Consider the following 57,671-nt stretch of genomic DNA (forward strand, 5'->3'; position numbering starts at 1 on the left):
GCTTCTTGAATGCAAAGAGGAGACTGGCCCGGAATCCGTGATAAAAAATGCGGAGTATAGTAGAACGACCGATTTAGAAGTGACCGTGAATGGTCTCCTCGAGGGGGACTGTGCCCTGTTGTCAGAAGGTGTAAATTCCGCCCTTCTGATGCCCGTTGCCGCCGGTGATGATAGGGCCATTCAGGAACCGGAAAATGAACACATCATCAAAGGATCCCATGATGGCTTTACGGAGAATATCAGTAAAAACATCTTCTTAATCAGGCGAAGAGTGAAAAACCCTTCAATACGAATTAAAAATTATACGTTGGGCTCTACTACAAATACAAAAGCATCGATTGTATACATTGAGGAACTGGTGGATCATGGTCCATTAGACGTATTAATAAAAAGGATAGAAGCGGTGGATGTTAAGGAGCTTCAATCTGCGGGGGAATTGGAAGAATTAATTGAAGACAACAGCTATTCTGTATTCCCACAAATATTATCAACTGAAAGACCCGACCGGGCAGCATCCTATTTATTAGAAGGGAAATCACTTGTAATCGTGGATGGAACTCCACACGTACTGGTTTCTCCTATTACCTTTTTCAGCTTTTATCAGTCACCTGATGACTATAATAGTAGATGGATCATCGGGTCATTTTTCCGGCTCATACGTATATTCAGCTTTTTGGTTGCCATCTGCTTACCCGCCATTTATATTGCAGTCGTTTCCTTTCATTCAGAAGTTCTGCCTATCGGGATTCAATATGCGATCAGAGTTCAAATTGAATATGTCCCGCTGCCACCATTCTTTGAAGCCATTGCTATGCAGCTTGTGCTGGAACTGTTAAAGGAGGCGGCGATCCGTCTCCCTTCACCAATCGCACAAACAATCGGGATTGTCGGCGGTTTGGTCATCGGGACTGCAATAGTAGAAGCAGGTTTTGTTTCCAACACGATGATCGTCGTCATTGCACTTACTGCCATTGCCTCATTCGTAGCACCTGTCAACCAAATGGGGACGGGTGCCAGAATCATGGCTTTCCCCGTAATGGTCGCTGCCACTTTTTTTGGCTTTTTAGGCATTGTCCTTGCTCTTTCAGTATTACTGATACACCTCTGCAGGTTGGAGTCTTTCGGAAAACCTTACTTGGAACCCTTAGCCCCATTACACTTCAAGGGAATTAAAGATTCATTTATCAAAACCAAAAAGAGGAATAACACTTTAAAACAAACGTAGGTAATCCAGAAACGAAAGTGTGGAATCGTCAATGTCACAGACAGGATCCCTAACGAACTGGCAGATATTCTTTCTTATGACCCAAACTCAAGTTGGATTCGCCATTCTAACACTGCCGAATACCTTGCAAAGTACAAGTAAAGGAGACGGCTGGATGTCGGTTCTTTTGGCAGGAGTGGCTCTCCAGTTGTTTCTAGTTATTATCTGGTTATTATTGAGACGTTTCCCCAATTTAAACTATGCCGAAATCACAATATTTTTACTGGGGAAATATGTAGGAAGCTTTGTAAATATGATCATCTATCTTTACTTTATCGTAACTGCATCGTTTGTATTGCTTCGGTTTTCGTCCATTATAAAAGAACATCTGTTGACGATCACTCCTTATTGGGTAATCGGATTGCTGATGATGCTTACCTGTACGTATTTAGCCATCAGTGACATTCGTATTATCGCCAGATTCTTTGGGCTCATATCCATTCTTTTTCTTTTCTTGTTTGGAATCTCTTTTTTTTCCTTTCTTTTGCCTGTGGACTTACATCATATTCTCCCTTTAGGAAACACCGGCATAAAGGAAATTACCATCGGCAGCAAAGATTGCCTGTTAGCCATTTTAGGATTTGAGGTGATCCTGTTTTTATATCCCCTCGCCTCCAAGAAGGGAACTTCATTCTTAAAAGTGATCACATGGGCCAATGTCTTTGTAACAGGTTTAACTACTTATTTTGTCATTCTTTGTATCATGATTTTCAGTGAATCAGCCCTGAAACAAATTAAATATCCCGTTATCTACTTTTTGCGGCCCCTTCATTTTCAAATGGTAGACCGTATCGATTTACTTTTTATATCGATATGGATTGTCCCGCTGGCAGCATCGATTGTCATCTATATATATTTGAGCAGTAAAAGTCTTTCTTTTTTCAAGGGCAAACCTGTTAATCTGGTTTTGATGAATAGCACATTGATTTTCGTCCTATTTACGATCGCAAAGAAAGATCCAGACTCCCAAGAACTCTATTCCAACTATGTTGAATATTTGAGCTATGCAGTCGTATTCGCCGTTCCATGCATTCTGCTTTTGTTTTCTTACCTAGTAAAGAAACGGGAAAAGGAGGTTTCCTATTGAGAAAAATTCCGGTTATTTTCATTGCTATGTTCTTTCTGGCAGGGTGCTGGGACCAAAACCAGCTAAACGATAACAGACTAGTGAACGGGATCAGTTTTGACAAGGCTGAAGAGTCCGATCATATTCTGGGGACAGTCAGGGCGATTAATATACGCAGCGCTGGTGGAGGTAAGTTTGAAGTGAAGGATGAATTTTATGAAACTGAGAACGAAACGGTTACCCAGCTTGCGGTGGATCTTCAAAATAAAGTATCCGGGAATATGGATGTTGGAAAAGCATTTGTCATTGTTGTCGGGGAAGAATTGGCCAAAACCAAGGGAATCACCTCACTAGTTGAGCCGATTCTTCGATCCACCAGGGGATATATCTCCTCGCGTATTGTGATAAGTGAAGGAAAAGGACATGAAATCTTGTCCTTGAAGCTTGAAGATAGCCCCATTGTTTTCGAGGTGGATAATCTGCTGACCGGTGGGACAAAAGGAACATCTATTCCTAAAGAAACCACGTTTACTGCTTGGAATGAAATATCAGACAAGACAAATGATATCTTTCTCCCCTATATTAAAAAAGATAACCAAGACAAGGTGATGCTGGCAGGGTCAGCCTTATTTAACGGTGATAAATTCACTGGTGATACACTGACAACAAGCCAGACCTCACTTCTGCTTATATTAAGGAATGAATTGGAAAACAGGGCGATATTAAGTATAAGATCAGACGAGTTAAGTCAGCCTTTTACCATTGTCATTGATAAGGCCAAGACAAAAATGGATGTCAGGAAAAAAAACGGGAAAGTCACCTGCACAATAACCGCTGATCTACAAGCAAGAATACAAAGCTATTATGAAGACAAACCTTCTGAAGATCTCAAGAACTTAAATACATTAGCTTCAAAGAAACTCACGAAAAAAGCAAAAGAACTTACCGATCTTTTAATCAAAGCCAATAGTGACGCTTTAGGAATCGCCAAAGATCTCTCCACAAAATATCCTGATTCTTGGAATGCCGAAGCGTGGAAACAGGATTATCAACAAGTGACGATAAATCCAAAGGTAAACGTTATGATCCTCGGTTCTAACAATCTTAAGTAAATCTTTGCATTCGTTGATTAAGTTTAAAGCACAATAACTTAGTGTTTTTATTACATCAAACAGGATAGCTCACTTTTTTTTAAAAAAACCGGCCAATTCCACATTGGCCGGTTTTCCAAATAAAGAATTCTGCACTAGATGATATTTCAATTACTCACGCAATGCGCATTGTACCGTTGGATCAGTGTGAAAAACAGCCTGATCATACGTATTGATTTAGAAAATTATCTTGGTTTAACTGGTAGTAAATCTATGAATAAGAACCTATCCTTTTTAGTGAGATAATCAGGTACCACCCGCTCTTCCCCTAATACATACTCAAGCGAGAACCTAAAATTTGGCCCATCAAACACAAACGAATGAAACTCCCCATTCTCACCGCAAATATCACGAGTCTCCTCGGGATAATCCCGTATAAACGCTTCATCATATACCCTGCCTGCAAAGGACCGATCCAATTGATCCATATCCACACAAGTGAGCACGGTTTGAAACCCGAGGTCAATAAATTCACGGCTCAATTCCCCCACAGACCGACCCCAAAGAGGAAAAACCGGAGTGATCCCCGTTCCCGAAAGCATCTTCTCTCGATACTCTCGAACATCCTTTAGATGAATATCCCCGAAGACCATGTGGGTGACCCCGTCCTCCAGCATATCTGAGACCGCTCTCTCCATTCGCTCCTGATACAACTCATTAGAACACTCCTCAGGGATCCAGACCTCACGAAGCGGAATCCCGAGCGACTCCGCCTGCCTCTTCAACAGCTCATACCGGACGCCATGAATCGAAACCCGGTCGAACCCTTCCGTCAGAGTCACGAGCAATGAATCAATCTCGTATTCCTGAATTTGTTGAATTCCATATAATGCCAGGGTGGAATCCTTTCCACCGCTGAATGCTATGACTGTTTTCATTTTGGCCTCCATGTTTACGATTTTGTTTATTCTATCAACCAGCTTTCATCCTGGTCACTTACTTAAAACCAATTATTTCAAACCTAAGGAATGAACTCAATCATAACTTCACTGGTAGGAGTAAATGAGCAGTGAAGTTAACATTTTCCTATATTATAATTGAAATTTCTCCTTAATTAACATTGCCACTTCTTCCGCACTCAAGTTTGTATTGTTTATCTTTATATAGTTTGAATATTTCATTTCACCTTCTAAAGAATTCAATCTGTAGTCCTCCATCGACTTCTTCAAATCACCTTCAGACCAATCGATATCCCTTTTTGATGGCTTATGTTCAAGTCTATTTGAACTTTTATTTCGCTCAAGTCTTTCTTCTAAATCTGCCTCAAGCTCGACAAAGTAAACAGTACCTCCTTTGGACTCGAACAACTGAGAAACTTGATTAATATAATCCCAGTCCTCTTGCATATCAAATGCCCAGACGTAAGTGAAAATCATTCCATACAAATCACTCTTTGATACTTCTTCAAATATCTCACGACGAAACAGACTGACTAATCTCTTTCCTTCTTTCGTGCCGTAGTCAAAGAAATGACTGACCAAGTCAATCGTCATATGATTATGAAATAGTTTCAAATCCGTAAGCTTAGCTAATTCTTGTCCAACTGTCATTTTACCAACCGCTTGAGGTCCAATTACAAGAACAAATTTCATGAGCTCTCTCCTTCATTAACAAAATAAAGTTCGTCTGAAAAATTTTCGTCATGCTTTATAACATTATGTATCCCCGTTCCGGTATCCCCGCGCTTCTACTGATTCTGTATTTGCCACCACGTTTTGTACTCCTTTTGAAAAGCTTGCGTTATTTTGATCATTTTCTACCGATTACTCAGTAAAAATGGCCGGTTACTTGAAAAATCGATCCTAGATAGGCCAATATTAAGGAATCACCCCGTCATTCTGCTGCATCATAAGTCTCCAAATCCATAAATCGGCGAAAAACGAATTTTATCGGCGATATTTTCATTTTATCGGCGAAATCTTAAATATATCAGCGAATCGCCTAATCTGGGACGGACCTCAATAGATGAATTCTTCCAATCTACTAAAAATGCATCGAGAAATGATCTAAACTCATTATCGTTCATCGCAACCTCTAAAACTATACCACTACCAATTATTTCAAAAAAGGACCGTGAACTCAATCCCATATAAAAAAGAAGCTCAACCTATTTAGTCGAGCCCCTGCCGATCATCATAATACTTCCCGATTTCCCGCCCCTGTGCAAGGTATCGTTCTTACCCTTCTAAGGAGAACTCCCCACTGCAGGCAGAATTCAATTAAGTATGCCATAAGATGCTGCTAATCTAATAGGCATTCTCATTCATTCTTCAAACGCTTCAGGAATATCCAACCTCAAAAATCAGAATAAAGCCGTGAAAAAGTGGTTTCAGATGGATAATAAATAGGGAACATCCAATCAGGATGTCCCCCAAAGAAGCAACCAGATTTCATGAGCCAGTTGCTACTTTTCCCTCTCTATATCTTTGTCACTTCTATATAGCGGAGCTGGATTCCGTCTTTTTCAATCACTTTGAAGCGGTGCCCTTCTTCCTCAATGAAACTGCCGACTTTGGCATCGAGGTTTTGCGTCATGTACCAGCCTCCGATGGTGTCGATGTCCAGTTCCCCGATGTCGATGTTTATGTTCAAAAGAGAGTTGACATCATTGATGAGGACCTTTGAATCAAGAAGGTAATGTCCATCCTTAAGCTTTCGGATTTCAGCTACTTCATCCTCGTCAAATTCATCCCGGATTTCACCGACAATTTCTTCAAGGATATCCTCAACCGTCACGATGCCGGAAGTACCCCCGTATTCATCAATTAGAACCGCAATATGAACCCGCTCTTTCTGCATTTTCACAAGCAGGTCATGAATCGGAATCGTCTCGATGACTGTAATGATCGGATTGATAAAAGGTCGGAGAGTAAAGTTTTCATCCAGTTCGTTGACCATCGCCTCTGTCAGAAGCTCCTTCATATTGACGAATCCTTTGACGTTATCTTTATCGCCGTTCACGACAGGATAACGCGTGAAATTCTCATTTCGAATGGTATCTATCACGTCCTCGAGGGTATCGTCTATGGAAAGGGAGACGATTTCTTTTCGTGGAACCATGATTTCCTTCGCAATCCGCTCATCGAATTCAAAGATGTTGTTCACATACTTTAGTTCGTTCTTATTAATTTCACCGCTTTTATAACTTTCCGAAAGCAGGATCCGAAGCTCTTCCTCTGTATGAACTTCTTCATGCTCAGAAGCCGACTTCAACCCGAAGATTCCCACAAGCACACGTGCAGATCCATTTAAGAACCAGATAAAAGGATACATGATCCGGTAGAACCAAATGATAGGTCCCGAGAATAACAACGTAACTGCTTCTGCTTTCTGGATCGCCACCGTTTTTGGCGCAAGTTCCCCTACTACAACGTGAAGGAATGTTACAAGGGCAAAGGCAATACCAAAGGACAGGATATGCGTGATTGCTTCATTTAACTCGAAATAAGCAAAAAGTGGATGCAAAATCTTCTCCACAGTCGGCTCACCAAGCCAACCCAATCCAAGAGCCGTAATCGTAATTCCAAGCTGGCAAGCAGATAAATACTCATCCAGATGAGTCACGACCTTCTTAGCGGCAATCGATCCTTTACGATTCTCCGCTATGAGCTGATCAATCCTGGAACTTCGAATCTTTACAATCGCAAATTCCGTCGCTACGAAAAAAGCAGTTAAAGCAATTAATAAAACGATTAAAATTAAGTTTATAGACGTTGTCAATTAGTAGCCTTATCCTCGGATAAGGCTTACACCTCCATCATGATAAATTTCACCCACTAAGTGAATGGTTGAATTGATGAAAGCATGAAGTTGAAAACTACTTATCTCTAAAAGGGATTGCATAGAACCCATATTGAGAAGTAGAACGTTCAGCTTCCAGCAACCCGGATCGAACCATTGAACCAAATGTTACGCAGCTTCGCTTAGCTGACTCGTGTCTTAGCTTCTCTGTCCCATTATTATCCCTCCAGCCTTTTTTATATAATAATATATTAAGATTTTACTTAATTATAAGAATTTAATCAAACATATTACGATAAACAGCCTTAATATGGAATTTCAAATCTCAAATATGTCTCCCTAATACAAACTCAACCAATACTTCCCTATTTCCCGACCCTGTGCGGAATATCGTCCATTCCCTTTTGAGGAGAAATCCCTGCTGCAGGCCGAATTCGTCACCTGGAATGTATCATATACAATCTCTTTTCTATCGGATCCTGTCACACTGCCACCACCGCTATGGTGAATACACTCACCTTCAAGGAGGGTCCGCTTTCCTTCTTCATCCACATAGAAATACTGATTCTGATTTATGCTATAACCCCTGTCCTCCGTAGACGTTTGATAGATTCCATACCGTTCAATATCCGTCCTCATTAACGTGGGCAGGCTTTCGATTTCTACAGGAATGACGGAAAACTCTCCATCTTTTTCAAGGGAAGGTCGGTCAGGCATGCCATAGAAAATGACAATCGTACCCTCGTATCCTTCAGGGACCAGGTAACGGTTTTTTATTATTTCTCCTTTATCGTTAATGGATATCCAATTCTTAGCCAGCATCACAATCGCCACAACGGAGAGCACGCTTACTAATGTGAGATAGAATCGTTTCCTCTCCCGCTCAGGACTAGGTGTTTTTTTCCTTTTCAACCATTCATCGATCAAGAAAAAGATAACCGCACAGATCACGGCAAACCATGCAAACCCGTCTATCACAAAATAAGTAATAGCTCCAAAGAAAGCATGGATGAAACCTGCTGCAAACAACTTTCCTTTGACAAGCTTTCTCGTTAACCAATCCGAAAGTAAGGAAACCGGAGCCCCATACGCGAGGTTACCTGCTAAGGAATATGTAAAGACAATTGGAAAGAGCCAGATGCCCCCATCCATTATGCTAAAGATCATCAAAAAAGTAGAAAGAATCAAACTCGTATACAATGCCGGTTTTATTTTATTCATCCTGTCTCCCCTTAAAAGCAAGATTGTGAAGTTATTCACAAGAAAAGCATAACATAAAACAAGTTCGTTTGGGATATTTATACAAACACAAGGAGACGGACTTTTACACACGAATCCCCTATGCTTTTCTTTTATGGAAATAGCATAGGGGATTCTCTCTAAATACTAGTTATTTTTATTGTTGGAATTATTGGAGTTACCTGAATTACCGGACTGGCTTCCGCCTTTTGCTCCTATTTCCTGATAGAACTTCTTGTCGTGATTTTCTGAGGTTGCTTCTCCACCCTTTTCTCCGATCTCTTGGTAGAATTCTTTGTCATGGTTCTTAGCTGTTTGTTCGCCGCCTTTACGTCCAGCCTCTTCGTAACTCATTTTACTGTTGTTGTTGCTGTTGTTATTGTTGTTGTTACTATTTGCCATAATTAAATCCTCCTTAAGTGTAGTGGGTGTTGTACGTTTGTACATTGGTTATTTACCTCATGAGATGAAAATCAAACAAATCGTGGGGGTTTTTAACATTTTTGTAATTTAATTTACACTTAAGTGGAGGCAGAATGTTTCTTGTATCTACTAGCTAACCTGTTAATCATCTTCCCTATCTTTTCCTCTAAAAACCAACTCCACCACCCACCTGATCAAGTACGAAAGAACGATATAGATGACAAAGGACAACCCAGTCTTCCAATGATAGATCTTATAAATTTGTAACCATTGAAAGATAGGCTCAGCGATAAACGATGCTCCTGCCGACAGAACGATATTCGCATACAGAAACGCTTTTCCTTTAGGAAAGTATTTATACAAGAGCATATACGTGACAGGGATCAATGCATAGTCAAAGACGTATGCTTTTGAAAGTATGGGGATGAGCTGTCCTGGATAGCCCCATAAGCCAAGATCATATCCAAACCCGTCGAGGTTCGCGGCTACCAGGATCCAAGTCAGTCCAAGAAAAAAAAGCTTCGGCCGCTCCTCTCTTTTCGTTAATCGAAAAAAGATGACCCAGGATAGGATAAGGAGGACTACTATAAACCACCAGAGTGGGGATAGAAAGCAATGGTCCAGCCAATACTGGATGTATTCTTGGTTAAGGGCTACATGTTTTTCTCTAATTTGATCATATCTCTCCAGCATACGCGCCTCCAGTGCACAAGAATTTTTTAAAAAAAGACCCTCTTCAAGTTAAGAGGGTCATGTAAACTTATGAAGGCTATTTATTAATATTCTCTACCAATTACAGGACCTTCATTCATACTCCCAAATGAGAATCATGACTTTTCTCCCTTACAAGCATCATGCGATTATGTTAAAATTAGCCAAAATCAGACAATTTTCTTCCCTTTTTAAGAAAGGAGTTAAAGATAATGTCAAGAAATTGTGAGCTGCTTACCATTTTGCAGACGCTCCAAACTTTTTCCGATTGTGATATTACCCAGTCATTTTCTGAGGGTGATTCTGACATATTGCTGGTTTCTTTCTCGAAGGAATATGACTCATTCATCATCACTCAACATGACTCTCAGATAAGTTATCATGATATCGACTCCGCTCTAGCCTTATTGGAACATGTGCTTCTTATGAATGAACCATCATAGATTCAACTTAAAAAGACCCGTCGTCGATCGACAGGTCTTCTTGAGTTAGGGGAATCATCCGGTGGCTATTTATTGCTGTTGGAATTGTTTGAACTGTTGGAGCTACTCGAGTTGCTCGAGTTACCGGACTGACTTCCGCCTTTCGCTCCAATTTCCTGATAAAATTTCTTGTCGTGATTTTCTGAAGTTGCTTCTCCACCCTTTTCTCCGATCTCTTGGTAGAATTCTTTGTCATGGTTCTTAGCCGTTTGTTCGCCGCCTTTACGACCAGCTTCTTCGTAACTCATTTTACCGTTGTTGCTGTTGTTATTGTTGTTACTGTTTGCCATAAATAAAATCCTCCTTAAGTGTAATGGGTGTTGTACGTTTGTACATTGGTTATTTACCTCGTGAGATGAGCCTCAAACAGATTGTGGGGGTTTTTAACATTTTTGTAATTTAATTTACACTCAAGTGGAGGCAGGATGATTCATGAATCCTTACGATTAGAATTGCTTCCTAAAAGAGATATAGGATGATGGTATTAATGTGATTAGTATAAAAGGAGTCTTGCTGCATGGATTACATCAAACGAGGGACACCGGCCTTTAAAAATGCAAACCTTGCCCTGTTTGCAGGCGGATTCAGCACCTTCGCCATCCTGTGGGGAACACAACCCCTGCTCCCGGATATCGCCAAGGAGTTTGCGATATCACCGGCCGCCTCAAGTCTCAGCCAGTCTTCCACCACGATTGCCCTTGCCATCAGTCTATTAATTGCAGGTTCCTTATCTGACGTCTATGGAAGAAAATCCGTTATGACCTTCTCTTTACTGACATCTTCCATTCTTGCCGTTTGCACAGGATTTGCATCAAGCTTCCATATGCTAGTTGTCGGCCGAATTTTGCAGGGGATAACTCTCGCCGGGCTTCCTGCCGTCGCCATGGCATATTTGGGTGAGGAAATCGAAGCGAAGAGTCTCGGGATGGCCATGGGGTTATACATCAGCGGAAATTCCATCGGGGGAATGTCCGGTCGGATCATCAGTGGCGTCCTTACCGACCATTTCAACTGGCATGTCGCATTGATGGGAGTCGGGATCATCAGCTTGCTTTCAACCGTCATCTTCCTGGTGCTTATACCGCCGTCTGCCCATTTCAGACCGCAGACATTTCAGCTGAAATCATTGGCCGAATCCCTGTTCAGCCAATTCAAAGTACCGGGACTCACGTATCTCTTCATCATCGGATTTCTTTTGATGGGAGGTTTCGTATCCCTCTACAATTACATCGGATTCGAGCTGATCGCACCACCGTATTCACTCAACCAGACCGTCGTCGGATTCATCTTCATCGTCTATATCGTCGGCACCTTCAGCTCGACCTGGATGGGAATGCTCGCCGATCAGTATGGAGAAAAAAGAATTCTGCCACTATCCCTGGTCATCATGTTATCCGGGGTGTTGACGACCCTGCATCCGAATCTGTGGGTAAAAATCATCGGAATCGCCATCTTTACGTACGGATTCTTCGCCGGCCACTCCATCGCTAGCAGTTGGGTCGGACGATTGGCCGTCCATGATAAAGCACAGGCTTCGGCCCTCTACTTATCCGCTTATTACGCCGGATCAAGCGTCGGCGGTACCGTCAGCGGAAGCTTTTACCACCAATTTAACTGGCCCGGTGTCGTGTGGATGATCGCTGATCTTTCTGTGATTTCGATTGGGATTTCATTTTGGTTGGGGAGAAGGGACGCAGCACGATCAATATAAAAGAGGACTTGCCACCAAGTCCTCTTTCTTAGGAGTTACCCCTTCACTCCCGCTTGCGGATCCCAAGAGCCCTGTAATTTTCTAATATAAAGAATTTGCCCTGCATGGTAGGTGGTATGGATCGTGAGGTGGGCAATGATTTCAGACCAGTTATTCAAATTCACCTCATCTGCCCCTTCAACCGCCTTCTTCCAGTCAGCCATCAACTGATCAATCCGTACGGACGTTTCACTCCAACTGAGGCCTTCCCTATTCTTGAAAGTGCTCTCATTGGTACTCTCTTCATTCTCAATCCCCTTCAATCGATTTAAATGGCGTTGATTATAGTAGATGAGATGATGGATGATTTCAGAGATGGAATTGGTGGCTTCATTTGGCTTCCACGTTGCTTGTTCCTCGGTGAGATCCTTGATGGAATTGGTCAATGAGACAAACCAGGTATTTTGATCGTGGCAGGCGTCCAGTTGCAAGAGTAATACTTGTTTGGCATTCATTTTTATTCCCTCCTGTAATTACATATCACTTATACTTTCAAGATTGAGAGGGTCGTTTCCTCTTCACATAAGGATTTTCCATTAAAAAAAATCCTCTTTTGTTAAAAAGGGATCTCAACCGTTCATGAAACGTCATCCCAATGTACTGATACTCGATCAGCAACCGACTGACTGATTCGTCATGAAACACATGCACGGCATAAATGGTATCGTCTTTAGTCGCAGTGGATTGCAGTCCGGAGATGTTCCTGGATGTTTTACCGACTAATCATTAATTACAAACATTTTTCCTCACCAATACAAAACAAAACCGGAAGACTGCCCTCTTCCGGTTCCACTCTCCATTATTTTATAATCGTCGACCCCTGCAACAGTTCCGGCTTCGCGCCAAGGATCAATAAAAATAATTTCGAATCACTGATTTGTCGGTGCTTTTTCATGATTTCTTTCAGCTGAACGATATTCGGGTGTTCTTTCAGCTTCTGCACTTCCTCCTGATAGAGGGACAGGATCGAGCCTCTTACAAACTGCGGCTCGTAGTCCGGCAGCTCCTTGTCGCGGAGTAGTGACCCCATGTATCCGTACTTCAACTGTAATTGTCTCGTCAGGCTTGCGACGTGGATGAGCTGCTCATTCAGTTCAGGGTAATCCTGCTTGAGTGCTTCCACATCTTTTTTCGCTTCATGCAGTTCGTTCATTCCAGCAAGCATTGTGGTCATGATGCTTCCCCTCCCAAGTTCCAAGGTTTTTCGAGTCCAATGATGTCATTCAGTATTTTACTCTGCTTTCGGCGGACCCGTCTTCTTTCTGCCCGTTCTTTTCCTGATTCGAACAAAAATTTCTCTTCTTCTGTTTCCGGAACGATTTCCGGTACTTTGACGGGCTTTTTATTTTCATCGAGTGCTACGAAGGTCAGGAAAGCTGTCGCCGCCATTCGTCTTTCACCTGTGATCATATCTTCGGCAATCACTTTGCAGAAGATTTCCATGGATTTATTCCCGACATACGAGACGAAGGATTCGACGCAAACGGAATCACTTTGATGGATCGGATAGAGGAAGTCGATGGAATCCGTTGAAGCGGTCACACATTCCTTCACCCGTGCATGACGTCTCGCGGATAATGTCGCATTGTTATCGAGCTTCTTCATCAACACGCCTCCGAACAGGGTGTTGTAGTTGTTTAAATCATTGATCATCACCTGGTCCGTGCTGACGACCAGACTCTCTTTCGGATGCTTCGTTTTTGCCATGAAGAACAAGTCCCTTCTGTTGTAAAATGGTTTCTCAAACGTTTGATACCCAAAGTGTACGCCCTGAAGCAGGATAAGTGAAATGAATGTTCCTTATCATCATCATAGATGCTGTCTATGCAATGGCTTACATCTGAATGGTATCAATATCCACTTTTCCAAAATAGGCGACAAAAAAAGAGCATTCCTTAGTCAGAAATGCTCCCCATCAATCGTTCCTGGGTAAAGGTCAGCCACTCTTTTGTGGCATACGATAAGTATTGATTTTTTCTCCAAATAATGGCGAGGTCCCATTCGATGACGGGCTTTACGACGCGGATAGCGACGAGATCTTCCTTCAGCTGCTTATACACGCTGTTCGGCAGGATTGAAATCCCGAGTTCCGCTTCGATCATCTTCCCGATGAAGTCCCATTGAGAACTTTCAGACACCACTTTCGGAAGAAAACCTGCTTCTTTGCAAGCCCCGCGGATCCGGTCATTCAACGCAAAGTCCTTATTAAAGAGAATGAGCTGTTCGTCCTCAAGCTCTAACAATTTAACCTGCTTCCTGCCGGCCAATCGATGTGTCCTCGGCACCACGATCCGTAGTTCTTCTTTCATAAAAGAAAAATGGTGAAAATCCTCCTCTGCAGCAGGCAGGACACCTACCCCCACATCGAGCTGATCTGCGAGGATATCTTCTTCAATCCGCTTTGTCCCATTCTCGACCAGCTGGAAAGTGATACCGGGGTAGAGAGCATGGAATTCCCCCAGCACCTTGATGAACTGACCCGCGTCCATGATCGGCGGTAGTCCGATGCGGAGATGCCCCCGTTGCAGACCGATCAGGTCATCGAGTTCATGCTGGACATTCTCGAATGCCTTATCGATTGTCTGTGCCTGCTTCAAAATCGCCCGTCCCGCATCCGTCAGCACGAGCTGCTTCCGGGAACGATCGAATAGCTCCACCCCAAGCTCACCCTCTAAATTTCTGATCATCTTACTGATCGTCGGCTGGGTCACAAACAAATGATCCGCCGCACGGGTGAAACTCTTGAATCGCGTTACTTCTATAAAATATTTCAAATGCCTGATGTCCACTTGCTCACCTTCTTCTTTTGGATAACATGGCACCATATTACCATAGCTATTTCTGCTAAAATAATCACATGCTGGAATATCTTTTCCTCTATAATAATAACAAAGAATAGATGGTAAGGATGGAGAATCAATTGAATACAAAAGCAAACTATCAAACCTGGATTCGAATGTACAAACTACTTATTTTCGGGGGTATTTCACTTCTGCTTCTCTTTGTCACAATATTCACCATTCCTGTATACCTGCGCCTCCTGTCAGGAATGCTCGCGTTGCCCTTTCTTTATATAACCTTAATCCTCTCCAATTCTGTTTACCAATTCGCAGCGTTCGGTGGAAATTATCAGTCGAAGATCCATGATTTGATCGTGTCCAGAGTCCGTGGAGATGAAAACATACTAGATATCGGAACAGGCAGTGGCTCCCTGATTATAAAATTGGCAAAGACTTTCCCCACATCCCGATTAACCGGAATCGATTATTGGGGAGGAAACTGGGAATATTCAAAAGCCCAGTGCGAGCAGAATGCACAGATCGAAGGGGTCTCGGATCGTATCCATTTTCTGAAAGCAAGTGCCTCGAATCTCCCTTTCCAAGACGATGAATTTGATGTCGTTGTCAGCTGCCTTACCTTTCATGAGGTAAAAGATGCCAGTAACAAAACGGACGTAATCAAAGAGGCACTAAGAGTATTAAAACCTGGAGGGGAATTTGTCTTCATGGACCTGTTCATGGATGAGAACACATTCGGAGATGAAAAAGAGCTATTATCTGCCCTGAAACAACATGGCGTGTCTGAACTGAATAGCGACAAACTGGCTGATGTCTTGCACATGCCGAAGATCTTATTAAACAAAAAAGTATTAGGGAATGCGATGATGTTGAGTGGTAAGAATTCGAAAAGAAAAAGCTAAGAGCAGGAGCTAATGCTCTTAGCTTTTTTATGTGGCTCATATTCAAGACCTTCTACCACTATTTATTTCTTCATTTACATTCTCCCTATTCTCTAAACGACAGCCCACTCTCCCCCAACACCTTCCGAAGCTTCGGTATAGAAGACGGTCCCATCCCATGAAAGGCGAGAATCTCTTTCTCACTGTATGTCGATAACGTCTGTAGAGACGTCAACCCATTGTTTTCTAACGCTCTTCTGGCTGGAGCGGAGAGTACGGAAAGAAATCCTGTTTCTGGTTTTCGTTCCTTCTCACAAATGGGACAGGTCGGGCAATCGCTTTTTTTCACATATGTATGCCCTTTGACGCATATCTTCATGTTTTCATTTGGAGTCATGTTTTCACCTCTTTCTTATTAATCCATTGCCTATACACTATCAGAGTAACCGAATTTAATAAAATCGCCACTATGGGAAACACCTTGGCTCCAATTATGTTCATAAGCGCTGACCAGTCAACGATCGTGACCAGATAAAAAAATATAAGAAGAGCCATAATAGCGAATAAAAAAGGGGTGCTTATAAAATCATGGTTCCCACTTACTATGATCACTACGATAATCCAATATTTCACGATCGCAATGATTCTATTGATTTTTCAGATCTAAAAACTCGTTCTCAACATCTAGATAGTCGAAAACCGTCACCAAAAAATTATGACCTCTTCGCCTTTTTAAGCGAGAGCACCAATGCTACACCAAATAGAATCGCAGCCATCAACAAAGTCGTTCCTGCAGCGATGGGTATCACAAACCCAACAATCAATAGAGTAGTAGCCATTAATAACAATCCATACATCATGCATATCCCCCCTTACCAATGAAACCGAACCATTTCTTCTCCAGCATAATATACCAGGCAGGATCTAAATTCACACTCCCGGTTCCCTTCATCCTTTAGCATTTTCAAGATCCCCTCGATAGCCTCTTAGGAATCGAACATCTGAAGGAATAGGGGGACCATCTTTCATCAATCTGCACCTGCACCACCACCGCCGTCTCCGCCTCCTCCTCCGGAATAACCACCGTCAGAGTAACCGGATGAAGGGCTTGGAGGTGGAACACTCCATTTCCATGAATTCGTCAGGAACTCATGGGGATTCTGGTCAGATATCAGGAGAGCTGTAAGGGGGGCTGCTGACAATGCAGCTATGTCTGCCAACCCCTTTCCCACCGTTTTTTTCAGTCTCCACTTCCGTTCAAACATGAGGGACCGGATCATCCACTTATCCAGTTCATTTCCTCCCACGTTCGGGATGCCTTCTTTCTTTACCTGTTTTCGAAATCTGCGGATGCAGGTTTTCACATCGAGTGCCGGTCCAGACAAGGTATGGCGGGGTAACATAATATAAAGAAATATAGTGAGCATTATACACGTGAGGAGTAACGAGATTGCTGTTTCATTCATGAGTTGAACCGTTGCGAATAATGAAATGACACTAAATACCAGGAACGGCCACTTCCTTTCTTTCTTCAGCCATCCCCACACCAGGAATCCACCACCAAAGACACCATACATCCACAGGGCAAAAGCCGATTGCATGTCGAAATAGTAGGCACATAAGATTACTATCAAAATTAAAAGAGGAGGGACTTTCGTTACGAAGTGAAACCAGCGATCATGCAGGATTTTCGCTTCCTTTGCTTCGTTTAACACGTCTGCAAACCATTCTTTTTCCTGTTCTTTCAACGTCTTGACCTTAGAATGATATTTTTTCACATGCCGGCTATGATCTTTTTCAATCTTCGTCGCCCCTGCCAAATCCGTCATAGCAAAGGATGCCGATCCGCTCTTGCCCTTTCTTTTAAAAATCCAGGACACCAGCTTTTCTTCAATCGATGATAACTGATTTCCCATAGGGATTAATGTAAAGAACAAGGTCTCATTCGGGGATCGTGCATCACTCAGGAAACGGGTCGTCGTTTTCTGCCGGTGAACTGTTGCCTTCCCTCTTTCCACTAAAGAATATAGGCCCGCCATTAAAGCCCCGTGAGTGAATTTCCCTCTCCTATGTACCATATACAAGAGAAGGAGATCCGCTTCCAGAACATCAGTAGGTCTGCCGCTTCCTTTTACCCTACCAATCATAAATCCAATGATCATAATGAATCCGATCGTACCTAAAGATACTGCCAGTCCAACCAGCACCTTATTGAATGATTCCATTTGATCTTTTCTATGAGCTACAAGCTCCATCCGCTCTTCTTCTTCCGCAATCACCTTTTCCAAGGGTATAGGGGGAGCGGTCTTTTCTTGTTCACTCATTACAGTGGACGGAAACAGTAACCGCGTTTCCGTTAAGGAATACATACTGGAAACGGGTGTCGTAAAGCGCACGACCTCTGGGCCTTTCTCTTCCACACTCCCATTTCGATTGTGAAAAAAGGCCGAATACTCCCCAGGATCGACCTTCTCCGGAAAAACAAAATCAATCTTCACGTTATGTAAATCCACATCATGGTTACTCCCTGATTCGAAAAAGGGAACTGCCACATCACTATATGTATCATACGACTTCACTGCATTCTTCAACTCATAGGCATAAAAAAAGGTTTTCGTGGCGTCCTCCACCGGAAATGGTGATCGATACGTCATCTCCTCCCGTTCCACCTCAAGAGGACGCAGGTCAGCTTCCTCCATAAACCCAAGCTCCGCCTTACTATTGATCACTTCAGAGGCATTGAACCACTTCACTCCTTCATGGTTCTCCTCATGAATCGATCTCCTTACACTCTTATACTTCCCATTGAACGTGTACGTGAACAATTCATTGACAAGTACATTTCCATTTGGCTGAATCCATGCCCTTATACGTACTTCATCAATACTGTAGGACTTCGCATAAGCCGTCTGTCCAAAGGAGAAGAACAGGATGAGGATTATGAGTAGTTTCTTAAGCATGTGTTCGTTCCTCCTTTTATGAAAAAGTACATTCGTTTGCTACACTTATTGATTCTCTAACTACAAGTAAGAATATCATCTTCAGCATGGGGACGGATTTTCCAAAGTCTTGTCCCAAGTAAATCATTTGGGGTCAATTTCTCGTTGTATTCATCATTAAATAATTTCAGATGTTTATTATGTAAGTTTCATACGTCCCCTTCTCTCTGTACAATATATTCTTCCTGCAGAAGCCCATACACCGCACAGTCCTTATACTGACCCTTAGAATTACGGATCATATGCCGAATAATCCCTTCTTGCTTCATCCCGGCTTTTTCCATAATCCTGCCTGAAGCCGGATTATCCGTATTATGAGCGGCGGATAGTTTATGAGCGTTCATATGTATAAAGGCAAATTCGACGACTGCCTGCAATGCTTCGGTCCCATACCCCTTATTCCACCAGTCGTATCCAAGGGAATAACTAACCTCGCAATTCCCTGTGGATTGGTCAAAATCATATAGATCAATCTCCCCGATGATGTCCTCATTATCTTTCAATTCAATGCCCCAGTAACAAAACTCTTTAGAGTCGTATCCCTTTACGATCTTCTCCACCCTCACCTTTGTTTCAGCAATAGTCTTGTGTGCCGCACTGACACGATTATCGGTGACCCGTTCATCTGAAATCCAATGATCAAAGACGCTTTGCGTATCATCGAGGCATATCCTTCGAAGAATCAGTCGATCAGTTTCTATTGTGGGGGTTCCGTAAAAGTTGAACATGCTGTCACTCCTATCTGAACCAATCATCATATTAAAAATAAGTAACCATCATAATGACAAAACTGATCAGCGTAAATAAAACTGCTCCATAAAACACTGAACCTACATTCGCTTTCAGCTCATTATCCTTCTGAATCTTCCACCCTGCCTCACTTGCTTCCAAAGTGGCCCCTTTCGATAACGCACCACCGCTACTGTTGAAAAAGAAAAGGCCCACCGTTATTCCGAGACCGATGAAAAAGCTCCACTCTCCGTAAGAAAAAGAGAACAGAAGGCTCCCGATCCAAATGCCAATAGCAAGAATCGCAGCCGTTACTAATGACGTTCGTGTTATGAATTTCTTCATATTAATTCCCCCTCGTATTACTTACATTTACGAATGGACCTTTATAAAAGTTTCAATTTTCAGTCAATGTTGAATTGTGATACTTTCACTCCACCTGCAAAATAATCTTTCTCAACCATTGAACTTAATTCGTTTTATCCAAGTACCAAATTAATAGAGATCCTATCACATGAGGTAATATCTCGCTCATAATCCCTAAAACCATGAAAACCATTCCATACTGTTTTTTCTCGTAATCCTTTTTTAAGACCAGCCCCACGCAAAAGGCGATGAAACCGTGAAGGATCGAGGGAGTGAAGAAGGCCAAAATGACCGATAACCAACCGACGAAGATCATTATGTTAGTGCCTTTCTTTTCTTTCATACGATCCCCCTCTTTCTTAAATAGGCTGGTTTCATGTAGCAGTCTTGAAAAATGCCTCTTTCACATAAATCGTATAAATCAAGACGATGACCGAAAAAACAAAATTCCCTATAAAGGGTTGTTGAGGTTCATTCGTTAATAATATGAAACTGATGAATCCAAATAGTACCGAGTACGTAATCAATAACCAAAAACCCCATTTTTTCAATCTCATGTACCCGTAAGCCATCAACAGAGAAAAGAACGCCACTAATACTCTCATGATTCGTTCAGGTAAGACTGATACTCCAAACCGTTCAGAAATGCCAATGGTGTCAGCACCAGCCTGATAAAAAATAGCGGTGAACAATAATACGATACTACCAAAAATATAAAAATAGCCAATGATTGATACACCTAATGGTCTCTTCACCATTTTACCTCCTGTGGTTTATAAGTCATCTAACTAACTCAATACCAATTATGAAAAAAAAACACTGCACCTACTCTATGTCCTTTTCCACCCAATACCCCTCATCCGAATTCCTCACCACCACATCAAAATTCTCATGCTTCGGGTGCATAAAGACTTCATATTGAATTCTTCGCTCGTCGCGGTTTTTTCGTAAATACTCCACATCCATCCCTCTTTCGGAAACATCGCGGATTCCCATTCTCACGAGCTCCGTCTCACCATCCGTATAGAAGTAAATCTTAAGGTCGTAAAGATCGGGATTGCTGAATGCAACAGACATCCCTTCTACAATCGTCACGTTATTTCTGGACGAGATGAGCTGACTTCGTTCATAGGGGACGTCAAGGGTGTAGAAATCCATTCCCTCCTTCACCATCTTGACGTCCCGGTCGAGGGCGAATAGATGATGGGCCGCAGGATGGCAGGCGGTCATCTTGGATCGATGGATTTCATTGTTGCACTCATATTGGATGGAGGTGTGTTTTCTGACGTCAGAATTGACGATATAGGGATCGGTGTTGATGTAATTGATTCCCTGACCTTCCAAAATCGTCAACAGTTTCTTCGCAAACGTAGTTTTACCGGAAGCACCATGGCCTGAAATGCCGATGACCATTTTTCCATCCTGCTTATTTAATCGATTGGCTATGTTATGTAAAATCTTTTCCATGAATTCTCTCCTTGTTTATAAGCTATTCTCAATCATCCCCGCTGACTTCGATTTCGTCCCCATCCTCATGCCGTCAAGATTCCGGTCTGGAAGCCCCAGTTCATACATCCGATCCCGCAAACTTAATTGCTTGATGACCATTGCCAGTAAGAATCCGGCCAAGGACAGATAAAGTAAGTAATCGAGATCGAAAAACAGCGAAACACATAATAATAGAATAGAAGGAAGGCCTCTCAGCAACTGAACCTTTATCATAGAGTAGCTGCCAATCTCACAAACTCCTCGCTATCCTCTACACACAACCTCATCCCTTTTTCCCAAAAGGCTTCTTCGGTAATGTCTTCCCCCAAATGCTTCATGACGAGGTCTTCTGCCGACATGCTGCCTGAATCCCGCAAGAGGTCCATGTAATGCTCCTCGAATCTTTCCCCCGTTTCCTTCGCCCTGGCGAAGAAGTTGAGTGCAAGTAAATACCCAAAGGTGTAAGGAAAGTTATAGAAAGGAGATTCTGTTTTATAGAAGTGGGGCGTCCATACCCAGGAGTGTACCGGTACCTCATCAAGGGAACCGGCATAACCCTCTTCCATGGCAGACTTCATCAGTTCGTTCAAGCGTGCTGCGGGGACGAACCCCTTTTTCCGTTCTTCGTGAAAGTCCTTTTCAAAGATGAACCGTGCATGTAGGTTCATGAAGTTCATGACGCTTCTCTTCAATTTCTCATCGAGGATAAACAGTTTCTCTTCCTCAGACTCCGCTTTTTCCATGGCCGCTTCGAGGATGATCATCTCCGCGAAGGTCGACGCCGTTTCGGCCAAGCTCATGGGATAGGATTTGTTCATCCCGTTCACTGATTTCATTGCATGGTTATGAAAGGCATGACCCAGTTCATGCACAAGAGTCAACACCCCTTTGAAGGTGCCAGGAAACGTGAGGAACACCCTGGACTCCCCTGTTAACGGGAATCCTGCACAAATGGGAACCGCAGACTTTCCAGGACGATTTTCCGCTTCGACCCAGCCTTCACGAAAAGCCTTCTCCGCGAACCGTCCCATTTCCGGCCCGAACGTACGAAATTGTTCCTCGATCAACGCAGCGGCTTCTCCGTATTCGATTCCTTGGTGATCGTGATTCATTGGGGACCAAAAGTGATAGGACTTCATTTTGGCATCCCCATTCATCCGGGCTTTCACGTTCAGATAATCGCCAAAAGGTTCTTTATATCTCTCCATGACTGAAAACATGCTATTCAGCGTTTCTTCCTTCATCCGGTTTTGGGCGAGAGGAACATGGAGTACGTCCTCAATCCCCACCCTCTTATACATGTTTAACCTGAAACCGGCCAGATAATTCAGGATTTGCGCGAACTGACCCTCATGCTCGGTCCACTTTTCCACCAGCGCCTCATGAGATTCTTTTCGAACCGAAGCATCGTGGTGCGAACGCAGATTGATAGCCTGTCCAACCGAGAAATCCTGACCCTTCACCTGGACCTTGATACTGCTCATGAACGATTGATAGAACTGCCCCCAGGCGTGGTACCCGTCTGACATGAGCTCCGACACTTCCTGCACAGGCTCCCGGTCCGCTTCTTCCCGCCATTCATTCAAGATGAATCGATACCCCTTTAAGTCCTCTGAATCAAGCAAACTCTTCCATACTGATTCCTCCGTATGGGCTAATTTCCTTTTCAGGTCACTGGTCATAGAATCATATTTTGATTGAAGAACAGTGGTTTCCCCTCTGTAGAATTGTGCACCCTGGGCTTTTGGATTTTCTGAAAGAAGACATATGGCGTAGGATCTTGCTTGTGATATAGACATCTTTATTTCTCTAAGATGATCTAGGAAGCCTGCTAGTTGATCCGAATCGCTAAGTGGAGCCGTCCACTTTTTCATGGTCTCCTCAAGCTTCATGATCTTGGCTTCCGTCTGTTTCATATGGTCATGCAATTCGGGTGATGTGCTTCCACCTTTGAAGATGCTGTCGAGATTCCATATTGGATTATATTTTGTTTGAGTCACCATTATCTCCCCCTATCAAGTTCCGGACAAAACGTATGTTCTTATCTTACCTTTTTTTGAACTATTTTCCAACTCTTACTTCAAAAGTTTTTAATCTCCTAATTTGAAGAAAGAATCATATATTGCGAAAGCGGATCAAAAACCATGTACCTGTTAGAATTTTTCCAGAGTACACATACCCAAAATATAGTTGACACTGTCAACTAATATACATTACACTTATTTTATTGAAAGATTCACGATCCCAAGGAGGTCTATTCATGAAATCAATTAATGGTATCGAGAAAATTCGTAAATTCAACAGATTCTATGCAAATGTACTTGGAAAGATTGATCAGGAACTGTATAACCAGCCTTTTTCACTAACAGAGGCCCGAGTCATAACAGACATTCATGAAAGGAACGGCTGCACCTCAACAGAGATTAGAGCGAACCTTGGAATTGATAGGGGCTATATGAGCCGGATCGTTCAACGCTTTGAAGACGAAGAAATTATTATGAAAAAGCAGGCCAGCCATGACAAACGCCAATATTCCCTTTACCTCACCGACAAGGGTACGGGCATTTATAATGATCTGGTTGAAAATGCAAATATCGGTGTAGCTAAAATGATTGAAAGCCTGTCAGAAGAAGAACTCTCCAAATTAGTTTCATCTATGGAAACAATCGAAACCCTTTATACGAATGAACCGCAAGCCCAACCAGTGATTACCATCCGACCATTTCAACCAGGTGATCTTGGATACGTCGCATACTTGCATGGAAGGTTGTACGACAGGAAATATCAGTTTGGACCGATGTTCGAATATTACGTCATGAAAGGGTTGACTGAATTCATGATGAATACGGATGGAGGAGAACTATGGGTGGCTGAAGTAGATAGTGAAATCGTCGGATCGATTGCCATAACGAAGTCAAGTGATACCGTTACTCAGCTTAGGTGGTTCGTTTTAGACGAGAACTATCAAGGAATGGGCATAGGAAAACAGCTCATGGAGACTTCCCTTAACTTCTGTAAAGAGAACCGCTACGAACATGTATTCTTATGGACTGTGAGCACATTAACAACCGCTCGGCACCTCTACCAGAAATATCAATTTAAACTAACGGAAGAAAAGCCAAATGAAGAATGGACCGGGACTACTTTAATGGAAGAACGATGGGATCTCGATCTTTCTGAATAGAGGATCAATTGGAACTGAAAACAGTTTGCCAAGAGTCTGACCCCAAATTTCGACAAAAGGATCATCAGTTGAAATTTCGGGGTCATAACTCAAAAAGAAAATCCAGGTGACGGTCACTTTAAAAATCCCGTCCTGGTCACTGACATTCTTCTATAGATTTAACATAACGGAATTTTTCCTGTAGGCTCTTAAATAATTCATAAATACATCCTTCACCATCTCTGTCTTTCCAACCTCGATCAATTGATTCCCCTTCACCGAAGAATATCCACATACTTCTTCGTACAATAACGGAGACCCGGTCCCTACCCTGTAGACCTTCTCTTCCACTAGGTTTTCCCCATTCACTTTAACATCGGATAGTACGCCATCATGGTGACTCCATGTAATTCCAGAGAACGCCAAAGCCCCAATCGGGATCCCGTGAGGCCTGAATCCATTTCCGTATACCTGTTTGGAGGTAATCTCCCCATTAAAACTATCCTCTATCAATCTCACAATTTGTTCACCTTTAAGCTCCATCAACACAGGAGAATGCATGCTTTTGCATCTGTTGTACACATCCCCCTTCGTCACATCACCGGATTCCAAGCCTTGGTCCACTGCGGCTCCCCCATACATAATACCAATCTCAGACTTCCAGTAGTCCCGAACGGAATCTGCCATTAATTGAATGATATAGGCATGAGTAAGGTCTTCCCTCGTCGTGAACAATACCTCAGACAAAAATTCATTCGTTTCCTCACGACCCTTTTCTAAAATGGCTTCCATACTGGCATCGGATTCGGGAGTGATTTCAACTAATTTTCCCTCGTACGATTCAATCTTATGAAGACCATTCTCGTTAAGTAAGTCCAATTTCAACTCCCCTACATATTGCCCGTGAGAACCCGCTTGAACAATCAAGACGCCTGATTCCATAACGGGACTTTGAAGCACCGTATGAGAATGAGCCCCAACGATCACATCGACCAGGCCACTGACTTCTTTCGCCATCTCTACATCGGCATCATACCCCAGATGGGATAGAAAGACGATGACATCCGCCCCCTGCTCTTTCAATTCCACCACCGCTTTTTTGATGGCCGTAAGGGTTTCCCGATTCCTGAACCCGTGCTTATTCTCATAAAGATTCTCGAATTGATCGGTCGCTCCAAATAATCCAACCTTCACACCGTTATCCACTGTCACGAGAAGCGTTTCTTTCATCCCGCCGATGGGAGTCCCATCACCCTCAACGAGATTCGATAACAACCACGGCACACCGGACTCCCGGCTATGCTTTCGTATCAACGCAGGTGTCGATCGCAGCAGTTCATTATTCCCCACTGACATCGCATGATACCCTACATCCCCAAGCATCTCTAAATGCATATGGCCATCTGTCGCCAGGCACTCATTGATGCTCATATCCAAATGATCCCCGCCATCCACCAATAAATAACTTTCCCCTTGCGCCTTAAGCTCTCTGACACGTTTCTTTATGTACGCAGCCTGCCGTACTACAAAATCATAGTTTCCGTGAAGATCATTGGTGTGAAGAATGGTGATGGTTTTGTTCATGTGTTTTCCCCCATTTATAAGTGTTTACTTAACTCGATGTCCTCGAAGTGATCAGGAACGTGCTCTTTGTCCCCCAATGTACGACAAAATCTGCTCTTTCAAACCACCATTACTAGTGAACAGAATAAACGTTTCCGAACTTGTATGGATTACGACTCTATCCGTGTGTCCATATGGATAACCAATTCTCATTGCTGTTTTCCCTTCACCGCTATATGTATCATCATCTCGCACTACTTTAATACCAGATAAAGGAATATTGATGTTACTTAATTGCCACTTGATATTTAAGTTTTCGTTATACTTTGATACCTTTACTTCCATATCTTTCACTCCTATCATTATTCAAATTTACGAAAATTCCGACAAAAATTTTCGAATTTATGGATCTTCATTTTTTCTCATATTCCTTATAAAGCAAACCCATAGCCTCCAGAATTTTAAAGTCTGCAACCTGATCACCAAACCTATTCGGCAAATGAGTCGCTCCTACAGCAAAGATAAATGGATCTTCATTGAAATCACCAATGAGCCCTATATCCACCACTACACTTTCCAAACAACCTGTCCTATGGTTAAGATGATGCATGGGTATGCCATCTATGTTTCCCTTTTGCCTGATTAGTCCATTGATAATTGGCGTCCACAGAGGAGGCTCTCTTTGGTATCCTTGAAAGACGTCTACCATTAAATCAAGTGCCTGTTCCAACTGAGCTTTGTTATCATTATCCCTTGGGTCTTCAGTGACATTTATCGTTGAATAATAAGACTGAATCGATTTGTTCACTTTTCCCCACCCACCACAAAAACTCACGATACTCTTAGCAACATAACTATCGTGACAAGCAATCATCACCTCAACAGCTTCCCGTAACGGAAGGGATATTCTGTATTGAAAATGTGGATAGAGCTCCTTGCTGTCTTCAGCTAGATTGAACGAAATTTCTTCCACCAAGTCATCCCACTTCATGTTCCCTTCCTCCACCCACTTCGTTACACAGAATCAAACGGCTACCTTTGCCGCCGACGCAAGAGGAAGGATGAGATGGCTATTATATGAAGATATCGTTTTCTGTTCTTTGGTGGAATATATGATTATGCCTGTTTTTCCAGATTCTATTTCATGTAATTTCCCCAACACATTTTCCATTTTTACTCACCTGCCTGATTTATCAATCCCGTATCTTCTGTAAAATAACATCAACTATCTTGCCTTTGAATTGCCCAGCTTGTCATTGTCTTTACTGGCATGACCATACCTCCTTACTTACTTAAATTAAGAGTAGCATTCATCGTGAACATCCCTAGCACTAATAAAAATAGTAGGACTAGACAAAAAGCTATGACGAATTTGTAGCGTCTTTCCAACTGGATCTCCCCTTATCGAGCGGTTTATAAATTCTTAGACCACAATATCTTGATGAATGGACCATCAAATAACCCCACAATGCCTCTCTGGATTACTCTTTTAACGCAAAACAACTGAAACTTCATCCACAAATCGGAACTTCAACTCAAAATCTAAATCTGCTTTTAATAAGAATCAACCATTCCCTCTTCTACTTTTATCTTCAGTAATAGTACCGTATCATTCTCTTTTATCATGTTCTTTACTGATTCCTCATCTTGAAGATCAAAAGAACGCATTGAGTTACTCCCAGTCTCTTTATAAGCAGCCAGTATTTTCGTTTCTCCTAATTTCAACTCCACTTTTTCTTTTCCTATGGCATAATCCCAGGAGGACATCACATCTGTACTAAAATCTTGTTCAATTCTTGAGGGGTGTACGCTTACACCAGGTCCATAAAGAAAAACTAACGTGTCTTCTGATCGTGGTTTGATTATTCCAAACCCCATCTGCCCTTTTTCTACTTCTTCAGGGTTATTTCCATATGATAGTTCTGTTAATGGCTAAGAATCTTTTTTCCCATCGTTGTAACGTTCCACCCAAAGATTTACCCACCTTTTATCCGCATGAGGCAAATAAAAATCAAAATCGAAGACAACCCCTAAGTTTAAATCTTTAAACGTATCCTCATATTCAGAATCCGTTTTCATAGAAATGGTAGGTTGACCGGTCTCGCTCATATCAGAACATCCGACACAAAACAGGATTACCATAATGAGAAACATCCAAGACCTCTTCACAGTAAGCTTACCTCTACCTCCCATGAACTACTCCCCCACAATCCTCATATCCTTAAGCGGATAAAACACAACATTCGTAGTCCCAACAATCTTCTCCATAGGAATCGCCCCAATATGCCTGCTATCCTTACTATCCCTTCTGTTATCCCCCATCACGAACAGATGGCCGTCCGGAACGGTGGATTGTCCGACAGCCGTTTCCTCCAAGGTAAAAGGCCTGGTCAAATCCCCCTGTACATTCTCTTTTTGCTCATCAAGGTATGGTTCTTCATACTCTTTTCCATTCACATACAACGTATCATTTTTATACTCGACCTTATCCCCAGGCAGGCCAATCACACGCTTAATATAATCCTGTTCCTCATTTGCGTGAAACACAACGATATCAAAGCGCTCCGTGTCCCCTAATTTAGACACAATCATTCGCTCCTGGTCTTGCAGAGTCGTATTCATGGAAGAACCCTTGACCATGATTGGAGTGACCAAAAAAGTACGAACAATAAATACAACGACTAACGCTATCACCAAAGCTTTAACCCATTCTAAGACCACATTTTCCTTTTCAACCACGCTCTCCATCCTCTTTTCTTTCATAAAAATGAGATATGGCACCTTTTACATCGCTGCCCATTTGACTTTTTCTTACATACGATTCAAACCGGTGAAAGTTTCATTTATTGGAAATTCATAAAAAAAGCTGAAGATCAAATGACATAACTGAACTCCAGCTTTTGGACCGTTAATTTAACGTGTACTTATTAAATATGACTAATCAAACAAACCAAAAAAATCAGTACTGACAAACAATAACAGCGTCAATGACAGAAAGGCTAACTGAGAAATGGTGAATTTATAATCATTCCTATTTTCTGCGTATCGCTTCTCCATAACAGCTGTAACCGTTTCAGACACAATGACAAAGGCAATAAGCAGGATATGAGTTTCTAAAAACCACATTCTTTCAAGTGGAGGAAGGGTAGCATTATAGATACCGCCAACCACAATCAGGGCAGCGAAAGTAATTCTAATCGTCCTATCCAGCTTCTTATGTTTTTCGTTCTTATGATGATAGGAGAAGAGCTTCTTCTTTTTCACTTTAAACCACTTTCTCATTCCTTTATTAAACAAAAATATCAATAAAGCATAACTCACTATAAAAAGAATAAATTTCAACCATAATTGATCCATCATACCGTCTTCTCCCTCACTGTATGTATTGGATTCTATAAATCTATCGAATCAATGACTTCCCGAGTATCCTTACGTAGCAGCTTAACCTGTTGAGCATTAAGATTTTTATCGCTTTCAACATACCAAAGATATAGCCCCTCCAATTTATATTCCTTTACTACTGAGGGTGATAACAGGGCCAAATTTAATAACGTAGCTTCTTGATCGTCAACAATCACTACTCTTTCATCACCATTTCTGATCAAACCATAAACCAAGCCATCTCCATGTCCTTGGATTCCTTGCAGCTTTTCATATTCTCCGCCAAGATCCAACGGCCCCCAGGTAAACGTCCCGCTTTTCCAGCCGAATATTCCCTTTCGAACCATCGTAGCCCCAAGATTGGTTTTATCTTTAATGAAAAAGTAAAGGGATTCATCCCCTAACTTGTAGGCAGGAATCAACTGGAGGTCCTTATCAACCGCCTGAATGGCTTTGTACGGTTCCGTATAAGAGTCCTGGTCTTCTGCATAAGCCCAGGCAGCAAATAGGGCAATGACAACTATAAATAAAAATACATATTTGAGAATTGTAGACTTTTTCACGTTTTCTCCCTTCTTTATCCTAGGAAGGATCACCCGAAAATCTGAGCACTGACTTCATATAATAAAAGTTTCGAAGTGGCTTCATTACCTCGATCAGCTGAAGTCCTCTACGGTCAGTTATGTTTAAATCGAGGACTCGATTTAATAGATATTCTCTGCACGAGCATCATTATTCCAATTATTTCAAATTATTGTTTCCAACTCAATAATAGTATTAAAACTCCGACCTTTTTCCACAGAGGACCATCTACTCCCCCTTCTTTATATGATGAACAATAATCACAGGCCAAGTTCCCTTCCAGTTCTTCTTCCTGATACGTTCTTCATAAATGGAAACTAGCTCTTCCGTCTCTCTAAAAAAAGAAGTCGGCTTCACTTCCAGATTGATCACATCATCTAAACCACAAGGTGCGGTAAGAACCAATTGGCCTTCCTTGTCCATCTTCACTCCAAGAGCAGTGGCTGTCTCAGGAAACTTTGAAATCGCATCCTCAGAAGAAGTATAGGGGGGAAGATCGTTTACTACATGCATCCTCGCCTCATTTTTAACAGACCAGGGAATGAGAGGCATGAAGGATCGTAATTCCGCTTCTAACCTTTTTTCGATTTCTTCATCACAATTTTCTTCATCAAAATAGATGACATCCACATCTTGAGTATGGGTTCTCTCTTTATATCCATGGAGTGTATCCCATATTTTCGAACGTACAAACCCAGCGCATATCCACCAATCAGGTAGATCCAATGAGCTTGCAGTCTTAATAATCTCCATCATACCAGGATCGTTCTCAATCAACTTGATGACATCTTCTTTATTTTTCAGCATTTGAACCCCCCCTTCACCTATTCGGAATAAGGTGATTGACTACTTTTCTACTTTCACATCAAAACTGGTTAATTCTTTTTCATCTACAAAAACATCAATCTTCCAAATCCCTTCTCTACCCAGGGCAAATTTCGCACCACTCCTATTATTGTCGATTCCCCATTCATATAATTGAATCGTTTCATCGGTTTCCTTATGAGTGGCTAACATCCTATACTTCTTTCCATTAACATCTATTGAATCCTTCAGAAAATAAACATCATAATGTCTTCCCTCACCAACAGGAAACGCTGGTTCATCCGCTTCTCCGTTAACCTTGGTCATTCCAAACACACCTTCAGTCCCATACAGGGTCACATTTTCATGTTGAAAGGTTTCTGATTCCTTCCACGTGGTTTCATCCTTATCAACACTGCAACCAGAGAGCATCATACCAGCCAGAATGCACAGTGAAAAAAATACCAATCTCCCATTCATAAAAAAACTCCCCTTTTACGATTGGATATCATGACCTCCTGAGAACTGACAGAAGACACCCCCATTCCATCCTTCCACTCATTACTGAACATAATAAATCCATAAAAATAAGAGGATGGTAATCAAGAATGATTGTGCACAAGTAATCGTGAAATCATTTTTCCAGTACGTCTTCCCAAACGGACTTAGCAATCTGGCAATCAAAAAACTACATAACCATATGCTCATAAATGTAATAATAAAACCCATGATTCCCTCCCATATGTTGCTTCAGTTTTACTTTTGATTTTATTCGATGCAACCCTTATAACTCAATCTTTTAAGAGTGAACTTATCCTTTTCATCCTACTTTTTGGATACTCAACCCTTCTTCTATGATTGATTTCAACCTCGTATACGTGAAACCAGATAAAATAGTTATTAGAAGGACGGTCATCCCATTTCCTCATTTATCCATTACTAATTATTTCAAAACCAGACGTTAATCACAATCATTAATTATTACAAAAAAATGACCACCCTCAGGATGATCATTCCTTCTTCTCAATTATACGTTTCGAACAGCCTCTTCAATCCCATCATTTCCTGTAATCAAATCGAAGCCCTTATTAAATGTACGCTCTTCGTCCAGGCTTGCTACGATCGTGGCCGCTACATCTTCACGTGGAATCGATTCTCTTGATAGATTCTCTCCTGCGGTCACCTTCCCTGTACCCGCTTCATTCAACAAACCGCCAGGACGGATGATGGTATAGGTTAATCCGCTCTGTTCCAGTGCACGGTCGGCAAAATACTTTGCCACATAATACGGCTTTAAGGAATCGTTCCAGTTCTCACGATTATGAGCCTGCAGGGCACTCACCATGATGAACCGGTCGATTCCCGCCTGTTTGGCCGCCTCCATCGTTTTGACAGCTCCGTCTAAATCGATGAGCAATGTTTTATCCGCTCCCGTTTTGCCACCGGAGCCGGCTGTAAATACAACAGCATCAGCACCCTTCATACCATGTCTAATCTCATCCACCGTTCCCTCTAAATCAACCAGTGAAGATTGGATCCCATCCTGTTCAAAGGCCCGGGCCTGCTCTTCCTTTCTCACAATGGCCCTTGGCGTATGCTCGCTGCTTTCTTTTAAGAGCCCTATCACTTGCTTCCCTATTTGTCCATTCGCTCCTACTACTGCTACGTTCATATCCTCATCTCCTTATTCCGATAAATTTGATATGAATTCATCATTACATGTTACGTGAGTGATGACAAATCTTCTGTTTGGGCAGTAGTTTCATATAAATTGACTCTATACAAAGGCATAATCCTTTTTTTCCATCGATACGTTATATAAATACATCATAATTGGTTAGGAGAATGTCCGATGAAGAAAATCATTTTGTTTGCGGATCCCGGCATTGATGATTCCATTGCCATCATGTACGCCTTACTGAACCCCGACATTAAGGTACTCGCCATCGTATCAAGCTATGGGAACACAACAAAAGAGCAGGCAACGAATAATATCGCCTACTTGCTCAAGCTTGCAGGAAGAGAGGATGTCCCGATCATCGGGGGAGCCAATAGTCCATCGTCAGGGGAAATCCCAACCTACTATCCTGAGATCCACGGACAGGAAGGGCTCGGTCCCATCAGACCGCCTGAGAGCATTTCGGGTGAACTCACCAATTTCTCAGAACTCTATAAAATCATCAAGGACCAGGACGATATCACCATAGTTGACGTGGGGAGAAACACATCCCTTTCCACCCTTTACTTATTAGGTGAAAATATCGTTGAAGATATCAAGGAATTTTACATTATGGGAGGCGCCTTTTTGGTTCCTGGTAACGTGACTCCTTCTGCAGAAGCGAACTTCTATGGCGATCCCATTGCCTCACAGGTAGTGGTCAGGGAGCTGAATAATCTTTACGTCGTTCCCTTGAATGTCTCGAACAAAGCCATCATCACCATGGACCAAATCCGTTATATCCAGCAGATGTCAGATAACCCATTGATTGAGATCATGGATGAAGTCATGGAATACTATATTGATGCTTATAAGAAGCTCGTTCCTGGAATAAAGGGTGCACCCATTCACGATGTCGTGACATTATCGCTGATGGCGAACCCGGAAATGGGGAAGTCCATCAGAAGGGAGATCAACATCTTGACTACGGGAACAGGAATGGGAACGTCCATCGCAGACTTCAGGCCCAGTTCCAAGCCTGCTGAAAAAAACATCAACATCTACCTTGAATTGGACTACCCAATGTTTGTCGAGGATTTTATCAATGTAATGGGAAAGGCAAATGGAAAACCCTGAAAGATCAATTTCAGACCCGATTATGAGCTTTCTTTTCAAAATAAACAAAGACATTCGTGATCCATTTCGCTATTAGACCGACTACCACGTAACCGATGAATAAGGTGAAATAATTCGACCCTTTGTCCAATTCAAACAGACCGATGGCAGAAAGCAATGGTTTGAAAACAAATGCAAACCCTGCACTGAGCAGGAACATGGATAGATAGTAATTTTTATTTCTATTTAATGTAAATTGATACATGAGCAAATAGGAAACGGGTACCAGAGACACATCCAACGAAACCGAACTCGCCAGTATCGGGAAGAGTTTATACGGATAGAACCACTTAAGTAAATTAGCTCCGATGGCATCTGAGTATGTAAAGAAGACGTGAATATTATATCCATAAAACCCTAAAAGAAGGGCTTTTCGTTTATCCATTCTTAAATATAGCACGATGAGAGGAAAAATAAAGAACGCAGCCAACATCCAGAATTGCCAGTTGGTAAAATCGGAATATTGCTGCCAATAATTGCTCCACATTTCGGTTTGATTCTCCTGGATCTCTTTTAAACGGCTAAGCATGGTCTGCTGGGATTCTGTCACGGTACTCGCTCCTTTAAACATATATGCTATAGTATGAGCATGGAAAGGACCGAATATGTTCTTCCCAGTACAAAAAGCGAGTCATCCTATAGGACGAACCGCTTTTCTTACTAACCATCGACGCTTGTTGCTTGTTCTCAACAACTGAAGGATATGTAGACTATGCTTTGGGCAGCCCCAATACCGGCCCTTTTTTTGACAAAAAGATCATAAAATGATCAAGTTGATCATTTTTCAGGATGCGGATCATAACCTCGCCCCATCTCATCGTGACACTTAAGTTTGTCACTCATTGTACTCTGTAGCCAATGAACTCAATCACAAAAGAATCTCATCCAATGGTCCCTAGTAGATCAAACCTTAAATGATCGAATACAATCCTTCCACACTCGTCACAACATAATCAGCATGAGGATTCTCTTCCATTTTATCCGTAAAAAAGCAGGAGCTGATCCCGGCATTCTTCCCCGATTCCAAATCCAAATCCCGATCACCAATTATGATCGCTTCTGAATGATCGATATGATGGGTTCGAATCAAATGCAGAATGGCATCCGGACTCGGCTTTCTCTCAAACCCGTGCTGGGAGGTGATGAAGTCAGAGAAGTAACCCGTCAGCCCGTAGCTCTCCAGCATCTTGATCGAAGACTCGCCCCTGTGGGTGTACAAATAATTCTTTCTGCCCGTTTCATGAACATACTTACAAAGTTCCACGATCCCTTCAAAGGGTTTGGACAAATCGAATTCCACTTCTTTTCTGCGGGAGTCATAGGCTGTGAAAAATTCTTTCCCAATCCCATACTTTTTTTCGTAGTGTTTCAGAGCAGATGTGATCGATACCTTCATCTGTTTGATAATTTCCTCTAAAGGCTCTTCAAATCCATGCCCTTCAAGCGTTTCCCTGAAGGAGCCCGCCATGACGGGATATGTATCAAAAAGTGTGCCATCGAAGTCCCATATGATATGTTTGTACATGATCCTTCCCCCTTTTACAAAACTATCCTTATTTTACCACATGCAAATCACTCGCCAATAAAATGTAAAAAAGAGTTCATATAAAAAAGGAAAATTATGCTAAAATATTTTTAAGGATTACAAAAGGGGGGCTTGATGATCCGTTCACAGCAATCGATTTTCCTTATAAGTTCGGCCGCCCTGTTTTTCTCAGGCATCATCCTTCTTTCATATAGAATATACGGTTGGGGACTGCTGCCTTTACTGGGCCTATTCATCCTCTATCTCTCTACTAAAAAGAACCGCTCAGTCATTTCCCTATTCCTCGACTTCCTGCTCGGGTTACTGGTGTTTCAACTTGCAACCGGCTGGATCAACGAGTGGAATGTTTCAAAAGAAACGAAAATCCTGTTGAACAGAAGTTTCCTTCTATTCATCCTTATGGCTTTAGCCGTCTCACACTTGATATCAAAAGAAAAGGTCCGTTTCTTCACTGTGTTCCCAAATTGGAGAAGGCGTATCTCCATGCCCTCCCATACCATTTCACTGCCCTTATTCTTACTGATTGGGCTGGTGGGATCAAGCACCATCTTCATCCCACTCATATGGTCACAGGAAATCAGTGAGGTGAAATCATTATTCCTATTCGCTATAGGATTTACCATTCTTAACGCTACACTGGAAGAGCTTATCTGGAGAGGCGTGATGCTGTCATCGTTGAAACGAAACGTCTCCGTCCTTTATGCCGTCACGGTCACAAGCCTCGGATTCGGTCTATTACATCTATCCATCGGAATCCCGTTACTTCTCAGCCTCCTCTTTTCTTTCGGAGGACTCTTCTATGCCATCGTGGTGTTAAAGACCGAAAGCATCTATCCTTCAATCGCTTTTCATATGGTGATAAATGTGGGGATGGTGTTGAATGGGTGGATAAATTAGTTTCCGTATCTTCAAGAAAGAGAGAGAAAGATGAGATGAATATAGTAGAATACTGGGACCTGTCCACTAACCCTACAGATGGAACGTACCATTCCCTTATTAAAGTGCTTTGCGACCATTCAGATACTTTTTACTTCATCACAAGAAAAGAACTTTCTTATGATCAGGATGTTCTGGCAGAATTTAAACCACACATCATCGAATCATAACAAACAAAAGAATGGGCAAATACCATCACCATGGGACCACCTGCCACCGTTTATCTAATGGAAGCAAATGAACAGACTTGCAAATTGCTGCAACACTATGCCAACTGTTTATATGACTGGGTGGCTCCAAAATTGCCGTAAGACTTAACTTTTATCAAAAATTCGTTCACCTGGTTTTCATCCACCACCCATGAGGAATTTGGTGGCTTTTCCATTCGGTCTGATTATTACAGGAAATTAATCCACACTGTACCTGGTTTAAAGATTCAAAGAATAGAATTGGAGTAAAGAATACGGAGGTGTAAGTATTGAGATCCCATTCATGATTCTGGGGGCACTGATTAGTCTACTAATCTTCTATCTGATTATTGAGAGAGCTGTTAGAGACGGCATCAACAATTCCTCCATCGGGCAATTCCTCGAAGAAAAGCATGGAATCAAAGAACCACAGGAGGACGAGGATTTATTCGATGAAAAGTAATGGATGGATATTAATCACTATCTCAAATTAAAATATGATACTATTAATTAACAATAAATGGAACAAAAAGAGATAACACGATGAAATACCTTAAATCCTTTTTAGCCTTCGAATGGATCACGATCCTCGGGGCTTCAACGGTCCTCTATACACGCTGGGACTTCCCTCTATCTGTTTGTATCGGCATTGTGGTACTCGGGATAATCCTTACGCTTTACTTCACAAAAAATATGAAAAGAACGAGGAAAAGAAGACGTTGGACAATGTATGATCCATTTCAATCATTTCAATAGGAGTCTGTATGCAGAATAAATTATACCCTTTTATGCAAAATCATTTCGACGGTCTTGTGCTTCGTTCATCCCTATTTTATTCGTCTAAATATGGTCTGCGCTTTGAAATATCCATTCCTGGCGTCGATCATTTAAACAAGAGGAACCTGAAGCAAATGAAGGATCGAACGACTTGTCTATTCGACCACGTATTCTATGATTCAGATGAAATTCTTCTTATTACGGATGTTCACACCATGAAGCTTGACCGTTTTCTTGAGAAAAGACCCACAAAAGTTTATCAGAAATATATCAGGAGCAAGGACACTAGGTACAAGCTTATTTATGAGCTCTTCAATTTCGAAGAAGAAGATGAAGACATGGTCACACATCGGTTCATCCTGCCGTGTCAAAAGCATGTTATCCGGTATCAACAACTCCTAATGGCGATTTCCTACGAGGACTTCCCCCATCCGACTCAACTTTTAAAAGGTTCCCAACACGCGGGTATAGATATTTACTTCGTGAATGTCACACGAAAGATGATTTTCCATCTATACGATGACCGTGGTTGCGATATCATTGCGTTTGATAAAGAGGACCTGCGTTCACTATACAGAGAATTTAATGATTGGATATTGGATTATGACCGGGTGCAGATTGATAACATGATGAATAACCAATAAAAAAGGCGCTTGGTCTGAAGAGGAAACTCATCAGAACCATGCGCCTATTATTTTGGAGCAAAGGGATGATTCTCTTCCAAAGGATCTCCCTACAACTTCCCATCAACCTCAGACGTATCCACATCATCCCCGAACCAGCCACTCAACTTCGCCTTGGCCTTCGCTTTCACCTCATCATCGATATACATGGCCACCTGCAATAAAGCAATACCCAGCGCGCCAAAGTCGTCTGTAAAACCAACTCCCACTGCCATATCGGGAATAAAATCTGTCGGAAGGATGAAATACCCCAGTGCCCCGATGATGATCATCTTCGACTTCTTCGGAACATCCGGCTTTTGCAGGACAAAATAAAGGAGCAGCGCCGTATACACGACGGAATGTCCCGCCTTCAATCCATACCTTTTCAACTTACCCCAGAACTTTTCCTCTGAATAATGCTTTTCAGTGTTGTCCATTTCATTGCACCTCCGTCATGAGACGAGTGAACATCTCTTGTTTCTACTATTGTAGAAGGTTTGGGGAGAATAGACAAATGTTTGCAAACCCGGATTTGCGTTATAATTCAATTACGCAAACAAACAGAAGGAGTGTTCCACGTGCTAAATGCCATCATCTTATTCATCCTTGCCGGAATCGCGGAAATCGGAGGAGGCTACCTCATCTGGCTATGGCTACGGGAAGGCAAGCCTTCGTATTGGGGACTCGCCGGCGGAATCGCCCTGGCTCTCTATGGTGTCATCGCCACCTTCCAATCCTTCCCATCATTCGGCCGAGTCTATGCCGCTTACGGCGGGGTGTTCATTGTACTCTCCGTCCTATGGGGATGGGGAATTGATAAGAAGACTCCGGATGTGTATGACTGGGTCGGTGCCGGGATTTGTTTGGTTGGGGTTGGTGTGATGCTGCTTGGTCCGAGGCAGTAGACAACTGAATTTTAGGAGTTAGTTGAATTGGGACCCACATTAAACAGGGACACCCCAATCGAAACTTTCAAAGAGTACTACTGATTAAAGGAAGAGTTGCAAATGTTCTTCCTTAACTATGGAATCAATGCTTCCGGATCAAAGATAGAGTTATCCGAACGGATTCACATCTTCCTGGTGACGGGTGACATCAAGAAATCGGTCAGGAGGTCGGGAGGTATATGTTGCGGGTAAGTGACGGGAAGAAAGTCCGCCCCTTCCGCATCTCCTCTGCCGTATAATACATTAAAGAATATGAGGGGATAACTTGATTCAACTTAAACAAAAATCCAGTACGCTTGCTATAGTTATTCACGAGATTTACGGAATCAACCAACATATACAAAGCTTTTGCGAATTTATTTCAGAACAGGGAAATGACGTCATCTGTCCGGAGCTATTAGAAAAGGAATCTGCTTTTGATTATTCTCAAGAAAAGTTGGCCTACCATCATTTCATAGAGAACATAGGCTTTGAACGGTCGGCAGAAAAATTAAAGGCCATTCTCTCAAAATATCGACTGGAATACAAACGAATCGTGATCATAGGGTTCAGTGTAGGGGCAACGGTTGCCTGGATATGTAGTGAGGATGAAAGGGTTGATGGTGTCATCGGCTTCTACGGTTCACGCATTCGAAACTATTTGGAGGTCACACCGATGTGTCCAACCATGTTGTTTTTCCCAGAAGAAGAACCCTCCTTTCAGGTGGACGAAGTCATTGCGGCATTAGAACGAAAGCACATCGACATTCAGAAATACAGCGGTAAACATGGATTCAGTGACCCCTATTCGTCAAACTTTAATAAAGAATCCGCACAAAAAACAAGGGATAGAATCATAGATTTTTTGGATGTTTGGAAGGGTTGAATAAATATATGATTCTTGTTTGTTTCCGTGGCCCTTTGTCAGGTCAGGGAAACAATCCCGATGGATAATGAGGGACGGACCTTCTTCACTAATCATTCATCAGATTCTAAAAAACGGTCAGTTACTTCGTCGTGTTTCTCTAAGAAGGTGTCTGTATTGGTGTCACTTAATTCAAGGAACTGGTGTCTTGATTCTTCACCAATGTTTAGGGAGTTATGCCTGTATAGGTCTAAAGTGTCTAAATAAACACGAAACATCCCAAATAAAAATCTGAATGGCGTTTCATCACTAATGTATTCATTTATTGAACCTTAGCTTCTCCACCTTCACCTTCTCAAATGTCACTCGTCCCCCTTCCGAAAATAGAGAAACACCTTGATCCTCGGCTCGCGGAAAAACCAAATTAGTATGAACAGTCCGACCACCATCAATAAAGACCTCCACACTCGTCTTATCAACCAAAATGGAGAGGTGGGCCTGTTTAGCAGCGGAATCAAATGGTGCTTTGCTTTCTACAAATGTCTCTTCTCTTTCCGGTTGATCGGTGAATCCCCGGTTTAAGTATGTGTAGTTGCCTTCAAGGGATATTCCAGCATCAATATGTCGGGATCGATCTTCGGACTCGCGTAATCTGATGCCGACTTGATCAGCATCCTCCCAGGACATATCCGCCTCAATCCGATAACTCTCCCCTTCAACATCCAGCTTCTTCATCTCATCTTCCACAGTAACATCCTCAAACGTCTCCGTTGATTCCACCAACCCATTAAGCGCTTCAATAGGTTGCGAGGAAAGATAGTATCCACCTTCTCCATCTCCTTCCAACCTGATTTCCCTCATAATCGAATCCGTCCCATTAAACCCATCATGCTCCATCGTCGGAGTGTTATCGGCATAAGACCACTTGTTCATCCAAGCAAAGGCATAACGCTTCTGTTCTTTATCCTCAGCTTTACCGTCTTCAAACGTCACGCCACCATACCAGTCGTATCCATAGTCCAACCAATGTGGATCAGACTGATCAGCTTCAAACGTACTGCCATTGAATTCCCCTTTCCAATAAGCATATGTATTCGGCTCCCCAATCGCTTCTCCATTGGCACTCACTCCGAGCACCCACTTCACAGTTCCATCGGACGCCCTCATTTTAAAAAGATCCGGGCATTCGAGCACTCCCAAATCCGATGCCTGAAAGTCTCCTGTAAACGTCCAGTCCTTCAGATTCTCAGACTCATAGAAACCGACCTTGGATCCCTCCGCCATGAGCATGACCCATTTGTCTCGTTCGTCATCCCACACGACCTTTGGATCACGGAAATCCTCCACACCCGGGTTGTTCAGGACAGGTTCTTCACTGTAATTCTTGAAAGTCTTTCCCTCATCCGTACTGACCCACATATACTGCTCCTGCTTACCGGTCTCCCCGGTTGGCTGGGTCACGATCGCAATGAAGGCATCTTTCCCGAAGTCAGCAGTATTCTCCCGGTCGATGACGACGGAGCCGGACCACGGATCGCCGTTTTCATTGGTGTATTTCGGGATGGCCACCCCCTGGTCTTCCCAGTGGACAAGGTCCTCGGATACGGCATGGCGCCACTCCGTCCCGTTGCCATCCGGATAGTCCTTGTTGTAAAGATAGTAATAATGATATTTCCCTTTATAGTAGACCGGCTTTTGCGGGTCGTTCTTCCACTTGTCGGGGGACGTGAAATGGTAGGATGACCGGTACGAAACATCTTGTTGGGCTTCAGGACGTTTGTTTTTGTCCTGGGATTTCATCCACCATGCAACCGCTCCAATCATCAGGACGATCAGAACCATCAACATGACGATTCCCTTTTTTCTTTTTGCTTGGTTCATTTTTTCCGCCACCTAGTAAAAAAAAAATGCCATCTCTGACATTTCCTTTTTTGAAGTTTGCTATTATTGCTCGTCGTACGTGATTTGCCCTTGCTCAAGGATGCCATCTTTCACAACAGAAGATTTCTTGTTGTTGATATCAAGCAGGAATGAAGGAGCGAATGTTGATTTGTGATCTTGGAAGAAGCCACGGTTTGTCATATAGCTCGTCACAACGAATTGATCGGAATCTTGTTGCGGGATGACATAATGTGCATATGTCCATGTGACGTCGTTAGGATCCAGGTCTTGATGCAGGACGATCCCTGTTTTGTTCATTGGCTTGAAAGGACCCGTCAATGAGTCTGCAACATATCCAAGCATGTAGATATCTTCATCATCAGCGCCTTCGATTGTCATTTTCGAACCACGTGTACTAGTGAATAAGTAGAACTTCCCGTCTTTCTTGAAGATGTTCGGGCGTTCGATTTCGTCAGTCACCGTGTTCGATACAAGCAGTGGCTTCATTTCTTTCTTGATCGTGTAATCATCGTTGATTTCGATGATTCCCATGGCGCCGTTCGCGAGTTCAGCCAGATCTTTTTTCGGACTGTTCTGAAGGGCTTGGAATTCTTTTTGGAAGAAGTTCATTCCGTTTCCGTAGTACGCACGGTTATAAAGGGAGTCTTCACCTGAATAGCCGTACTCTTTCCCTGTGTTTGCTTCGAATACCAAGTATTTTTTGCCGTTATCTTCAATGTAGTGTGGGTCGCGGAGCGTGTGGTTGTTCATGAAGTTGCGGTCTTCGAATGCTTGGCCCACTGTTTCATACGTATCCCCGTCGCCGCCGCTGTAGATGGACTTGTGATCCTCGACACCATCGATGTTCAATTCGTTTTTCGCTCGTTCAGAGATATTAACTTGTGCTGTTGTCAAAGATTGACGTCCAAATAGTCCCTTGCTTTCATTGAAGTCTCCGCGGTTTGTGTAGAATAAGCGAATGTCACCGTCATCTGTGAAGAGGGCGGATCCTGACCATTCTTCTACCTGACCCTTTAACGTTTCATCGTTCGCTTTGTATTTATCTTCATCGTCGAAAACTCGTCCTGCATTCTTCCAGGCATCGATGGAGTCATCGCCGACTTTCTTATAGAACATATAGATGAAGGTATCATTGGCGTTTTTCGGGTCGCCGGCAAGTCCGAACACGATGTGATAGCCGTTGTACTCAGCTACGGTGCCGTCTGCGTTTTGAAGCGGCCATGTATCCCATACATCCATTTTGATTTCATTTCCGTTTTCATCGAGCTTGATCGCCGATTCTACATTTTTGATGGAAGAAGCTTCGAAGGAAGGAACCTTGAATTGAGCATCTTCCTGCTGTCCGACCATGGCCTTCATATCCTGGCGGGTGATTTGGGATGTGCCATACGTTTCTTTGTATCCTTTCTCAGAAGCCCCGTTGGCAGAAGCCGAAGTGAAGCTTCCTCCGAAAAGAATGGCGGCACTTAACGAAACAACTGTTGCTTTGCTTGTAAATTGACGATAGTTCATTATGTACTCCTCCAATATAATTGTATTAGTTTCGGCGATCTAAGCTCGCCTTACATTAATTAGTATAAGAGGGATGCCCCGGACTGGATATGGCATGGATTGATGTCATTTTCGTCTTAAATTGATAAGGGGGAAGATGGGCTCATGCGGGAAGGGATAAAAGTCATGGAGATGATGACCGGAAGAGAAATCCGCCGTAAAAAAACGACCGTCCGTCCCGCCGAGTCGTTTCCCGGGATCCCCCCGGCTTAAGAGGAGGATGACAGGCACGCGCCTTCCTTCCACGCATCGTCAAACTCCCCTAATGCTTCCTGCCTCGAACTCTCTTCATCGATATAATCCTGCATGATCTCCCCCATCTCCCTCTTGATGCATGGAGAGAAGGAAGACCAATTGAAGGTGTTCGTTTCCCTGATCAGCTTCAGGGTTTCCTCTCCGAGTGGACCGATGTCCTTAACGGGGATGTCTTTGAAAGCCGGAATGGAGTGGAACTTCTCCGTCAGGTATGCCTGTCCTTTCTCCGATGACACCACCCAGTTCAGGAACTTCTTCGCTTCCCGTTTTTCCTCGGGGGAAGATTGGGAATTGATGACCCAATAGCCGGGTACGCCGGCCAATATCCGGTTCTCTTGACGATTGCTGAGAGGCACCGGGAACATACCTGCAGAAATCTTCTTTCCTTCCAAGAGAGGCTGGATCCAGTTCCCCTGCAGGATCATAGCCGCCTTTCCTTCTGTGAACTGTTCGAGCTCTGTATAATAGTCTGTACTTGTCGGACGGTCATTTCCGTGACGGACCGTGAAATCGATGAGGGTGAATAGATCCCGGAATGCAGGATCGTCGCTGAAACGCGCAGAACCATTATCCAACCCTTGAAGGAATCCTCTGTCAGCCTGGGCAAAGGCGACGCTCGCCATATGATGTCCAAGCTTCCAGTCCTCGTAATAGCCGTTTGCAAAAGGCATGATCCCCTTTTCTTCAAGCTTCCTTGCCGCTTCTTCAAGCTCCGTATACGTGGAGGGAAGTGACGTGATACCGGCGCTTGCAAAGAGTTCCCGGTTGTAGACGATTCCGAAACCTTCAATATTCATAGGCATGCCGTATACCTTATTGTCTAAGGTGATCCCTGACAGGACATGCTTTGATGCCCTGTCGACCCACGGTTCACCTGACAGATCCTCGAGAAACCGGCTCCATTCCTTTGCTGCTTCCCGCCCGAGGTTGGTGAAGATATCCGGCCCTTCCCCTGCTGCAAGCTTCGCCGTGATATCGGAATAATCATCCGCCGCTCCCCCGACCGTCTCCACCTTGATGGTGACCCGCGGGTTATCACCCTCATAAGTGGATACCATCTCTTCGAACTCGCTGGCGATTTCCACTTTGGGGTTCCGGATCGTGAGGGTGATGGTTTCCTCCTCAGGTTTCGGCTCTTTTTTCTTCTCGGTTGTCTCATCACAGGCTGATAGCGTAAAAGAAAGGAAGCCGATGATGAAAACTTTAAGCAGTGTTGGTTTCATTCTGATCCCCCGCTTGACCGGAACTCAAATGGCGTCATTCCGATCACTTTTTTAAATAACTTGGAAAAATATTTCTCATCCTGATACCCGAGCATGATCGCGATTGAATAAATGGACTCCTCCGTCTCCATAAGCCAGGATTTCGCCTGATTGATCCTGAGCTGCGTGACGAACTTCGATAGGGTCATGCCCGTTTCTTTCTTGAATGTCCTTGAAATATGCTCACGCGTGAGGAAAAACATTTTCGACAGTTTCTCGAGGGAAATATCCTCCATATAGTAGGTTTCCACATAGGAGACAATCGCTTCGATTCGCTTCGCCGCCTCCATTTCATCCAGGCGGCGTATCGTCCGGTACTGATTCTGTTCGAGCTCATGGAATAATCGTGTGAATACTTCCGGGATCATTCCTGGAGAATCAAGCTTGGCCTGGGTGAGGCGGACGGGTACGGTCATTTTGTCACGCATCCACTCTTCTGCATAAAGCCACTGACCCTTCGTGGTGATCCCGATGCACAAGCTCTCCCCATTCAGGTAAGTGAATGCCCTGCCGATTCTTCTCGCTCTGAGTTCCTCATCCAGGGCATCGATATGTATTTCGGGTCGCTGCTTCCCATAGAAAGAGAGAAGCGTCATGTCCATGTCCCCATTATCTGGCAGAAGAGGTGCTATGGTGTCTATCTCTATTCTCTTCCCTGAACAGACGGCGGTCATGATCTGATTTCCCCGCAGTTTCATTGCTTCTTCCAGTATCTCTCCCTGCTCCACCCCCTCTGCAGCTTCCGCTTTCACTTCCCCCGTCACTTTTTCGAGGACGGCCTGAAAAGCTTCTTCCTCGATGGGCTTCAGCAAATAATCAAAGCTGTTCAGCTGGATGGCCTTTCTCATAAAGGTATAGTCATCATACCCTGTGACAAGGATGACCTTTCCCTTGAAAGGAAGCTGATTGAGTTCTTCAATAAGCTCCATCCCCGACATCTTCGGCATTTTAATATCTGTAAAAATGATGTCCGGATTCTCCTTCTTGACGATCCCCAGAGCCTCGACTCCATTCGCCGCCTCCAGAATCTCCGTGATGCCCAGTCTGTTCCACTCCCCAAGCTGACGGAGAACGTTTCTGACATTCCGTTCATCATCGACAATCAGTGCTTTCATATCAATTCCCCCTCTCTAACGCTCTTCTTGGAATGGAAGTGTCATGGTTACCCTGAATCCTTTCCCTTCCATCCGGTCTATGTCAAATGCTGCTTCATTATGAAAGTTCAACTGCAGTCGTTCATAAATATTTTTCAGTCCGATGCCAGAGGTCACGGGACCTTTCTTGTGCAATGATGCCTTGATCCGCTCCAGTTTTTCAGTCGTCATGGTACTGCCTGTATTATGAACGATGAACGTGATCCCTTCCCCTTTCCGTTTTCCTTGTATGGTCAAGGTAGAATGTTCATATCCTTCTTCATAGCTATGCTTGAAATAATTCTCCACAAGGGGCTGTAGGATCATGCTCGGAATCGCTGCGGGAAGCACCTCTTCTTCCACTTTGATAGCCACCTGGATCCCTCCCCCGAAGCGCTCCTTCTGCAGTGAGAGATACGCCTCGATATAACTTAACTCATCTTTGACCGTGACCCACTGGTCCGCATGAAGGGAATACCTCGTCATCTTCGACAGGGAAGTGATGAGTCTGTATACATCCTTCCCATTGGACCTCAGGGCGACAGCGCCGATCGTCTGGAGGGCGTTGAATAGGAAGTGGGGATTCACCTGGGACTTCAGGGCGCGGAACTGATTCGTACGACTTTCGATCTCGAGCTTATATTCCCGGTCGATATGCTGATTGATGCGATACATCATCTCATCCATATGTTCCTCCAGGTGTCCGAGTTCATCTTTCCGGGAAGTGGTGAAGTCGATGTCAAGATTCCCTCCTTCGATGCTCCTTACCTTTTCACTAAGATGGATGATGGGCTTCGTAATGATATGGGAAATCACTATCACCATGATGACCCCGAGAGTCACGACACCGATCCCCAATAGAATATTCGAGTAGGCCGCTTCATTTACATCCTTGAACAAGGCGTCTTTCGGAATGATCTTCACGAGCTTCCACCCCTCCAGTTCACCTCCTAATTTCTCTTTCAGCAGGAGCTCATCGGGTGAGGCTTGGTGCTTGAATGTCTCCCCTTTTCCACTGGAGTAGATGATGGTCCCCTCCTCATCCAGGAGGGCAACCCGGTCAACCCCCGTGTCGGATAAATGGTGGATCATCGACCCGTACGAATCCACATCTAAATCCATGGACAAAAATCCAAGAAATTCTCCCGTGAGGATATTCTTTACTTTATGGTGAATAGTCAGAACCTCCGTCTCATCTGATTCAGGAATGATAGCCGCATTGGTGGCATTCTCGATCCTATGTGGATCTTGTATGAGATAATTCCGTTCTGACTCATAAAGCTTTTTGAAAATGGGATCTTCAAGAATATGTTCCTGTATTTTCGGCGCACTGAACTTCGAGCGATATACCGTCATCGCTTCCTGATCCCTGGTAAAATAAAAGCGAAACTGACGGATGTCAGGCCGGGTGACAGAAACAATCTTTATGCTTCGCTTGAAAGAATCTTCCGGATCCCCTTTGAGTCCCTTCTCAAATACCCGCAGGACATCCGGATCGTTATAAAGGGAGTAAGGGAGCGAAATCATATCTCTAAAATACCGTTCCAGCACAACCCCGCTCTCCTTCAGCTCCTCCCTGCTCTTCTCGACCTCATGTTCCTCGACACTCGTCTTTGTGTTGCTGTAAATGATGAATACCGACAGAAAATACGGCAGGATGATGAACAGGATCAGCATCCCGAACAATCTGCTGCGGACACTTCTCATCGGTACCGCCCCCTTTCTTTCTGACAAAACACTATAATAGTGCCGGATGACCGTCAATGATCCGGAAGTCGCAACCAGTGGCTGAACATAGCCCATTTGCATTAGGTTGCACCCGGGGAAGCCGGTTTATGATTTTTGACAGGCTTCTGCTTCCCATGTTCAGGACATGGCTCCACTTTCACGCGCGTTGTTGTTGTTGTTTACTATCTCTTCTTTCTTTAAAAATCTTCTGTTTGTTTTCACGCTTGTTCCGTAAGGTGTTCATGGGCGATTCACATCGTTTTGGTCATGGGGAATTGAGGGCCGCCATTTTAGGTGTATACCCCTGCCTCTAGTAATTGAATTCATACCTTATCACCATTTTGCGTGACCCCCTTCCACTCCATCACCCATTCACCCTCAACCTTTATATAGAGATTTGAATCAAAACCGGATACCTTGTGATAAAAGTTTTTTATCCATTTGATATCTTTGCACCTGATTTATTATCAGAAAATTAACTTTATTTTTCTTCATCCCCATCATACAATGAATATATCGAAACTAAAGGAGGCTGTTTTCATGAGAAACATTGCTATGGTAACCGTACAATCATATAAGGGTGGAACACCTTTTTAACGTTGACGGTCTTCCCCCTTATATGTGTTTAGTGAAATAACACATTAAAGGGGTATATTATGTCATTTCCAGTGAAAAAATTTCTTTCGTATTACAAACCGTATCGCTCGATTTTTCTTATTGTGTTGTTCTGTGCGTTGATCACGTCTTCCCTGACCCTCGTTTTTCCTTTGCTTGTTCGTTATGTGACGAAGGATGTCCTGGGAGGTAGTCTTTCCATGGCTTTTGTGGATGTCCTTTGGGTCGGCGTTATGATGATTTTACTCGTGATTGCCCAAAATATCGGCAATTATATTGTGGATTACAAGGGACATGAGATCGGGGCACGAATGGAAAACGATATGAGAGGTGAATTATTCGCTCACCTGCAAAAGCTGTCTTTCAGCTTTTATGATAAAGAGAAAACGGGCCGGTTGATGACCCGTGTGACGAATGATCTCTTAATGGTATCGGAACTTTATCATCACGGACCGGAAGATTATGTGAAGTATTTGGTTCGTTTTATTGGAGCGTTTGTGATTCTGTTCTGGATCAATGCTCCTCTTACCCTTACCGTTTTCTGTTTCTTTCCTGTCCTCGGTTTCTTTTCGCTATATTTCAATAAGAGGCTGAACCGGTCGTTGACGGATAACAAAGAGCGGATCGGCGATATCAATGCCCAGGTGGAAGATTCCTTATCCGGCATCCGCGTCGTTCAGTCATTTGCCAATGAATCACTTGAAATCAGCAAATTCAACCGGGAGAATCAACGATTTCTTGAGAGCCGGAAGGGAACCTATCAAGCAGAAGCTTACTTCTATAACGGGACGGAAGCATTCATTCAACTGATTACGATCACCATCGTCATCTTCGGGTCCATTCAGATTGTGGATGCGTCCCTTGACCTGCCTGATTTGATTACCTTTCTGCTGTATATCGGCTTTATGATAGAACCGATCCAGAGGCTCACTCACATGAGTACTCAATTCCAGGAGGGGATTACAGGGTTTCAGCGATTCATGGAAATCATGAACACCAAACCGGTCATCGAGAATGAGCCTGCAGCAAAGTCTCTCTCAAACGTGAAGGGACACATTTTATTGAAAAACATATCATTTCATTACGACTCGTCCTTAGAGCCGGTATTCAAAGATTTATCTCTTGAGATCCTTCCAGGGGAATTCGTAGCACTCGTTGGAACATCCGGAGCCGGCAAGACAACCCTTTGCTCCCTGATCCCCCGCTTTTATGATGTCACGGCTGGCGGGATCTATGTAGATGGTGAAAATGTGAAAGATCTGGACTTAAATTTTCTCAGAAGCAACATCGGGATCGTGCAGCAGGATGTGTACCTTTTTTCAGGAACCGTCATGGATAACATCCGGTACGGGCATCCGGGAGCGACAGACGAAGAGGTGATGGTGGCTGCTCAGCATGCCAACGCCCACGAATTCATTACGCGTTTGCCACAAGGGTATCATTCCGAAATCGGCCAGCGCGGCATTCGATTATCAGGCGGTCAGAAGCAGCGGCTCAGTATCGCCCGTTTCTTCTTGAAGAACCCGCCCATCCTCATTCTCGATGAAGCCACAAGCGCCCTGGATAATGAAAGTGAAAGCATCGTCAAGAAATCCTTGGAGTTACTGGCAAGGGGAAGAACGACGCTCGTGATCGCCCATCGTTTATCGACCATCCGGAACGCCGAAAGAATTGTGGTTTTGTCAGATGGAAAGATTGTTGAGGAAGGGACCCATGAAGCATTACTCGAACAAGAAGGTCCTTATTCCAGGCTGTATTCGAAGCAGTTTGAGATTCCAGTATAATGAAAAAGGGCTCTCCTACCGTGATGGTGGGAGAGCCTTTCAGATCAACTTACCTTACCTCCGCCGAAAACACATACTTCCTTTTTTACAATAGAGGCATTAGGAGTGTCACCCATTCATCCTCTCCCGCTTCATAATCATCCCCATCGGAACATACGTAAAGAAAAACACGACAAGTGCCGCGATTTCCAGATTGAGATAATACATAATACCCGATCCGAAAAAAGACAGGATCGTTTTGGATTCCGTCGGATTGGCTAGGTAGAAGAAATTCGTGTCGAGAAGAAGGTTAAGAAAGAAAATCGGCAGGGCAAGAAGATTGACCATGAGAAAACCGGTCCATACAGCTTTTCTTGGCACCCGGTATCCCTCATACACGATGAAATAAAGGACGGACCACGCAATGGCTGCATGATGGAGAAAGTATTTAAGAAAGCGAAAATGAGGAAATTGATAAGCCATTTCAGGTGTTACCATGCTTAAGACCGGAGGAAGAAATCCGATAAAGAAAAGCAGATAGAATGCCTTCTGATTCGGCTTCAGGAATAGATAAACTGCGATAAAGGTACTGACAGAACAGAGCTGCAGAGGAAGATCCCCCACCTCCCACGTCCCTGTTGCCACAAGCCAGATATGCCACGATACTTCTGACAGAACCAACATCCAGAATAACGTCCCCTTCATGAATGACTGATACTTCTTGAGGAAACGTCTAAAGTAAACTAACATAAACGATATAGCCACAAACATCAAAAGTACAGCAATATGCGGAACAGAAAACAATTCGAACGTACGCATCTCTGTCACCGAAAACATCATGCCACCCCTATTCCTTTTGAAAGTGGTTATCATGAATAGTCTATTCGGCTTAGATGGGGGTTAAGACTCCGATTTCATCATTGAATTTGTCCCCGGGACCTTTAATCCAGGGGACAAAACAAATTGCTACATCGTGAACGGTGGAATGTAACGTCCATCCACATCCGTGAACTCATACTCCTTCGCCAGCTCCCCTGCTTTTAATACTTGTCCCGTCTTCTCCAGCACCCCTGGATCCATCGACAGCGCCGTGATGGCACGTCCAACATAATAAGGGGTCTCGGATTTCCTTAATTCTTCAGATTCCTGCCAGTGTGCCTCGTCCACTCCCATATGCTCGAGTACAAGCTCCGTCCTCATAAATCCAGGTGAAACGGCAAGGACCGCGATATTATCTCCTTTTAGTTCTTCTGAAAGTCCGTACGCCATACGAACCAGTGCATTCTTCGCCAGATCGTAATAGAACTGTCCCGTGTACTTGCCATCATCCCAAAAGGTGGTGTGAATGATGAGGGCTTCTTTATTCTCGCGAAGCAACGGGATAGCAAAGTGATTCGTCGCCAGCTGAGCCCTCACCCCTGCAGTGAACATCGTATCCCAATTGGCGAGTGGCAGTTCCCAGAACGCCCCCGGATTCACTCCGATATCATGGGCTCCCCATACATTATTGATCAGAATATCCAGCCTACCTTGTTCTTCTCGGATTTGCTTGATGGCCGCTTCTGTTTCTGAATCAATCGTATGATCACAACGAACCGCAATCCCCTTCCCACCAGCCTCTTCTATTTCCGAGACTGTGTCACCAATCGTTCCAGGAAAGTTTTGCGTGGAATTCCCTTTTGTGCTGCGTCCCGTGACATATACAGTCGCTCCGGCTTTTCCCAATTCAACGGCAATCGCGCGTCCTGCTCCCCTGCTTCCTCCCGTAACAAGTGCAACCTTACCAGTCAGTGATTTCATATATCCCATTCCTTTCATCTTGTCAGATACGTTCATTATACGATCCTATTCTTGACATCAACTGTCATATTTAATTTAATAAAACTAATCTATTCAGGAAAAAGGTGAAAAAGATGAGAGGCGACCGACTCGTATCCATCCTATTATTATTACAAACACATGGCCAAATGACTGCAAAAGAACTGGCAGAGAGAATGGAAGTTTCCGAACGGACAATTTACAGAGACATGGACGCACTAAGCGGAACAGGGATCCCCGTGGTGGCAGAACGCGGAAAAAACGGAGGCTGGTCCTTACTCGATGACTATCAGACGGATCTGACCGGCTTGAAAGAATCAGAAATCCGCGCAATATTCGTGTCACCGTCGGCCCACCTCCTCGACGATCTCGGCTTGACGCGTACGTCCGAGGAAGCCAGAAACAAACTTATCGCCTCCCTTCCATCTATCTACCGTGAAAACGCGAAAGACGTTTGGAACCGGATCCACATCGACACAAGCTCATGGCGAAAGCAAAAAGAAAATACCGCCTCCTTTGAAGTAATTAAAGAGACCATCTGGAAGGAACACAAACTGAGGATCACCTATCAACGGGCTGACGGAAATACGGACGATCACACCGTGTCACCACTTGGTCTGGTTGCTAAGGGAGATCTCTGGTACTTGATCGCCTCAAAAGAAAATGGAGACATCCGGAATTACAGGGCTTCCCGGATCCAATCTGCCGTTCCTTTAGGGGAAACATTTGAACGACCAAAAAACTTTAACCTGGCTCAATACTGGAATTCTTCAACCAAGACCTTTATAAAAAAATTGCCTTCGTACGAAGTGAAGGTGGAAGTCACCCCCACCACCCTATCGAGGCTGACATTCTCAGGCCGTTTTGCACGAGTACTTGAAATAGGAGAAAGGAGGAATATGGAATGGATTCCCGTTACCCTCTCATTTGATACAGAAGAAGAAGCAAAGGGGTATCTGCTCGGTTTTGCCGATCAAGTGAAAGTCATAGAACCGAAGGAACTTCACCAAAAGATTCTTGAAATGGCAGAAGCAACAGTTGGTTTCTATAGACAGGAAAAACAAGGAATATATTGAGAGATAATGTAGTAATGAATAAATAAATTGTTCTTATAAAATAATATAAATGCCTTAGAATTCAATTTACAATCAAAGCTTGGTGAAGAACTTTATAGATAGATTATATGGCTTAAATGACATGAGGTGAAAATTACATGCCACTATTGGACATCGCTGGGACTAATATACATTATTCAGTTAAAGGGAAAGGGACTCCAATCGTTTTTATCCATCCCCCCACTCTTACTTCCGTTAACTTCGAGTATCAAATAGAGGAGTTATCTCGAAGTTTTCAAGTCATCACTTTTGACATTAGGGGTCACGGTCGAAGTCAGTACTCAAACGAACCCATCTCCTATCAGCTGATTGTTAGAGATATAATTCAAATTCTAGATCATTTACATATTGAGAAAGCTTTGATATGCGGTTATTCCACAGGAGGTTCTATTGTATTGGAATTTCTACTGACTTCTTCAAACCGTGCTTTAGGTGGCTGTGTAATAAGTGGAATGTCTGAAGTAAGTGATAAACTCTTAAAGAATAGAATTCGGGTTGCAACCAAACTTGCGGGGGCTGGATTGGTTTCTGTTTTGGCATGGTCTATATCCAAAGGTAACTCGAATACTCAGGAACTGTTCAAAAAGATGTTCAAAGATGCCAAACAAGGCGATTCCAGAAACATCGAGCAATATTATGCTTATAGCTTGATCTATAATTGTACCGATCGTCTGAAAAACATCAATCTTCCAACACTATTGATATATGGAAAAAAGGATAGTCAATTTCACCATTATGCTGAGCTATTACATGAAAAATCACCTGTAAATCAATTGGAATTCATCGAAAAATCGGATCATAGAATTCCCACAAAAAAAGCTAGTGAATTAAATTCATTAATCAGTCAATTTGTTAATATTCATGAGAAAAAGTGAATGGATACAAAAGGGCATGGAGTAGTCGAAATGGCTCGAATAGTCGGGGCCTGACCTCCTTACTAGAGGTTAATCACTATTTTGAATCAATTCCCACACGGAGACACACAACAAACGCCCTGAGTCAGGACGTTTGTTGTGTGTCTCTTATTAATAAATACATTAACGACCTCTGCCATCTTCTCAGGCTCTTCCATAAGGAAATTCTCAATCTCTCCATTTTTCATTGCCTGTTCATACATTCACCAGTACTCTTTAAAGGCTTTTGGCTGTTGCCCGACCCACAGTACAGAAGGCCAGGCAACATTATTTTTTATTAACCTAAATCCATCCTACTTCGCATCCTTATCCGGCTGATGAATCCCAAACACATTCCCTTCCGTGTCAACGTAATACCCCTGCCAAGCCATTCCAGGCAGAGCATACTTCGGCAGGGCAACCTTACCGCCATGTTCAAGAATGAGTTTCTCCGTCTCATCGTAATTCTCCACGCCCATCGTACACGAATATCCGTTCATAGGCTGGTTCGGTTCAGGAGGAGCACTTTGACGCTGCATCAACGCGCCATTGATCCCCATCTCATTCTCGTCCCCCGTCACAGCCCCGGCATAAGGCATTCCGGCGTATTCACTCCAGTCCTCGAACTTCCAGCCGAATACCTCTCCGTAGAACTTCTTTGCACGTTCCATATCATCCACATGTACTTCGAAATGTATTAATCTCCCCATTGCTCATACCTCCCTGGATTCTATCATTCACTATAATCATTTCGGTACCCCAGGTAGAAACCCTTCTTTTTTTAAATAATATTCCAATAAAACACCCCTATTGAAATCAGGGCTATTCCATCTTTATGAAGACTTCTCCACCAACAGTTCCTTCAGCTGCTCACGCAGTGCCCTCTTCAGGAATTTACCCACAGATGTTTTCGGGATTTCCTCCATAAAGACGATTTCATCAGGAAGCCACCACTTCGCGAATTGCGGGGCAATGAAATCGATCAGCTCTTGTTTGTCGACTCGACCCTTATAGGGCTCTTTCAACACTACGCAGGCAACCGGGCGTTCCTGCCACTGCTCGTGAGGGACTGCCACGATACTCGCTTCGAACACGGCATCATGTGCCATTAACGCGTTTTCGAGGTCAACGGATGAAATCCATTCCCCACCGCTCTTGATCAGGTCTTTTGTCCGGTCGACAAGCTTGATGATGCCCTCTTCATCGACGGTCGCAACGTCACCCGTGTAGAGCCATCCATCCCTGAACGCATCTTGGGAACGCTCGTCCTTATAATATTCATCTGCAATCCACGGGCCACGGAGCAGAATTTCACCCATTTCCTCACCGTCCCATTTTACTTCTCCATTGATTCCCATCACTTTCATTTCGAGTCCTGGTACAATGAGCCCTTGCTTTGAACGGATATCGAGGATTTTCTCTTCATCAAGATCGGTCTGGTAGCTCTTAAGTCGCGAAACCACTGCAAGGGGAGCGGTCTCTGTCATGCCGTATGCATGCAGGAAGGGAATGTTGTACTTCGTTTCAAACGCTTTGATCATTCCCCTCGGCGCTGCTGATCCTCCACATACGATGGATCGTAGTGAAGAAGTCATGTAGTCCCCATTTTCGAGTTCATTCAGAAGCCCTAGCCAAATCGTTGGGACTCCGGCGGTGAAGGTGACCTCTTCCCCTTCAATCAGTTCAGCCAAGAGCTTCGGGGTAAAAAGCGGACCAGGCAAGACTTGAGTCGAGCCGAACCAGGTTGCAGCGAAAGGCAATCCCCATGCATTCGCATGGAACATGGGCACAACCGGCATGACAACATCCCTTTCCGACAAGGCCGCCGTATCTGCCAATCCGAAAGCATAGCTGTGCAGGACAATCCCCCTGTGGGAATAAACGACACCCTTGGGTCGACCCGTGGTGGCAGATGTGTAGCACATTCCGGCAGGTTCATTTTCATCGATATCCTTTACGAAATCGAAATTCGGACTGGCTTCACGCAACAGTTCTTCATAGGAGTAGACGGGTTCCAGTGTCGTTTCCGGAAGCTCATCTTTGTCGGTCATGATGATATAGGCTTCTACTGTTTTGAAATCATCCTTGCATTTCTCAATGAGGGGCAGTAAATCTTCATCTACTAATAACACTTTGTCTTCCGCATGATTAACAATATAAGAAACATGCTCAGAAGACAGGCGGATATTGATCGTGTGGATAACCGCTCCCATTCCTGGTGCGGCAAAGTACGCCTCGAGGTGGCGATGATGATTCCACGCAAATGTTCCGACTCTGTCTCCTTTTCCTACACCCAGTTTCTCAAGGGCACTCGATAGCATCCGTGTACGTTCACCGATTTCCTTATACGTCAAACGATGAATCCCGGAAAGTGTCCGTGAAACAACCTGCTTTTTCGGAAAAAACTTTTCTGCTCTCTCCAAGAGAGAACCTACTGTTAATGGAACATTCATCATACCAACATTTCCCCTTCCGCTTCTCTTAATCTATTACACCTTTCTTCTCCCAATCCAGTATCTGATCATCCGTGGCTTTAAGCCAGTCTCGCAGAACCTCTTTAGTCTGTTCCCCTTTTTCCGGTGGTGGTTTGGCAGCCCCTCGATTATAATCTCCGTACATGTTCACTTGCCCTTCACCTGTAATTAATCCCTTTTCTTTAAAAACAGGGTATTCAACAAGCTGATCCGCCTCCAGAACCGGGGTAAGACAGCAGTCCACTTCCTGGCCAAATACAGACCACTCCAATCGTGTTTTGCTTCTAAACAACTCGACCAGCTTACAGTAAACAGGATTTTCCGATTCAGGCTTCGAGTAGTGGGCTGACAGCCAGTCCTCCCTGCCAAGAGCCTGACAAAAGTTTCGCCAAAATTTAGGCTCCAGTGCAGCGAGGCTGACAAATCCCTTATCCTTCGTTTCATAAAGACCGTATGAAATCACGGTACCGTTTAAGACCTGAACACCACTCTGGTATCCTGTTTCCTTTTCAATCAAGACATGATTGGTCATCAAGGTAGCCATGCTCTCTGCAAGGGAAATGCAGTGATAGCTTCCTTCCCCTGATATCCCTCTGGACACAAGCCCGGCCAGGATCCGTTCGCTTGCCGATAGACCGCCGATATAGTCGGCAAATGTATGGCTCGGATGAACCGGCCTTCCACTCTTGTCCTTCAGCTGTGCAAGGGCCCCGCTCACACTCATATAATTCAAATCATGACTTCCGAGGTGAGACATCCTCCCCCTGTTCCCATAGCCTGTGATGGAGCAGTAGACTATGGCAGGATTGATGCTGCTGACCTCTTTGTAACTGAGAGCAAGCTTTTCCATTACACCGGGCCGGAAACTTTCAATGAGAACATCAGCTTGTCTGACCAAATCAAGAGCAATCTTTCTCCCTTCTTCCAGTTTTAGATTCAAGACGATGCTTTTTTTGCCACGGTTATGAGCGTTGAACACCAAGCCGTTTCCATTTTGTCTTGCCGGATCTCCTTCCGGGGATTCTACCTTGATCACTTCTGCTCCAAGCTCCGAAAGCCGTAAAGTGGTAAAAGGGCCCGGTATATAGTTGGTAAAGTCGATCACTTGAATGCCCTTCAGCATAGTGGGACATCGCACCTCCTCGTAAACGTTTGGACCTGTTTATTTGTGTCCGGAACAGGATTTTCATATGAATCATTTTCATAAGCAACCTGTTTAACCAAGCCGCTCGATGATGGTTGCATTCGCCATTCCATGCCCTTCGCACATGGTCTGCAACCCATAACGGCCTCCCGTTCTTTCAAGCTCGTTCATCATGGTAAGCATCAAGCGTGCCCCGCTTGCACCGAGTGGGTGACCGAGGGCTATCGCTCCTCCATTCGGGTTTAGTTTCTCAGGATCCGCTCCTGTTTCCTTGAGCCAGGCCAACGGGACAGAGGCAAAGGCTTCATTGACCTCGAACACATCGATATCCTCAAGTGTCAATCCTGATTTTTCCAGTACTTTTTCGGTTGCCGGGATCGGTCCTGTCAGCATCAAGGTAGGGTCAGAGCCGACTACCACTCGAGTATGAACCTTGAAGCGAGGTGTCAAGCCCAGTTCCTCTGCCTTTTCACGGGCCATCAACAGAAGGACGGCTGCCCCATCACTGATTTGACTCGAGTTACCTGCATGGATGACACCGTCTTCCTTGAAGACTGTTTTCAAGCCGGCCAGAACGTCTGGAGTCGTCCCTTCCCTTGGACCTGAATCCTCGGTCACTAAGGTGGTTTCGCCATTTTCAAGAGTAATCTCAAGTGGCATGATCTCCTTTTTGAAATGTCCTTCAGCCTGTGCCTTCAATG

65 protein-coding genes and 1 pseudogene (2 of these 66 only partly in view) are annotated in these 57,671 nt (G+C 43.6%); 19 read left to right on the forward strand and 47 right to left on the reverse strand.

Going from position 1 to position 57,671, the window contains the following annotated elements; genetic code table 11:
• The 3 genes in view from F0342_RS01280 to F0342_RS01290 are tightly spaced (at most 31 nt apart) and all read left to right on the forward strand, a layout consistent with a single transcriptional unit that may run on beyond the window.
• Positions 1-1,225, forward strand: the 3' portion of a protein-coding gene (locus tag F0342_RS01280; protein ID WP_149154251.1) for a spore germination protein. Its footprint begins 182 nt before the window's first position; only the last 1,225 of its 1,407 coding nucleotides appear in the window; its start codon lies off the left edge, out of view; it ends in the stop codon at positions 1,223-1,225.
• A gap of 31 nt (positions 1,226-1,256) precedes the next feature.
• The gene (locus F0342_RS01285) at positions 1,257-2,351 is read left to right on the forward strand and encodes a GerAB/ArcD/ProY family transporter (protein ID WP_149154252.1); all 1,095 of its coding nucleotides are present in this window, start codon (positions 1,257-1,259) and stop codon (positions 2,349-2,351) included.
• Complete coding sequence (locus F0342_RS01290) at positions 2,348-3,442, forward strand: Ger(x)C family spore germination protein (protein WP_188048353.1); 1,095 nt, start codon at positions 2,348-2,350, stop codon at positions 3,440-3,442. Before F0342_RS01285 ends, F0342_RS01290 begins: the two co-directional genes overlap by 4 nt.
• Positions 3,443-3,666: 224 nt before the next feature.
• On the opposite strand, the gene F0342_RS01295 is transcribed toward F0342_RS01290, so the two are convergent.
• From F0342_RS01295 to F0342_RS01320, 6 genes are all read right to left on the reverse strand, one after another.
• On the reverse strand, positions 3,667-4,359 hold the full coding sequence (locus tag F0342_RS01295; protein WP_188048354.1) for a Dph6-related ATP pyrophosphatase: 693 nt from the start codon (positions 4,357-4,359) through the stop codon (positions 3,667-3,669).
• A 153-nt stretch (positions 4,360-4,512) separates the two neighbouring features.
• The gene (locus F0342_RS01300; protein ID WP_149154255.1) at positions 4,513-5,073 is read right to left on the reverse strand and encodes an AAA family ATPase; all 561 of its coding nucleotides are present in this window, start codon (positions 5,071-5,073) and stop codon (positions 4,513-4,515) included.
• Positions 5,074-5,899: 826 nt separating this feature from the next.
• Positions 5,900-7,201, reverse strand: coding sequence for a hemolysin family protein (locus tag F0342_RS01305; RefSeq protein ID WP_149154256.1), 1,302 nt, complete (start codon positions 7,199-7,201; stop codon positions 5,900-5,902).
• 360 nt (positions 7,202-7,561) lie between these two features.
• Complete coding sequence (locus tag F0342_RS01310; protein ID WP_149154257.1) at positions 7,562-8,443, reverse strand: DUF6843 domain-containing protein; 882 nt, start codon at positions 8,441-8,443, stop codon at positions 7,562-7,564.
• Between the two features lie 165 nt (positions 8,444-8,608).
• Entirely contained in the window at positions 8,609-8,863 is a 255-nt protein-coding gene (locus F0342_RS01315) for a KGG domain-containing protein (protein ID WP_149154258.1), read from the reverse strand.
• A gap of 162 nt (positions 8,864-9,025) precedes the next feature.
• Positions 9,026-9,577 (reverse strand): CBO0543 family protein, encoded by a 552-nt coding sequence (locus tag F0342_RS01320; RefSeq protein ID WP_149154259.1) that lies wholly within the window; start codon positions 9,575-9,577, stop codon positions 9,026-9,028.
• 230 nt (positions 9,578-9,807) lie between these two features.
• Here F0342_RS01320 and F0342_RS01325 point away from each other — a divergent pair, with 230 nt between their 5' ends.
• On the forward strand, positions 9,808-10,038 hold the full coding sequence (locus F0342_RS01325; RefSeq protein WP_149154260.1) for a hypothetical protein: 231 nt from the start codon (positions 9,808-9,810) through the stop codon (positions 10,036-10,038).
• A 116-nt stretch (positions 10,039-10,154) separates the two neighbouring features.
• Here the strand turns inward: F0342_RS01325 and F0342_RS01330 are convergent.
• A pseudogene (locus F0342_RS01330) lies at positions 10,155-10,367 on the reverse strand (KGG domain-containing protein); the annotation flags it as partial.
• Between the two features lie 227 nt (positions 10,368-10,594).
• Here F0342_RS01330 and F0342_RS01335 point away from each other — a divergent pair.
• Positions 10,595-11,788, forward strand: coding sequence for an MFS transporter (locus F0342_RS01335; protein WP_149154262.1), 1,194 nt, complete (start codon positions 10,595-10,597; stop codon positions 11,786-11,788).
• Between the two features lie 35 nt (positions 11,789-11,823).
• Here F0342_RS01335 and F0342_RS01340 read toward each other — a convergent pair whose 3' ends face one another.
• The 4 genes from F0342_RS01340 to cidR all read right to left on the reverse strand — a co-directional run bounded on the left by F0342_RS01340 (position 11,824) and on the right by cidR (position 14,616).
• The gene (locus F0342_RS01340; RefSeq protein ID WP_149154263.1) at positions 11,824-12,282 is read right to left on the reverse strand and encodes a DinB family protein; all 459 of its coding nucleotides are present in this window, start codon (positions 12,280-12,282) and stop codon (positions 11,824-11,826) included.
• A 344-nt stretch (positions 12,283-12,626) separates the two neighbouring features.
• Entirely contained in the window at positions 12,627-13,001 is a 375-nt protein-coding gene (locus F0342_RS01345; protein WP_149154264.1) for a hypothetical protein, read from the reverse strand.
• The gene (locus F0342_RS01350; RefSeq protein ID WP_149154265.1) at positions 12,998-13,534 is read right to left on the reverse strand and encodes an acyl-CoA thioesterase; all 537 of its coding nucleotides are present in this window, start codon (positions 13,532-13,534) and stop codon (positions 12,998-13,000) included. The genes F0342_RS01345 and F0342_RS01350 overlap by 4 nt, the downstream gene beginning before the upstream one ends.
• Before the next feature lie 188 nt (positions 13,535-13,722).
• On the reverse strand, positions 13,723-14,616 hold the full coding sequence (cidR, locus tag F0342_RS01355) for a cidABC operon transcriptional activator CidR (protein ID WP_149154266.1): 894 nt from the start codon (positions 14,614-14,616) through the stop codon (positions 13,723-13,725).
• Between the two features lie 119 nt (positions 14,617-14,735).
• On the opposite strand from cidR, the gene F0342_RS01360 reads away from it, so the two are divergent.
• Complete coding sequence (locus tag F0342_RS01360) at positions 14,736-15,527, forward strand: class I SAM-dependent methyltransferase (RefSeq protein ID WP_149154267.1); 792 nt, start codon at positions 14,736-14,738, stop codon at positions 15,525-15,527.
• An 85-nt stretch (positions 15,528-15,612) separates the two neighbouring features.
• On the opposite strand, the gene F0342_RS01365 is transcribed toward F0342_RS01360, so the two are convergent.
• From F0342_RS01365 to F0342_RS01405, 10 genes are all read right to left on the reverse strand, one after another.
• Positions 15,613-15,903: an RNA polymerase alpha subunit C-terminal domain-containing protein gene (locus tag F0342_RS01365; protein WP_149154268.1), complete on the reverse strand. Its 291-nt coding sequence runs from the start codon at positions 15,901-15,903 to the stop codon at positions 15,613-15,615.
• A gap of 316 nt (positions 15,904-16,219) precedes the next feature.
• A complete protein-coding gene (locus F0342_RS24595; RefSeq protein ID WP_188048355.1) occupies positions 16,220-16,366 on the reverse strand; it encodes a hypothetical protein in 147 nt (48 codons plus the stop codon).
• 168 nt (positions 16,367-16,534) lie between these two features.
• A complete protein-coding gene (locus F0342_RS01370; protein WP_149154269.1) occupies positions 16,535-18,466 on the reverse strand; it encodes a DUF2207 domain-containing protein in 1,932 nt (643 codons plus the stop codon).
• A gap of 188 nt (positions 18,467-18,654) precedes the next feature.
• A complete protein-coding gene (locus tag F0342_RS01375; RefSeq protein ID WP_149154270.1) occupies positions 18,655-19,233 on the reverse strand; it encodes a GNAT family N-acetyltransferase in 579 nt (192 codons plus the stop codon).
• A gap of 31 nt (positions 19,234-19,264) precedes the next feature.
• The gene (locus F0342_RS01380; RefSeq protein WP_262481589.1) at positions 19,265-19,579 is read right to left on the reverse strand and encodes a hypothetical protein; all 315 of its coding nucleotides are present in this window, start codon (positions 19,577-19,579) and stop codon (positions 19,265-19,267) included.
• 124 nt (positions 19,580-19,703) lie between these two features.
• Positions 19,704-19,943 carry a hypothetical protein gene (locus F0342_RS01385; RefSeq protein WP_149154272.1) on the reverse strand — a complete coding sequence of 80 codons (240 nt, stop codon included), beginning with the start codon at positions 19,941-19,943 and terminating at the stop codon, positions 19,704-19,706.
• Between the two features lie 31 nt (positions 19,944-19,974).
• Positions 19,975-20,355 (reverse strand): hypothetical protein, encoded by a 381-nt coding sequence (locus F0342_RS01390; RefSeq protein WP_149154273.1) that lies wholly within the window; start codon positions 20,353-20,355, stop codon positions 19,975-19,977.
• Between the two features lie 70 nt (positions 20,356-20,425).
• On the reverse strand, positions 20,426-21,067 hold the full coding sequence (locus F0342_RS01395) for a uridine kinase family protein (RefSeq protein ID WP_149154274.1): 642 nt from the start codon (positions 21,065-21,067) through the stop codon (positions 20,426-20,428).
• 15 nt (positions 21,068-21,082) lie between these two features.
• A complete protein-coding gene (locus tag F0342_RS01400; RefSeq protein WP_149154275.1) occupies positions 21,083-21,322 on the reverse strand; it encodes a hypothetical protein in 240 nt (79 codons plus the stop codon).
• Positions 21,319-23,088 (reverse strand): M3 family oligoendopeptidase, encoded by a 1,770-nt coding sequence (locus F0342_RS01405; RefSeq protein WP_149154276.1) that lies wholly within the window; start codon positions 23,086-23,088, stop codon positions 21,319-21,321. The genes F0342_RS01400 and F0342_RS01405 overlap by 4 nt, the downstream gene beginning before the upstream one ends.
• Positions 23,089-23,348: 260 nt before the next feature.
• Here F0342_RS01405 and F0342_RS01410 point away from each other — a divergent pair, with 260 nt between their 5' ends.
• Complete coding sequence (locus F0342_RS01410) at positions 23,349-24,272, forward strand: bifunctional helix-turn-helix transcriptional regulator/GNAT family N-acetyltransferase (RefSeq protein ID WP_149154277.1); 924 nt, start codon at positions 23,349-23,351, stop codon at positions 24,270-24,272.
• Positions 24,273-24,422: 150 nt separating this feature from the next.
• Here the strand turns inward: F0342_RS01410 and F0342_RS01415 are convergent, their stop codons facing one another.
• The 12 genes from F0342_RS01415 to F0342_RS01465 form a co-directional block, all read right to left on the reverse strand.
• On the reverse strand, positions 24,423-25,835 hold the full coding sequence (locus F0342_RS01415; protein WP_149154278.1) for a bifunctional metallophosphatase/5'-nucleotidase: 1,413 nt from the start codon (positions 25,833-25,835) through the stop codon (positions 24,423-24,425).
• Positions 25,836-25,886: 51 nt separating this feature from the next.
• Positions 25,887-26,177 carry a SunI/YnzG family protein gene (locus tag F0342_RS01420; protein ID WP_149154279.1) on the reverse strand — a complete coding sequence of 97 codons (291 nt, stop codon included), beginning with the start codon at positions 26,175-26,177 and terminating at the stop codon, positions 25,887-25,889.
• A gap of 49 nt (positions 26,178-26,226) precedes the next feature.
• A complete protein-coding gene (locus F0342_RS01425; protein ID WP_262481591.1) occupies positions 26,227-26,820 on the reverse strand; it encodes a class A beta-lactamase-related serine hydrolase in 594 nt (197 codons plus the stop codon).
• A gap of 548 nt (positions 26,821-27,368) precedes the next feature.
• Positions 27,369-27,692: a hypothetical protein gene (locus F0342_RS01430; RefSeq protein WP_149154280.1), complete on the reverse strand. Its 324-nt coding sequence runs from the start codon at positions 27,690-27,692 to the stop codon at positions 27,369-27,371.
• 54 nt (positions 27,693-27,746) lie between these two features.
• A complete protein-coding gene (locus F0342_RS01435) occupies positions 27,747-28,007 on the reverse strand; it encodes a hypothetical protein (protein WP_149154281.1) in 261 nt (86 codons plus the stop codon).
• A gap of 3 nt (positions 28,008-28,010) precedes the next feature.
• A complete protein-coding gene (gene lepB / locus F0342_RS01440) occupies positions 28,011-28,553 on the reverse strand; it encodes a signal peptidase I (RefSeq protein ID WP_149154587.1) in 543 nt (180 codons plus the stop codon).
• 198 nt (positions 28,554-28,751) lie between these two features.
• Complete coding sequence (locus F0342_RS01445) at positions 28,752-29,174, reverse strand: DUF4181 domain-containing protein (protein WP_262481593.1); 423 nt, start codon at positions 29,172-29,174, stop codon at positions 28,752-28,754.
• A 32-nt stretch (positions 29,175-29,206) separates the two neighbouring features.
• Positions 29,207-29,758 carry an aspartyl-tRNA synthetase gene (locus F0342_RS01450; RefSeq protein WP_149154282.1) on the reverse strand — a complete coding sequence of 184 codons (552 nt, stop codon included), beginning with the start codon at positions 29,756-29,758 and terminating at the stop codon, positions 29,207-29,209.
• Positions 29,759-30,005: 247 nt separating this feature from the next.
• Positions 30,006-30,584 carry a nucleotidyltransferase family protein gene (locus tag F0342_RS01455; protein ID WP_149154283.1) on the reverse strand — a complete coding sequence of 193 codons (579 nt, stop codon included), beginning with the start codon at positions 30,582-30,584 and terminating at the stop codon, positions 30,006-30,008.
• 39 nt (positions 30,585-30,623) lie between these two features.
• Positions 30,624-31,061, reverse strand: coding sequence for a hypothetical protein (locus F0342_RS01460; protein ID WP_149154284.1), 438 nt, complete (start codon positions 31,059-31,061; stop codon positions 30,624-30,626).
• An 81-nt stretch (positions 31,062-31,142) separates the two neighbouring features.
• Complete coding sequence (locus F0342_RS24600; RefSeq protein ID WP_188048356.1) at positions 31,143-31,289, reverse strand: hypothetical protein; 147 nt, start codon at positions 31,287-31,289, stop codon at positions 31,143-31,145.
• Between the two features lie 319 nt (positions 31,290-31,608).
• Positions 31,609-32,253 (reverse strand): SDR family oxidoreductase, encoded by a 645-nt coding sequence (locus F0342_RS01465; RefSeq protein WP_149154285.1) that lies wholly within the window; start codon positions 32,251-32,253, stop codon positions 31,609-31,611.
• Between the two features lie 180 nt (positions 32,254-32,433).
• Between F0342_RS01465 and F0342_RS01470 the strand changes: the two genes are divergently transcribed.
• Positions 32,434-33,375 (forward strand): nucleoside hydrolase, encoded by a 942-nt coding sequence (locus F0342_RS01470; protein WP_149154286.1) that lies wholly within the window; start codon positions 32,434-32,436, stop codon positions 33,373-33,375.
• A gap of 10 nt (positions 33,376-33,385) precedes the next feature.
• On the opposite strand, the gene F0342_RS01475 is transcribed toward F0342_RS01470, so the two are convergent.
• The gene (locus F0342_RS01475; protein WP_262481594.1) at positions 33,386-33,964 is read right to left on the reverse strand and encodes a hypothetical protein; all 579 of its coding nucleotides are present in this window, start codon (positions 33,962-33,964) and stop codon (positions 33,386-33,388) included.
• 360 nt (positions 33,965-34,324) lie between these two features.
• A complete protein-coding gene (locus F0342_RS01480; RefSeq protein ID WP_149154287.1) occupies positions 34,325-34,939 on the reverse strand; it encodes an HAD-IA family hydrolase in 615 nt (204 codons plus the stop codon).
• A gap of 135 nt (positions 34,940-35,074) precedes the next feature.
• On the opposite strand from F0342_RS01480, the gene F0342_RS01485 reads away from it, so the two are divergent.
• The 5 genes from F0342_RS01485 (at position 35,075) to F0342_RS01500 (ending at position 37,505) form a co-directional block, all read left to right on the forward strand.
• On the forward strand, positions 35,075-35,857 hold the full coding sequence (locus F0342_RS01485) for a CPBP family intramembrane glutamic endopeptidase (protein ID WP_262481595.1): 783 nt from the start codon (positions 35,075-35,077) through the stop codon (positions 35,855-35,857).
• On the forward strand, positions 35,845-36,066 hold the full coding sequence (locus F0342_RS01490; protein ID WP_149154288.1) for a hypothetical protein: 222 nt from the start codon (positions 35,845-35,847) through the stop codon (positions 36,064-36,066). Before F0342_RS01485 ends, F0342_RS01490 begins: the two co-directional genes overlap by 13 nt.
• 322 nt (positions 36,067-36,388) lie before the next feature.
• On the forward strand, positions 36,389-36,547 hold the full coding sequence (locus F0342_RS24605) for a hypothetical protein (RefSeq protein ID WP_188048357.1): 159 nt from the start codon (positions 36,389-36,391) through the stop codon (positions 36,545-36,547).
• An 80-nt stretch (positions 36,548-36,627) separates the two neighbouring features.
• A complete protein-coding gene (locus F0342_RS01495; RefSeq protein WP_149154289.1) occupies positions 36,628-36,840 on the forward strand; it encodes a hypothetical protein in 213 nt (70 codons plus the stop codon).
• A gap of 8 nt (positions 36,841-36,848) precedes the next feature.
• Entirely contained in the window at positions 36,849-37,505 is a 657-nt protein-coding gene (locus tag F0342_RS01500; protein WP_149154290.1) for a DUF3885 domain-containing protein, read from the forward strand.
• Between the two features lie 89 nt (positions 37,506-37,594).
• On the opposite strand, the gene F0342_RS01505 is transcribed toward F0342_RS01500, so the two are convergent.
• Entirely contained in the window at positions 37,595-37,963 is a 369-nt protein-coding gene (locus tag F0342_RS01505; RefSeq protein ID WP_149154291.1) for a YkvA family protein, read from the reverse strand.
• Positions 37,964-38,104: 141 nt separating this feature from the next.
• On the opposite strand from F0342_RS01505, the gene F0342_RS01510 reads away from it, so the two are divergent.
• The 3 genes from F0342_RS01510 (at position 38,105) to F0342_RS01515 (ending at position 39,338) form a co-directional block, all read left to right on the forward strand.
• Positions 38,105-38,431, forward strand: a complete 327-nt coding sequence (locus F0342_RS01510) for a YnfA family protein (RefSeq protein ID WP_149154292.1) — start codon at positions 38,105-38,107, stop codon at positions 38,429-38,431.
• Positions 38,432-38,527: 96 nt separating this feature from the next.
• Positions 38,528-38,665: a hypothetical protein gene (locus tag F0342_RS25670; RefSeq protein WP_395940618.1), complete on the forward strand. Its 138-nt coding sequence runs from the start codon at positions 38,528-38,530 to the stop codon at positions 38,663-38,665.
• A 73-nt stretch (positions 38,666-38,738) separates the two neighbouring features.
• The gene (locus F0342_RS01515) at positions 38,739-39,338 is read left to right on the forward strand and encodes a dienelactone hydrolase family protein (protein ID WP_149154293.1); all 600 of its coding nucleotides are present in this window, start codon (positions 38,739-38,741) and stop codon (positions 39,336-39,338) included.
• Positions 39,339-39,635: 297 nt separating this feature from the next.
• Here F0342_RS01515 and F0342_RS01520 read toward each other — a convergent pair whose 3' ends face one another.
• The 5 genes from F0342_RS01520 to F0342_RS01540 all read right to left on the reverse strand — a co-directional run bounded on the left by F0342_RS01520 (position 39,636) and on the right by F0342_RS01540 (position 47,229).
• On the reverse strand, positions 39,636-41,198 hold the full coding sequence (locus F0342_RS01520) for a glycoside hydrolase family 32 protein (RefSeq protein WP_395940619.1): 1,563 nt from the start codon (positions 41,196-41,198) through the stop codon (positions 39,636-39,638).
• 63 nt (positions 41,199-41,261) lie between these two features.
• Complete coding sequence (locus F0342_RS01525) at positions 41,262-42,731, reverse strand: glycoside hydrolase family 68 protein (protein WP_149154294.1); 1,470 nt, start codon at positions 42,729-42,731, stop codon at positions 41,262-41,264.
• Between the two features lie 248 nt (positions 42,732-42,979).
• Positions 42,980-44,248, reverse strand: a complete 1,269-nt coding sequence (locus F0342_RS01530; RefSeq protein WP_149154295.1) for an ABC transporter substrate-binding protein — start codon at positions 44,246-44,248, stop codon at positions 42,980-42,982.
• Positions 44,245-45,402, reverse strand: coding sequence for a response regulator (locus tag F0342_RS01535; RefSeq protein ID WP_149154296.1), 1,158 nt, complete (start codon positions 45,400-45,402; stop codon positions 44,245-44,247). The genes F0342_RS01530 and F0342_RS01535 overlap by 4 nt, the downstream gene beginning before the upstream one ends.
• 15 nt (positions 45,403-45,417) lie before the next feature.
• A complete protein-coding gene (locus tag F0342_RS01540) occupies positions 45,418-47,229 on the reverse strand; it encodes a cache domain-containing sensor histidine kinase (RefSeq protein ID WP_262481596.1) in 1,812 nt (603 codons plus the stop codon).
• A 575-nt stretch (positions 47,230-47,804) separates the two neighbouring features.
• On the opposite strand from F0342_RS01540, the gene F0342_RS01545 reads away from it, so the two are divergent.
• Positions 47,805-49,547 (forward strand): ABC transporter ATP-binding protein, encoded by a 1,743-nt coding sequence (locus tag F0342_RS01545; RefSeq protein WP_149154297.1) that lies wholly within the window; start codon positions 47,805-47,807, stop codon positions 49,545-49,547.
• Positions 49,548-49,655: 108 nt separating this feature from the next.
• On the opposite strand, the gene F0342_RS01550 is transcribed toward F0342_RS01545, so the two are convergent.
• Together F0342_RS01550 and F0342_RS01555 are read right to left on the reverse strand one after the other, a co-directional pair.
• On the reverse strand, positions 49,656-50,363 hold the full coding sequence (locus tag F0342_RS01550; protein ID WP_149154298.1) for a YwaF family protein: 708 nt from the start codon (positions 50,361-50,363) through the stop codon (positions 49,656-49,658).
• Between the two features lie 129 nt (positions 50,364-50,492).
• Entirely contained in the window at positions 50,493-51,326 is an 834-nt protein-coding gene (locus F0342_RS01555) for an SDR family NAD(P)-dependent oxidoreductase (protein WP_149154593.1), read from the reverse strand.
• A gap of 113 nt (positions 51,327-51,439) precedes the next feature.
• Between F0342_RS01555 and F0342_RS01560 the strand changes: the two genes are divergently transcribed.
• Entirely contained in the window at positions 51,440-52,420 is a 981-nt protein-coding gene (locus F0342_RS01560; RefSeq protein WP_149154594.1) for a helix-turn-helix transcriptional regulator, read from the forward strand.
• A 137-nt stretch (positions 52,421-52,557) separates the two neighbouring features.
• Positions 52,558-53,334, forward strand: a complete 777-nt coding sequence (locus F0342_RS01565; protein ID WP_149154299.1) for an alpha/beta fold hydrolase — start codon at positions 52,558-52,560, stop codon at positions 53,332-53,334.
• 332 nt (positions 53,335-53,666) lie between these two features.
• Here the strand turns inward: F0342_RS01565 and F0342_RS01570 are convergent, their stop codons facing one another.
• The 4 genes from F0342_RS01570 to F0342_RS01585 all read right to left on the reverse strand — a co-directional run.
• Complete coding sequence (locus tag F0342_RS01570) at positions 53,667-54,062, reverse strand: VOC family protein (protein ID WP_149154300.1); 396 nt, start codon at positions 54,060-54,062, stop codon at positions 53,667-53,669.
• 123 nt (positions 54,063-54,185) lie between these two features.
• Entirely contained in the window at positions 54,186-55,808 is a 1,623-nt protein-coding gene (locus F0342_RS01575) for a long-chain fatty acid--CoA ligase (protein ID WP_149154301.1), read from the reverse strand.
• A gap of 25 nt (positions 55,809-55,833) precedes the next feature.
• Positions 55,834-56,949, reverse strand: a complete 1,116-nt coding sequence (locus tag F0342_RS01580; protein WP_149154302.1) for a CaiB/BaiF CoA transferase family protein — start codon at positions 56,947-56,949, stop codon at positions 55,834-55,836.
• A gap of 93 nt (positions 56,950-57,042) precedes the next feature.
• Positions 57,043-57,671, reverse strand: partial view of a thiolase family protein gene (locus F0342_RS01585; protein WP_149154303.1) — the 3' portion only. 526 nt of this gene lie beyond the right edge of the window; the window shows 629 of its 1,155 coding nt (coding positions 527-1,155); its start codon lies off the right edge, out of view; it ends in the stop codon at positions 57,043-57,045.

It is taken from the genome of Bacillus sp. CH30_1T (genome assembly GCF_008364765.1).
Classification (GTDB): Bacteria; Bacillota; Bacilli; order Bacillales; family Bacillaceae_B; genus Rossellomorea.

Coding starts and splice junctions, on each gene's coding strand:
- F0342_RS01560 (WP_149154594.1), top strand. CDS start 51,440: ATGAGAGGCGACCGACTCGTATCCATCCTATTATTATTACAAACACAT.
- F0342_RS01525 (WP_149154294.1), bottom strand. CDS start 42,731: ATGAACTATCGTCAATTTACAAGCAAAGCAACAGTTGTTTCGTTAAGT.
- F0342_RS01365 (WP_149154268.1), bottom strand. CDS start 15,903: ATGACTCCAAATGAAAACATGAAGATATGCGTCAAAGGGCATACATAT.
- F0342_RS01550 (WP_149154298.1), bottom strand. CDS start 50,363: ATGTTTTCGGTGACAGAGATGCGTACGTTCGAATTGTTTTCTGTTCCG.
- F0342_RS01400 (WP_149154275.1), bottom strand. CDS start 21,322: ATGATAAAGGTTCAGTTGCTGAGAGGCCTTCCTTCTATTCTATTATTA.
- F0342_RS01315 (WP_149154258.1), bottom strand. CDS start 8,863: ATGGCAAATAGTAACAACAACAATAACAACAGCAACAACAACAGTAAA.
- F0342_RS24605 (WP_188048357.1), top strand. CDS start 36,389: ATGATTCTGGGGGCACTGATTAGTCTACTAATCTTCTATCTGATTATT.
- F0342_RS01370 (WP_149154269.1), bottom strand. CDS start 18,466: ATGCTTAAGAAACTACTCATAATCCTCATCCTGTTCTTCTCCTTTGGA.
- F0342_RS01530 (WP_149154295.1), bottom strand. CDS start 44,248: ATGAAACCAACACTGCTTAAAGTTTTCATCATCGGCTTCCTTTCTTTT.
- F0342_RS01375 (WP_149154270.1), bottom strand. CDS start 19,233: ATGTTCAACTTTTACGGAACCCCCACAATAGAAACTGATCGACTGATT.
- F0342_RS01540 (WP_262481596.1), bottom strand. CDS start 47,229: ATGCAAATGGGCTATGTTCAGCCACTGGTTGCGACTTCCGGATCATTG.
- F0342_RS01415 (WP_149154278.1), bottom strand. CDS start 25,835: ATGAACAAAACCATCACCATTCTTCACACCAATGATCTTCACGGAAAC.
- F0342_RS01435 (WP_149154281.1), bottom strand. CDS start 28,007: ATGGGAGGTAGAGGTAAGCTTACTGTGAAGAGGTCTTGGATGTTTCTC.
- F0342_RS01445 (WP_262481593.1), bottom strand. CDS start 29,174: ATGATGGATCAATTATGGTTGAAATTTATTCTTTTTATAGTGAGTTAT.
- F0342_RS01570 (WP_149154300.1), bottom strand. CDS start 54,062: ATGGGGAGATTAATACATTTCGAAGTACATGTGGATGATATGGAACGT.
- F0342_RS01360 (WP_149154267.1), top strand. CDS start 14,736: ATGGAGAATCAATTGAATACAAAAGCAAACTATCAAACCTGGATTCGA.
- F0342_RS01535 (WP_149154296.1), bottom strand. CDS start 45,402: ATGAAAGCACTGATTGTCGATGATGAACGGAATGTCAGAAACGTTCTC.
- F0342_RS01460 (WP_149154284.1), bottom strand. CDS start 31,061: ATGAATGGGAGATTGGTATTTTTTTCACTGTGCATTCTGGCTGGTATG.
- F0342_RS01545 (WP_149154297.1), top strand. CDS start 47,805: ATGTCATTTCCAGTGAAAAAATTTCTTTCGTATTACAAACCGTATCGC.
- F0342_RS01455 (WP_149154283.1), bottom strand. CDS start 30,584: ATGCTGAAAAATAAAGAAGATGTCATCAAGTTGATTGAGAACGATCCT.
- F0342_RS01325 (WP_149154260.1), top strand. CDS start 9,808: ATGTCAAGAAATTGTGAGCTGCTTACCATTTTGCAGACGCTCCAAACT.
- F0342_RS01470 (WP_149154286.1), top strand. CDS start 32,434: ATGAAGAAAATCATTTTGTTTGCGGATCCCGGCATTGATGATTCCATT.
- F0342_RS01565 (WP_149154299.1), top strand. CDS start 52,558: ATGCCACTATTGGACATCGCTGGGACTAATATACATTATTCAGTTAAA.
- F0342_RS01495 (WP_149154289.1), top strand. CDS start 36,628: ATGAAATACCTTAAATCCTTTTTAGCCTTCGAATGGATCACGATCCTC.
- F0342_RS01380 (WP_262481589.1), bottom strand. CDS start 19,579: ATGAAGAAATTCATAACACGAACGTCATTAGTAACGGCTGCGATTCTT.
- F0342_RS01395 (WP_149154274.1), bottom strand. CDS start 21,067: ATGGAAAAGATTTTACATAACATAGCCAATCGATTAAATAAGCAGGAT.
- F0342_RS01295 (WP_188048354.1), bottom strand. CDS start 4,359: ATGAAAACAGTCATAGCATTCAGCGGTGGAAAGGATTCCACCCTGGCA.
- F0342_RS01580 (WP_149154302.1), bottom strand. CDS start 56,949: ATGCTGAAGGGCATTCAAGTGATCGACTTTACCAACTATATACCGGGC.
- F0342_RS01420 (WP_149154279.1), bottom strand. CDS start 26,177: ATGATAGGAGTGAAAGATATGGAAGTAAAGGTATCAAAGTATAACGAA.
- F0342_RS01485 (WP_262481595.1), top strand. CDS start 35,075: ATGATCCGTTCACAGCAATCGATTTTCCTTATAAGTTCGGCCGCCCTG.
- F0342_RS24600 (WP_188048356.1), bottom strand. CDS start 31,289: ATGAGCATATGGTTATGTAGTTTTTTGATTGCCAGATTGCTAAGTCCG.
- F0342_RS01465 (WP_149154285.1), bottom strand. CDS start 32,253: ATGAACGTAGCAGTAGTAGGAGCGAATGGACAAATAGGGAAGCAAGTG.
- F0342_RS01320 (WP_149154259.1), bottom strand. CDS start 9,577: ATGCTGGAGAGATATGATCAAATTAGAGAAAAACATGTAGCCCTTAAC.
- F0342_RS01505 (WP_149154291.1), bottom strand. CDS start 37,963: ATGGACAACACTGAAAAGCATTATTCAGAGGAAAAGTTCTGGGGTAAG.
- F0342_RS01335 (WP_149154262.1), top strand. CDS start 10,595: ATGGATTACATCAAACGAGGGACACCGGCCTTTAAAAATGCAAACCTT.
- F0342_RS01350 (WP_149154265.1), bottom strand. CDS start 13,534: ATGGCAAAAACGAAGCATCCGAAAGAGAGTCTGGTCGTCAGCACGGAC.
- F0342_RS01310 (WP_149154257.1), bottom strand. CDS start 8,443: ATGAATAAAATAAAACCGGCATTGTATACGAGTTTGATTCTTTCTACT.
- F0342_RS01285 (WP_149154252.1), top strand. CDS start 1,257: ATGTCACAGACAGGATCCCTAACGAACTGGCAGATATTCTTTCTTATG.
- F0342_RS01575 (WP_149154301.1), bottom strand. CDS start 55,808: ATGATGAATGTTCCATTAACAGTAGGTTCTCTCTTGGAGAGAGCAGAA.
- F0342_RS24595 (WP_188048355.1), bottom strand. CDS start 16,366: ATGATGTATGGATTGTTATTAATGGCTACTACTCTATTGATTGTTGGG.
- F0342_RS01555 (WP_149154593.1), bottom strand. CDS start 51,326: ATGAAATCACTGACTGGTAAGGTTGCACTTGTTACGGGAGGAAGCAGG.
- F0342_RS01385 (WP_149154272.1), bottom strand. CDS start 19,943: ATGAAAGAAAAGAAAGGCACTAACATAATGATCTTCGTCGGTTGGTTA.
- F0342_RS01520 (WP_395940619.1), bottom strand. CDS start 41,198: ATGAACCAAGCAAAAAGAAAAAAGGGAATCGTCATGTTGATGGTTCTG.
- F0342_RS01500 (WP_149154290.1), top strand. CDS start 36,849: ATGCAGAATAAATTATACCCTTTTATGCAAAATCATTTCGACGGTCTT.
- F0342_RS01410 (WP_149154277.1), top strand. CDS start 23,349: ATGAAATCAATTAATGGTATCGAGAAAATTCGTAAATTCAACAGATTC.
- F0342_RS01345 (WP_149154264.1), bottom strand. CDS start 13,001: ATGACCACAATGCTTGCTGGAATGAACGAACTGCATGAAGCGAAAAAA.
- F0342_RS01340 (WP_149154263.1), bottom strand. CDS start 12,282: ATGAATGCCAAACAAGTATTACTCTTGCAACTGGACGCCTGCCACGAT.
- F0342_RS01430 (WP_149154280.1), bottom strand. CDS start 27,692: ATGGGGTTTGGAATAATCAAACCACGATCAGAAGACACGTTAGTTTTT.
- F0342_RS01300 (WP_149154255.1), bottom strand. CDS start 5,073: ATGAAATTTGTTCTTGTAATTGGACCTCAAGCGGTTGGTAAAATGACA.
- F0342_RS01480 (WP_149154287.1), bottom strand. CDS start 34,939: ATGTACAAACATATCATATGGGACTTCGATGGCACACTTTTTGATACA.